The organism is Tenacibaculum aiptasiae (genome assembly GCF_965221665.1).
GTDB lineage: Bacteria > Bacteroidota > Bacteroidia > Flavobacteriales > Flavobacteriaceae > Polaribacter > Polaribacter aiptasiae.
The window spans coordinates 634,385-692,055 of the sequence record NZ_CBDCSN010000002.1 but is presented as its reverse complement, the minus strand read 5'-3'; the positions used below and the strand labels follow the sequence as shown (position 1 = coordinate 692,055).

Below are 57,671 nucleotides of genomic sequence, written 5' to 3'. Positions count from 1 at the left end.
ATAATGCCAACAAAAAAGGTTTTTTGAGTTCAGATAGGTCTGGAGTAGATAACATTTACAAGTTTACAGAGATAATTCCTATAAAAGAGGTCATAGAATATGATTTAGAAGGTGTTATCATAGATCAAGAAACCAATAAGCCAATTGCTGGTGTAGTAGTTACAGTTACTGATACAGATGGAAAAATTCAATCGAAAGGAGTAACAGATGCCAATGGTAAGTTTAGTTTAAGAGTAAGCAAGTTTAAACCTAATATTCTAAAGGCAGAAAACGACAACTATGTTTTTACAGACAAGTTTATTCCAGAACAATATGATGGAGGAAATATCCGATTAGAAGTAAAGAAAAAGAAGGTTGAGGTTAAAAATGATGAAGACTTCAAAAAGATTTTAAACACCAGAATTTACTACGATTATAACAAAGCTAATATTAGAAAAGATGCAATAGCCAAGTTAGAAAAACTCATTGAACTTTTACAAAAACACAAAGAAGTCAGCTTAGAAATTAAATCCTATGCAGATAGTAGAGGTCGTCCAGAATATAATTTAAAATTATCTGATAAGCGAACTCAAAAAGTAATAGAATTTATAGAAAAAAGAGGGGTTAACAAGAGTCGATTAATTGGTAAAGGTTATGGAGAAACAGAGCCAGTAATTGATTGTCAATACCCAAAAAAATGTTCTAAAAAAGAGTATCAGTTGAACAGGAGAACGGAATTCCAAATAATAAAAAAACAAAAAAAATAAACTTTTATAATTATGAAAAAACAAGTACAAATATTAGCCCTTCTAATTGGAAGTAGTATCTACGGACAAGTAGGTATTGGTACTGTAGCACCAAATAAATCGGCTCAATTAGAAATTGTATCAAATAACAAAGGGTTATTGATACCTAAAGTGGCTTTAACATCGTTAACAGATACTTCAACAATAACTTCTGGAAATGTAGAAGGTCTTACTGTTTATAACACTTCAGTCGTATCGGGATTACAACAAGGATACTATTATTGGCTTAATAATAAGTGGAATAGATTAGTAACTGCAGATGAGGTTAATACCTTAACTCACAATACAACAAATGTTAGTTTAACAAAAGATGGAACGGATTTAAAGCTTACTGATTCGGATGGAAATAGTGTTAGTGTTCCTTTAACTGATATTACAGGTGGGGTTGTAGATACCAATACAACTAATACAAGCTTTGCTGTTGTTGGAACAAATTTAGTAATTACAGACAGTGCAGGAAATACTGTAAGTACACCCTTAGCATCTATTGCAGCAGGTGTAAATACAGACGATCAAACGATAACAAATTTTAGTATCGTAGGAACTAATTTAAGTATCACCTTAGAAAATGGAAATACCGCGACTGTACCATTAGCTACCATTGCAACGGGAGTAAATACAGATGATCAAACAATTACAGATTTTAGTATTTCAGGAACAGATTTAAGTATTACGTTAGAAGATGGAAACACAGCAACAGTTCCATTAGCAAGTATAAAAGCAGGAGTAGATACTACAGTTACTAATACAAGCTTTGCAGTTGTTGGAACAAATTTAGTAATCACAGACAGTGCAGGAAATACAGTGAGTACACCATTAGCAACCATTGCAGCAGGTGTAAATACAGACGATCAAACGATAACAAATTTTAGTATAGTTGGAACTAATTTAAGTATCACCTTAGAAAATGGAAATACCGCGACTGTACCATTAGCTACTATTGCTGCGGGTGTGAATACAGATGATCAAACAATCACAGATTTTAGTATTTCAGGAACAGATTTAAGCATTACGTTAGAGGATGGAAACACAGCAACAGTTCCATTAGCAAGTATTAAAGCAGGAGTAGATACTACAGTTACTAATACAAGCTTTACAGTAGTAGGAACAAATTTAGTAATCACAGACAGTGCAGGAAATAATGTGAGTGTACCATTAGCAAGTATTAAAGCAGGAGTAGATACTACAGTTACTAATACAAGCTTTGCAGTAGTAGGAACAAATTTAGTAATCACAGACAGTGCAGGAAATACAGTGAGTACACCGTTAGCAACCATTGCTGCGGGTGTAAATACAGATGATCAAACGATAACAGATTTTAGTATTTCAGGAACAGATTTAAGTATTACGTTAGAAGATGGAAACACAGCAACAGTTCCATTAGCAAGTATAAAAGCAGGAGTAGATACTACAGTTACTAATACAAGCTTTGCAGTAGTAGGAACAAATTTAGTAATCACAGACAGTGCAGGAAATACAGTGAGTACACCGTTAGCAACCATTGCTGCAGGTGTAAATACAGATGATCAAACAGTAACAGATTTTAGTGTTTCAGGAACTAATTTAAGTATTACGTTAGAAGATGGAAATACTGCTACAGTACCATTAGCTACTATAGCAGCGGGGGTGAACACAGATGATCAAACGGTAACTAATTTTGGTATTGTAGGAACAGATTTAAGCATCACCTTGGAAGATGGGAATACTGCAACTGTACCATTGGCTACCATTGCTGCAGGTGTAAATACGGATGATCAAACAGTAACTAATTTTGGTATAGTAGGAACTAACTTAAGTATTACGTTAGAAGATGGGAACACGGCAACGGTACCATTAGCTACTATTGCAGCAGGTGTGAACACGGATGATCAAACAGTAACTAATTTTGGTATTGTAGGAACAGATTTAAGCATTACGTTAGAAGATGGAAACACGGCAACAGTACCTTTAGCTACTATTGCAGCAGGTGTAAATACCGATGATCAGGCTTTAACTTTAGCAACTGGAAACATCTTAACCTTAGAAGATGGTGGAACAGTAAATTTAACTCCGTTTTTAGATAATACAGATGATCAAGCAATTACGGCAACGCTTAATAATACAACAAGAATATTAACTGTTACTTTAGAAGATGGTGGAACGCAAACGGTAGATTTTTCAACAGTATTGTCAGCCGCAGGAACCGATGATCAAGCTTTAACATTAGCAACAGGAAATATTTTAACCTTAGAAGATGGCGGAACAGTAAATTTAACACCATTTTTAGATAATACGGATGATCAAGCAATCACAGCAACGCTTAATAATACAACAAGAATATTAACTATTACGCTAGAAGATGGCGGAACACAAACGGTAGATTTCTCAACTGTATTAGCAGCAGCAGGAACCGATGATCAAACAATAACAGACTTTAGTGTATCAAGCGGCAACTTAAGCATTACTTTAGAAAATGGAAATACCGCAACTGTACCATTATCAACAATAGCAACAGGAGTTGATACAAATACAACTAACTCAAGTTTTGCAGTAGTAGGAACAAATTTAGTAATCACCGATAGCGCAAATAACACTGTAAGTGTACCATTAGCTAATATAGCAGCAGGTGTGAATACAGATGATCAAACGGTAACTAATTTTGGTATTGTAGGAACAGATTTAAGCATTACGTTAGAAGATGGAAACACTGCAACAGTACCATTGGTAACAATTGCTGCAGGTGTAAATACGGATGATCAAACGGTAACTAATTTTGGTATAGTAGGAACTAACTTAAGTATTACGTTAGAAGATGGAAACACTGCAACGGTACCATTAGCAACAATTGCAGCAGGTGTAAATACAGATGATCAAACAGTAACTAATTTTGGTATTGTAGGAACAGATTTAAGCATTACGTTAGAAGATGGAAACACGGCAACAGTACCATTAGCGACTATTGCTGCAGGTGTAAATACCGACGATCAAGCTTTAACCTTAGCAACAGGAAATATCTTAACCTTAGAAGATGGCGGAACAGTAAATTTAACGCCATTCTTAGACAATACGGATAATCAAGCAATCACAGCAACGCTTAATAATACGACAAGAATATTAACTATTACGCTAGAAGATGGCGGAACTCAAACAGTAGATTTTTCAACTGTATTAGCAGCAGCAGGAACAGACGATCAAGCTTTAACCTTGGCAACAGGAAATATCTTAACCTTAGAAGATGGAGGAACTGTAAATTTAACACCATTCTTAGACAATACGGATGATCAAGCAATCACAGCAACGCTTAATAATACAACAAGGATATTAACTATTACGCTAGAAGATGGCGGAACTCAAACAGTAGATTTCTCAACAGTATTAGCAGCAGCAGGAACAGACGATCAAGCTTTAACCTTGGCAACAGGAAATATCTTAACCTTAGAAGATGGAGGGACTGTAAATTTAACACCATTCTTAGACAATACGGATGATCAGGCAATCACAGCAACGCTTAATAATACAACAAGAATATTAACTGTTACTTTAGAAGATGGTGGAACACAAACGGTAGATTTTTCAACAGTATTAGCAGCAGCAGGAACAGACGATCAAGCTTTAACATTAGCAACAGGAAATATCTTAACATTGGAAGATGGCGGAACAGTAAATTTAACACCATTCTTAGACAATACAGATGATCAAACAATAACAAATTTTGGTGTTGTAGGAAGTAACTTAAGTATTACGTTAGAAGATGGAAATACGGCAACAGTACCATTATCAGCATTAGATAATATAGCAGGAAAAGCATTAACATCTACAGATTTAGATGTCTCAACCGATGGAGCAACTGCTTTACTAAAAGATGTAACAATTAATATTAAGACAGATGCAGTAACTACTAATAAAATTCTAAACGAAACGATTTTATCTGAGGATATTAAAAATGGAGAAGTAAAAACAGATGATATAGCAGATAAAAATGTAACAGTTGCTAAGATTGCTAACGGAACAGCAAATCAAGTATTAATGACAAATGCTGCGGGAACTGATGTAGAGTGGAGAACTGTAAATAATACTGTAAAAGAAGTATTAAGTGCAGAATACGCTGGAGCTACATTATATGCAGATGGAACAAATAATTTAGGTGTCATGACTTCTGATAATACTGGAGCTACAGGTAATTATATGAATTTCTATGAATGGTCAAGTGGAGAAGCAACAGCTCAAGATTATGATGTGGTGGTTCGATTTACATTACCAAACGATTTTACTTCTTGGGATGCAACAAATCCAATTGTAATTGATTACCAAGCAGAAGGTACTTCAACATTCAGTGCAACAATGTTTTTAGAAAATGGAACAGCTTTAGGTACCATCGCAGCGGCTTCTTCAGCAGCATGGACTACAGCAAACTTAAACCCTGGTGCTATGACAGCAGGAAATACAGCCGTTATTTTACTAAAACTAACAAGTGCTGCTGGTGATGCTACTAAAAAAGTAAGAGTAGGTGATATTACGTTGAACTACAATAAATAAAAGAATTGTGAAACAGATAAAATATATAGTACTATTAAGTATACTACTCTTCATGGGTAGTATACATAGTGGTTATTCTCAAGATACGGATGGAGATGGAGTTCTTGATAGCCAAGACATAGATGATGATAATGATGGTATTTTAGATATAGTAGAAAGTCCTCTTGATGTAGTTTGGATTTCAGAACAATTTAATCAAACCATTTTTTATAGGGGAGATACTTCCAATGGAACTTTTGCTACAGGAATGGTAGAAAATATAAATGTGCCTAATGTAGGGATAACAAATCTAGAGAATACATTCATTGGAGATATAAATAATGATCATTTTTTGGATATAGTGTTTGTCTCAGAGGCAGAAAATAGAACTATAACTTATAGGGGAAAAGGAGATGGAACTTTCTTACCGGCTTTAGTAACTAATATGAATATTCCTAACATGGGAAGTGCTGGAGGGGAAAACGGGTTTTTAAAAGATGCGGACGGCGATGGTTTTTTGGATATCTTTTGGATAGCAGATTGGAATCAATCTATTTTTTATAAAGGAAATGGAGACGGAACCTTTCAAAATGCACTAACAGGAACACTTAATGTACCAGAAGTAGGATATAGTAATTCAAAAGTCTCATTTGCAAATGATTTAGATAATGATGGTAAAGTGGATATTTATTCAGTGTCTGAGAGCAATCAAATTACCTTTTATAAAGGAAATGGAGATGGAACTTTCCAAAATGGTACCATAACAATTGTTAATATACCTAGTGTTGGGGGAATGGATGATGCAGCAGATGCTACACTTACAGGAGATGTAGACAACGATGGGAATATAGATATTATTTGGATTTCAGAAACAGATCAAAGTACTTTTTATAAAGGGAATGGCGATGGTACTTTCCAAGGAGGGGTAACAACATTTGTAAATGTTCATGATGTCGGGTATAGTAATGCTCAAAACACATTTATTGGAGATGCAGATGCAGATGGAACTTTAGATGTCATTTTTATAACAGAAGCCTTTGATCAAACTATTTTTTATAAAGGAAATGGTAATGGAACTTTTCAAGATGGAGTAATAACAAGCCGTGAAATACAGAATGTAGGGGTGAGTTTTAAAGAAGTTGCTTTTATGGGAAGTTTTAATTTAGATCCTGATAGTGATGGTATTCCTAATCATTTAGATTTGGATTCTGATAATGATGGTATTCCAGATAATGTAGAAGCTCAGACTACAGTGGGTTATATAGCTCCAAATGCTGACAGTCCTGCAACATATATAACCAATAGAGGATTAAATTCTGCATATTTAACAGGAGGTTTAAGACCTGTAAATACTGATGGAACTGATACGCCAGATTTTATTGATACAGATTCAGATAATCAAGAAGAAGGTGATAGTGTAGAAGGAGGTGTAACTGCAAATCCAACTTATGCAGATGTAAACGGTAGTATAGACAACCCTATAACATTACCAAATTCAGATGGTATAGATGATGTTGATTATAGAGATATCGTTGCGCCTGGAGGTGTAAAAATAGGGTTAGGATTTTGGTTGAAAGCAAATGTAGGTACAGTAGGTAGCTCAACTCTTACAGAATGGAAAGATCAATCAACTTTTAAAAGAGATGCTAGTGTAGTTACAGGAGATCCTACATTTTTTCAATTTAATTTGAGTTATAATCCTGCAATTAGATTTGATGGGAACGATTATTTTACTTTGAATACTGAGCATAAGTTTTTTCCAACTAATTATACAGCTGCTGAAGCTTTTAGTGTAGCAAAAAGTAATTCTTCAGGAACAGATAATGGTCATCCATATGATTTTGGAGGGGCAAACTCTGCTAGGGGATATTATTATCCAGACCAACAAGGTGTACTTTATCAAGGGTCTTTTACAACAGATCGTTTAGCTTTTAATACAACAACTAATGCGGTAATTGATTCAAAAGCAGGTGCACTAGTAACTGGAGACCCTTTAAATTTAGCTAATTGGAATATTTATGGTACGCATAGTGCAGCTAATAATTGGGGAATTCAGTTTAACGGACAGTCTAAAACATCAACAACAGTAAATATTACTGATTTTTCTTTTCCAACAACTAATGGAGTTTATATAGGAGCTGCACAGAATACGAATTTTACAGGAGATATTAGTGAGATAATATTGTATAGTAGAGTGCTTTCTAATACGGAAAGACATCGAGTAAATAGTTATAATGCAGTAAAATATGGGATAACTTTAAATCAAACAACTCCAACAAATTATGTTGCAAGTGATGGAACAGTTATATGGGATACATCTGTAAATTCATCATATGCTCATGATATCGCGGGTATTGGTAGAGATGAGGCTTCTGCTTTACATCAAAAACAATCCAAATCAGTAAATGTAGATGCTTTGGTTTCTATAGGTTTAGGAAGTGTTGTTGCATCCAATGCTGCGAATACAAATACTTTTACAAATAATAAAAATTTCTTGGTATGGGCAAATAATAATGCAAGTACAACAATGGTTAATTCGGGAATATCTGTTGCTTTTGCAGAAAAAATTAATCGTAATTGGCTGGTAAAAGAAACAGGAACAGTTGAAGAGGTTTTGTTACAAATTCCAGATGCTTTAGGAACTGCATTATTTGGTAATACAGATAATTTAACATTATTCGTAGCAGATGATGAGAATTTTACCACCAATTTGGTAACTGTACCTTTTGTGAAAAATGGTGTTTTTCAGGAGGCAAAAGTAAATTTTAACGGAACTAAATATTTTTCTTTTGGAATACCTAGAACTAACTTCATGCGTCATGGGAAAACGTTTAAAAACCTTCGAGAAACTAGAATGGAATGGTAAATAATTATTAAACAAAAAAAATTATTTACTTAGAATAAATGATTTATAAAAATAGAATTATGAAACATTAAAACCAATGAATTAGGAATGTAGGAAAGAGAATAACTAATAAAGTTCTGTATGTCTGAATAGGTATTTGATTAACGATATACAGGAATTATATGCTCATCTGCCTAATAGTGTTGGTATGGAGACTTCTGTTAATATTTCAGGAGTTATTAGAAGCAGAAGTCGCAGCTGCTTACTATTATAATAACTAACAAACAAGTCGCAGGCAATAAGGCAAGAAAGTTTAGAGTAGTTGATATTGCCCTTAACAATAAAAACATAACAAGATGAAACGAGTAAATCTCTTAATATTTTTATGCATATTATTTTCAATTAACATAGTACATATAGGTTATTCACAAGATACTGATGGTGATGGTGTTATAGATAGTATTGATATAGATGACGATAATGATGGAATTTTAGATGTAGAAGAAGATCCAGTAGATATAGTTTGGATTTCAGAAGAATTTAATCAAACAATCTTTTATAAAGGGATAGATAATACGAAATATGAAGAAGGATTGGTTACAAGTATGAATGTACCTAATGCGGGAACAACAAATCAAGAAAATACTTTTATAGGAGATGTAGATTCTGATGATCTTTTAGATATAATTTTTGTTTCAGAGGTTGAAAATAGAATCATTTTTTACAAAGGAAATGGTAATGGTACGTTTCAAAATGCAGTAATAACAAATATTAATATCCCCAATGTTGGTAGTGAAGGAATAGAATTTGCGTTTTTAAAAGACGTAGATGGAGATAACATATTAGATATATTTTGGTTGATAGAATGGAACCAAAGTAATTTTTTCAAAGGAAATGGAGATGGTACTTTTCAAAATGCGGTAACAACACCTATAAATGTTCCAGATGTAGGGAGTAATGTATGGGAAGTTACCTATACAGGTGATGCAGATAATGACGGTATCATGGATATATATATGATGACTGAATCGAACCGTACAGTTTTTTATAAAGGTAATGGGAACGGAACTTTTCAAGATGGGGTGGTAACGAATATAAATGTACCAAATGTAGGAGGTGTTTTTGATGTAGAAAACACGTCACTTTCGGGAGATTTAGATAGTGATGGTATTTTAGATATAATTTGGGTTTCACAAACAAATGAAGCGGTTTTTTATAAAGGAAATGGAGATGGAAGCTTTCAAAATGGAGTGTTGTCAACTCTAAATATTCAAGATGTAGGAATTGGTATTGCAGAAAATACGTTTTTAGTAGACAGAGATAAAGATGGTATTTTAGATATAGTTTTGATATCTCAACATTCAAATTATACAGTTTTTTATAAAGGAAATGGGAATGGAACTTTTCAAGTTGGGGTACTAACAAATTTAAATGTGCAAAATGTTGGGTATAATGACAGAGAAATTACTTTTATAGGAAGTTTCAATCTCGATCCGGATGGAGACGGAATTCCCAATCATTTAGATTTAGATTCTGATGGAGATGGAATTCCCGATAATGTAGAAGCACAGACTACAGCAGGTTATATAGCACCAAACGCAGATAGTCCTGCAACATATGCTGCAAATAGTGGGTTAAATTCAGCATATTTAGGAGGTTTAACACCTGTAAATACAGATGGTACTGATGATCCAGATTATTTAGATTTAGATTCAGATAATCAAGAAGAAGGAGATAGCGTAGAAGGTGGAGTAACGGCGAATCCAACATACGCAGATGTAAATGGTAGCTTAAACGACCCAACAACATTACCCAATTCTGATGAAGTTGATGATGTTGACTACAGAGATATAGTAGCACCAGGAGGGGTAAAAACTGGCTTAGGATTTTGGTTAAAAGCCAATGTAGGTACAGTAGGAAATACAATAGTTACAGAGTGGAAAGATCAATCAACTTTCAAAAGAGACGCGAGTGTTGTTACTGGTGACCCTTCTTTTTTCTTGTTTAATGTAAGTTACAATCCAGCAATTAGATTTGATGGAGGTGATTACTTTTCATTAAGTAATGTACATAAGTTTTTCTCAAGTACTTATTCAGCAGCAGAAGCAATTACAGTAAGTAAAAGTAATATTACTCCAGCACCAGGGGTAAGTAATGGGCATCCCTATGATTTTGGAGCAGCAAGTTCAGCAAGAGATTTTTACTACCCAGACCAACAAAGCAGACTTTATCAAGGATCTTTTACTACAGATCGTTTAGGGTTTAATCCAGTAACTAATGCAATTGTCGATGCAAAAACAGGAGTTACAGGAGTCGTTGGAAGTCCAGTGAATTTGGCTGATTGGAATATTTATGGGACACATAGTGCTAATAATAATTGGGGAATTCAATTTAACGGTGAATTTAAAGCATCATCATCGGTAAATACAACAGATTTTTCTTTTCCGTCAACCAACGGAGTATATATTGGAGCAGTAGAGAATGAAACTTTTACGGGAGATATTAGTGAAGTAATTTTATATAATAAAGTACTTTCTAGTACAGAAAGACAACGAGTTAATAGCTATAACGCGGTAAAATATGGAATTACGTTAAATCAATCAACACCAACAAACTATTTAGCAAGTGATGGAACAGTTATTTGGGATGCAACAGTAAATTCAGCATATATCCATGATATAGCAGGAGTTGGTAGAGATGAGTCTTCAGCATTGCATCAAAAACAATCAAAATCAGTAAATGTTGATGCGTTAGTTGCTATAGGATTAGGAAGTGTAGTTGCAACAAATGCAGCTAACACAAATACTTTTACGAATAATAAAGATTTCTTAGTATGGGGAAATAATAATGGAAGTATAACCATGGTTAATGCAGGTATACCTGCTGTTTTTTTTACAAAAAATAAGCCGTAATTGGTTACTAAAAGAAACAGGAACAGTAGATGAGGTTCAAGTACAAATACCAGAATCTATAGCTTCTGTTTTATTTGGAGGCGCCGATTTAACTTTATTTGTAGCAGATGATGAGAATTTTACTACTAATTTGGTTACCGTTCCACTAACAAAAAATGGTCTTTACTTAGAAGCCATGATAAATTTTAATGGAACTAAATATTTTTCTTTTGGAATTCCACGAACTAGCTTTATGCGTCATGGAAAAACTTTTAGAAATTTAAAAGAAACTCGAATGGAATGGTAAGGATGTGTAAAATATAACGTCTTTAATAAAGGTGAATGTTAGTAGTTTTTTAAGGGTGAAAAGACTAACAAAGTCTATTAAACACTAACAATTAAGAGTAATCAGAAATGGTTGCTCTTTTTTACTATAAACAAAGTTTATTTACTGAAATCGTGTTATTAAAAATAAAGATGCTATTTTTACCGAAATTTTTATAAACCTACTAACTGTATAAAAATGAGGAAATTAATAGTAGTATTGTTATTCTTAACAAGTATCGTGTCGTACGGACAAATCCACAATCCTGTTAAATGGACTACATCTGTAAAGAAAATTTCAGAAAAAGAAGCTGAATTAGTAGCTACAGCAAGTTTAGAAAAGGATTGGCATATTTACTCGCAAAATATACCAAAAGGAGGTCCAATTCCTACGTTATTTTCTTTTGTTGGTGACCAACGTTACTTAAAAAAAGGAAATACAAAAGAAGGAGAAGGACATGAAGTTGATGATAAGTTGTTTGACATGCGTGTTAAATACTTTGATAAGAAAGCTGTTTTTACACAACGAGTAAGATTAAAAACTACAGAGAAATTTGTAATCAAAGGAACTGTAGAGTACATGGTATGTTCAGGTACAAATTGTTTGCCTCCTAAAGAAGTAGATTTATCTTTTTCAGTAAATTAAAAAAATTATCCCCTTAATAAAGTTTAAATGAAGAACCTTTTTGCATTCTTGCTCCTTTTTACGATTAGTTTTGGCGTAAAAGGGCAAATTTTCAATCCCATAAAATGGAAAACTAAAGTAGAAAAAGTATCAGAGTCTAATTATAAGTTAAAAGCCGAAGCCATAATTGAGCAAGGTTGGACTTTGTATTCACAGGAAGTTCCAAAAGGAGGACCAATCCCTACTACTTTTATATACGATGATGAAGGAGGTAAAATTAAATTACTTGGAAATACATCAGAACCTAAAGGTAAATTAAAGTTTACCAAGCTTTTTAATGAAGAAGGAATGAGTATTAAATCCTTTGCTATAAAAGCTGTTTTTGAACAAAATATAGAATTAGTAGATAGCCAAATAAAAAAGGTAAATGCTTTTGTTGAATTTATTGCTTGTACAGATGAGCAATGCTTACCTCCTAAAGAAGTAGACTTAGTTTTCGATTTAGAGAAAGCTACTGTGGCTACCAAAAAAGGAGAAGCAAAAAAAGCAGCTACTAAAGACGGAAAAGCTAAAGAAAAGAAAGGTTTAGTAAGTATTTTTATTATTGCCTTTTTATCAGGTTTTGCAGCGTTGTTAACACCATGTGTATTTCCAATGATTCCAATGACGGTTAGCTTTTTTACAAAACAAAGTAAGAGTAAATCGAAAGGAATTAGAAATGCTATTATCTACGGATTGTCTATTATCGCAATTTATGTATTGTTAGGATATGTAGTAACTGGAATTTTTGGAGCTGATGCGTTAAATGCATTGTCAACTAATGTATGGTTTAACATAGCTTTCTTTTTAATATTAATCATTTTTGCTGTATCATTCCTTGGAGCATTTGAAATTACATTGCCAAGTTCATGGGCAACAAAAGTAGATTCACAAGCAGATAGAGGAGGATTGATAGGAATCTTTTTCATGGCATTAGCCTTAGCAATTGTATCGTTTTCATGTACAGGGCCAATTGTTGGAACTCTATTAGTAGAAGCAGCTACAAAAGGAGGAATAGCACCTGTGGTAGGAATGTTAGGATTCTCATCGGCAATTGCTTTACCATTTGCTTTATTTGCAGCATTCCCAGGTTGGTTAAACTCATTACCAAAATCGGGAGGATGGTTAAATACAGTAAAAGTTGTTTTAGGATTCTTAGAATTAGCATTAGCATTTAAATTCTTATCAAATGCAGATTTAGTATTACAACTACACTTATTAGAAAGAGAAGTGTTTATTGCTATTTGGATCGCAATTTTTGGAGCATTAGCATTTTATTTATTCGGAAAAATACAATTACCTCACGATAGCCCACAAAGTCATATTTCAGTAGGAAGATTAAGCTTAGGTTTAGTAGCTTTATCATTTACTATATATATGATACCAGGTTTATGGGGAGCACCTTTAAATTTAATTAGTGCTTTTCCACCACCACAACATTATAGTGAATCGCCATATGGAGTTGGATTTACAAAACAAGCAACAGTGAGTGTTGCTAACCAACAAAATGATGATCATGGTGGATTGCCAGAAGGAGCACACTTAATGCCTCCTCATGATATTATGGCTTTTCACGATTATGATAAAGGATTAGCGTATGCTAAAAAAGTAGGAAAACCAGTTATGATCGATTTTACAGGGCATGCTTGTGTTAATTGCCGTAAAATGGAACAAAACGTATGGGTAAAGCCTAAAGTTTTAGATGTTTTAAAGAATAAAGTAGTACTGATTTCTCTTTACGTAGATGACAAAAGACCTTTAGAAGAGAATGAAGTTGTAGACTCTAAGTTAAACCCTGGAAAAAAACTAAAGTATATAGGTCAAAAGTGGAGTGAATTGCAGACTATTAAGTACAAAGCAAATTCACAACCATTTTATGTATTAATGGCACACGATGAATCTAACTTAATCGATCCAGTGGCATATACACCTAATGCAGATGAATATTTTAATTGGCTAGAAAAAGGAATAGCGAATTATAAAAAATAAGTAAATAAAAAAACACTTTAGAATTTTCTAAAGTGTTTTTTTTGAACTAAAATAAGAGTATCAAACTATTTTACAGGATATAGTTTCACATCTTTTCCTAGCCAAGCCTGTAATTTGTTGTAAATTTTTTCTTGATCTTCTTTAGAAAAGTGTTTGATTCTTGTGCCATGATCAGCATCAGCCAATACCATTTTTAAAGCATCTACATTAGGCTTTGGATTTGGAGCACAAGCACCCCAAGGATCGTATGCACCATAAATATACAATATGTTGTTACCTTTGTTTTCAACAAAATCTCTTACCTCTTTGATATAATTTTCATTATATGATAGGTCAACATTTTTAGGAGCAAATCTCATGTTAGATGAAGAGCTAACAACTTTTAATAAGTCTTTTACAGGTTCTAAATCAAAACCGTAATATCCTAATTCTTTAATGTGTTGGTAAAAAGAAGGAAGGTAATAATCAAATCCCCAATCGCTATATAAAGTAAAGCCAGAAACTTTTACCAAATAGTCAAATAGTTCTTTAGAACTAGCTTTGTCAGAAGGAATTTCATTGCACTTTCCACCCCATTGCCAAAATGAAAAAGGAAATTCTAAAACAGAGTATTCTAAAGCTTCCTCTTGAGAAAGTTCAGTAAAATTCATTTTCTTTTCTTCAGCATAAGAAGTTAAATGATTAAGTATTTCGACTCTGTTTTTTAGAACAGCTCTTTGAAAGTTTTTAATAGCGTTTCTACATTCTTCACTACCTACAGAGTTAATTAAGTTTGTAGTTCTTTCATCTTCCAAACCATTAATTAATGGAGCTACATACGGAACAGCTACATCAACATCATTAGGATATTTAGATTTATAAATTAACGTAGTTTCACCTCCCTTACTAATTCCTGAAGACAACCATTTTCCTTTGTATAAGGTTTTTAATTTGCTTACAATAGTATGATAATCTTCAATAGCATTATCGTTGGTTAAATATTTCCAAGGGATAGAGTCGGGTCTAGATTTTCCATACATTCTATATTCAACAATAACCTGATTTCCTTTTAAAAGCTTGCTTAATTCAGTAGTTCTATTTCTTGAAGCATAACCATCAGTAATAATTACTGTTGGGTTTTTATAATCGGCATGAGAAACATACATATAATGTTTAAAAGTTCCTTCTGATGGATTTTTAGGGTTTAAATTTTGTTCCAAAACAACTTGATAGGCATCAGTAAAGTGATCGTTAACTTTAATAGAGTCTATTTGAGCTTTAGGAAATAAGTTTTGTAGTTGGGTTTTAAATGTGATTTCCTTTTTCTCTTTTGTTTCTTTACAAGAAAGAAGAGTTATTAGAAAAAGAAAAGGCAAAAATTTAAATAGTTTCATAATCAAATATTTATTGGTTAAAATTAAAGGCTTTAGAAAACTCGATATGATACTATTTTATCTATATTAATGTAAATATTGATGTGTATTAGGGTAAGATATTCTTAAAAACTAAAAAACATGTACTTTTATCCTATGAACCCTATTATTCAAATAAGTAGCGATTTTATTGAAGGAAATACGAGTTTTCCTGAGCTAATAGCTGAATTAAGAAAAAGCTTTTCTAAAAAAGATGTGATTGTTCCTATGAGGCATCATCACGATTTTCCAAATCCAGAGGTTGAAGCAGATTCTACATTATTGTTGATGCCAGCTTGGGAACCCAATAAAAATGCAGGAGTAAAAATAGTAACAGTAAGTCCGGAGAATGGTCAATTTAATTTACCTTCCATAAATGGGACATACATATATTTAGATGCTTTAAAAGGTACTATTAAAGCCATTTTAGAAGCAAAAAGTTTAACAGTAAAAAGAACGGCTGCTGCTTCAGCTTTGGCATCCACATTTTTATCAAAAGAAAATTCAAGTTCTTTATTAATGATTGGTACAGGAGCTTTATCAGTAAATCTTATTAAAGCACATGCTTCAGTTAGACCTATAAAAGAAGTGTTTGTTTGGGGAAGGAATTTTGAAAAAGCTGTTAGTATAGTTAATAGTTTGCAAGTAGAAAACTTCTCTATAACGGCCATTCAAACTATTGAAGAGAAAATAGGAAAGGTAGATATTATTTCTTGCGCAACATTATCAGCAACACCTTTAGTTTTAGGTAAGTTAATAAGAGAAGGACAGCATATAGACTTAGTAGGAGCGTATAAAAAGAATATGCGAGAAGCTGACGATGATGTGATAACGAAAGCAACGGTATTTGTAGATACTTTTCAAGGAGGTTTAAAAGAAAGCGGAGATATAGTAATACCATTGGAAAATGGAACGCTTAAAGAGGAGGAAATCAAAGCAGATTTATTTGAGTTAAGTTCAGATCAGAAAAAAGGAAGAATTTCAGAAACAGAAATAACAGTTTTTAAATCGGTAGGGCATGCTCTGGAAGATTTAGCAGCTGCAAATTATTATTACAATCAATATACCAATGAGTAAAACATACCAAAATATACTTTCAAAAACAGAGTTCAATCCGTCTGAAGATTGGTTGCAAATCAAAACTATTGATATGCACACTGGGGGAGAACCTTTACGTGTTATTGTAGATGGATTTCCAGAATTAAAAGGAAATTCGGTATTAGAATATCGTAGATATTGTAAAGAAAATTATGATCATTTAAGAACAGCATTAATGTTTGAACCACGTGGTCATGCAGATATGTATGGTTGTATTTTATTACCACCTAATGATGATGAAGGTGATTTTGGCATTCTGTTTTTACATAATGAAGGGTATTCTACAATGTGCGGGCATGCCATTATAGCTATTTCTACGTTGGCAATAGAAATGAATTGGGTAGATGTAAAAGAGGGTGATAATATTTTAAAAATAGATGCACCTTGTGGTAGAATTACATCATATGCAAATGTAAAAGATGGAAAAGTAACAGGTGTTCGTTTTCATTGTGTACCTAGCTTTGTTGTAGGTTTAGATAGAAAGGTAAATGTAGATGGAGTAGGAGAGGTAGTATATGATTTAGCTTATGGAGGTGCTTTTTATGCATATGTTGATATGGCTAAAAATAATTTAGATTTTGATTTAACTCCTAATTCTTACCGAAAATTAATAAGCAAAGGAATGGATATTAAACATGCGGTAATGAAAGAAGATAAAGATGTGAAACATCCATATGAAGAAGATTTAAGCTTTTTATATGGAACTATTTTTATCGATAATACAAAACAAGAGTCAGGTAATGATAGTAGAAATGTATGCATTTTTGCTGAAGGTGAAGTAGATCGTTGTCCTACTGGATCAGGAGTGTCAGGAAGAATGGCAATACATAAGGCTAGAAAAGAAATAGACTTTGGAGAAACTATGACTATAGAAAGTATAACAGGCTCTGTATTCAAAGGTTCTGTAGTTTCAGAAGACCAATATGGTTCGTTTACATCAGTAATACCACAAGTAGAAGGAACTGCTTATATTACAGGAAAGCAAACTTTTATAATAGATCCTAATGATCCAATGAAAGACGGATTTATACTAAGATAATTTTATAGGTTTACATTTGTTTTGTAACCAACTCACTTCATTATTATTTAATAAAGGAGTGAGTTTTTTTATGACTTCTTGATGATAAGAATTCAACCATTCAATTTCTTTATTGGTTAACATAGCAACATTGATTAGTTGTGTGTCTATGTAACAAAGAGTTAAAGGTCTAAAACCTAAAAATGTACCAAATTCAGTTTCTTGAACTATTTCAGAAAGAACAATGTTTTCAATACGAATTCCAAATTCATTGGTAACATAACAGCCAGGTTCTATGGTTGTAAATTGATTGGCTAAGTGAGGAGTTGTACCTCTAGCAGTTGTGGGTCCAGTAGCAAAACCTTGGGCAGGCTCATGTACCATACCAAAACTTCCAATACCATGTCCAGTTCCATGAGGGTAGTTTAAACCGTTTTGCCATAAATGCATACGAGCAAAAGCATCAATTTGAGTTCCTGTAGTTCCTAAAGGAAATTGTTGTTGTTCTAAAGAAATATATCCTTTTAAAACTGATGTGTATGCTGTTTTAATTTTTTCAGAAGGAGTACCTCCTAACCAAATAGTTCTTGTAATATCTGTAGTACCGTCTTTATATTGAGCGCCACTATCTAATAATAAAATACCTTCATTTTTTATTATAGAAGAACCTTGTTCTGGTGCTGTATAGTGAATAATAGCGCCATTTTTTTTATACCCAACAATGGCAGCAAAAGATTCACCAACATAATACTCTTGTTGTTGTCTAAAACTTTCTAGTTTTTTTCCTAATTCGTATTCAGAAATTGATTTTTTTTCTAATTCTTTTTCCAGCCAAATAAAGAATTTTGTTAGTGCTACACCGTCTTTTAGCATACAGTTTTCTTCACCTTGTATTTCAACAGTGTTTTTTATGGCTTTTAACTCTTTAACTATTGAGTTTTGATACTGGAATTTACCATTTATGGCATCAAATACAGCATAATTTAAAGAAGAAGAATCAGTAATAATATTTTTATCATTGGTTACTGAAGGTAAAATAGTTGCAATTGAATCGTAAGAAACTATTTCAATATGTAGTTTTTCAAAAGCAGTAATAGCAGATTGAGAAAATCTATTTTTATTACAGAATAAAAAAGTTTTTTCTTTTCCTACTAAAGCATATGCAGTAACCAGGGGGGTAAAATCAACATCACGAGAACGAATGTTAAACAACCAAGCTATTTCATCTAATGAAGAAAAGAAATAAAAATCGGCGTTTTGTTTTTGAATTTCTTCTTGAACTTTTGAAAGTTTTGAAGTAGTAGTTTCTCCGCTAAATTCAAAAGGATGTATATCTATTTCAAAATTTGGAAGACTTGGTCTGTCTGTCCAAATATGTTTGGCAAAATGAGGCTCGTTTTGTAGTTGAATTTGCTTTTCATTGGTAAAACTCAATATATAATCTACTTGCGATTTAGAGAATTGACGGTAATCTATTCCTATAACCGAATTGTTTTTTAGCAAATTACAAAGCCATTTTACATGTTCTGGTGCGTGTGGTATAGATTGTTTGTGAAGTTTAACTTCAGTATTTCCGCATTCGTCATCAAACTGTAAAAAGTAACGAGAATCTGTCCATAGTGCAGCTGTATCTTGTGTAACAACCAATGTTCCAGCTGAACCAGTAAACCCAGAAAAGTATTCTCGTAATTTCCAATAATCAGCTACATATTCTGATTGATGCGGATCTGTTGAAGGAATAATAAATGCATCTATTTTTTTTAGAAGCATTTCTTTTCTTAAGGCTGCTAGTTTTTCTGAAATCATTCGATAAAATTAATAAATTTAAAAATGCTTTTAAGCAAATCGTTCTACATTAAAAGGAGTTAAGTTCAGGCTAGGTTTTTCATCCGAAATAATTTCTGAAACTAGTTTTCCAGTTGCAGGTCCTAAACTCCACCCCATCATAGCATGACCAGTTGCTACGGTAACATTTTTAACTTTAGATAAACGCCCAATATATGGCAAACCATCAGGAGAACAAGGTCGTAAACCACAATCGGCGTTGTCAATGTCTTCTTGATTTATTTTTAAGCCAGAATAATATTGTTCGCCAGCATTGGCTATCGTTTTAACACGTGCTGGGTTTATTTTATGATTAATGCCTCCAATTTCCATGGTTCCTGCAAATCGAGTAAAACCATTCATTGGGGTAACGGCAACTTTTGCTTCCATAAGAATTGCTGGAATTGAAATGCCAGTTTCTTCTTTTACATTAATTCGATAACCTTTACCTGCTTGTACAGGAATATTTATTTGTAATTTCTTAGCTAAATCTTGTGTCCAAGAGCCTGTTGCTAAAACATATTCATCTGCCAATATGTTTTGTTTATTGGTATCGATTGAGGTTACTTCATTCTTAGAAATATTAATTTTCAAGACTTCTTCATTTGATAAAAAAGTAACTCCGTTTTTTTCTAAATGTAATTTTAATTGTGAAATAAATTCATTTGGAGTCATATGTGCATCTGAATGATAGTACACAGCTCCTTTAATATCTAAGTTACTATTAGGTTCTAGTTTTTGAACTTCTTTTTTGGTTAAGTTTTCAACTTTTAATCCTTCTTTAATAGCTTGTTTTCCCACATTCCATTCTTCTTCACCTGCTTTGTCTGTCTTATAATACATTAATAAGCCTTTGTCTTGATAAAAGAAGTCAAAGTCATTAGAAGCTTTTATATTTTCATATAATTCTTTGCTAAACAAATTTATGTCTTTTATGACTGGAATTGATTGCTGTACTTTTTTATGAGTAGAAGCTTTTTTAAAAAGTAATGACCATTTAAAAAAGTCAAGATCTAATCGAGGTTTAATAGATAAAGGACTTGTAGAACTAAACATCCATTTTATTCCTTTGTTAATCATACCAGGAGCAGCTAAAGAAATAATATGACTAGGTGTAATAATACCTGCATTTACATGAGAAGCTCCAGATGAAAAGTCTGATTTATCAATAATTGTTACTTCATGTCCAGCTTTTTGTAAATAATATGCTGAAGACAAACCTATAATTCCACCACCAATAATTACTACTTTTTTACTCATTTTATATTACTTGGAATCCATGTGCATATGGATCATCTTGATCGTCAATAATAATGTTGTTATATCCGTATACTTTAGCCCAACCTTGTATACTTGGAATGATGGCTGGTTTCCCTGCTAAAGTTGTTTCTTTTTCTACTCTTCCAATAAATTTACTTCCAATAAAACTTTCGTGAATAAACTCTTCTCCAGTTTTAAGTTTTCCTTTAGCATGTAATTGAGCTAAACGAGCTGATGTACCGGTTCCACAAGGACTTCTGTCAATAGCTTTGTCGCCATAAAAAACAGCATTACGTCCTGAAGAAGTCGGATCTAAAGGATTACCCGTCCAAAGCATATGGGTTACATCTCTTATGGTATCATTTTCTGGATGAATAAATAAATCTGGATATTTCTCATTAATTCTATCTCTAACTACCTGAGAATATTGAATAATTTTTGAAGCTGTAAAATCATGAACTCCACTAAAGTTTTTTTGTGGATCAACAATAGCGTAGTAGTTTCCTCCATAAGAAACATCAAAAGTGATTTCTCCTAATTCAGGGCAATCAACCGTTAAATTTTCAGCAGCTAAATAACTTTTAACATTGGTTAGTCTAACCCAATCTACTTTTTTACCTGTTTGTTGATATTCTATTTCAACCAAACCAGCTGGAGCTTCCATTTTAATTTTGCCAGGTATTTTAGGAGTAACTAAGCCTTCCTCTATAGCAATAGTTATAGTTCCTATAGTACCATGTCCACACATAGGTAAGCAACCAGATGTTTCAATAAATAATATTGCAAAATCATTTTCTGGATTATGAGGAGGGAATAGGATAGAACCACTCATCATGTCATGACCCCTAGGTTCAAACATTAAACCTTTACGAATCCAATCGTATTCTTTTAAAAAATGTTGGCGTTTTTCACTCATGTTGGTACCAATAAGATTTGGTCCTCCACCAGCAACAACTCTTACTGGATTACCACAAGTATGCGCATCGACGCAAAAAAAAGTCTTTCTCATCTTTAATTGAAGCGCCAGCTTGTATTCTCTCTTAGAAAAAACCCTTCAAAAATTCCTCTATTATAAAAATAAAGCTGGCATTGTTTCAATCTCTAGACAGGACAAAAGTAAGGTTTGATTTTTTGTACTATCTAAAGAAATTCTTAAAATTTACTATTTGACACCGTTTTTTGTTAACATACCGTTAACCGAACGTGAAATTTGCAACGGGTTCTCGTTTTTTAGTTCATCTGGCAATAATTCATTTGGCCAATCTTGATAACTAAATGGACGTACCCAACGTTTTATTGATCCAATTCCAACTGCTGTAAATCGACTATCTGTAGACGCTGGATATGGACCTCCATGTACCATAGACGGACAAACTTCTACACCTGTAGGAACTCCATTGAATATAATACGTCCAACTCTGTTTTGTAATGCTGAAACAACAGATCCATATTGAGCTACTTCATTTTCATCAGAAATAACAGTTCCTGTTAATTGTCCTTCCAATTGAGAAATAATTTCTTCTAATTGAGCTGCATTTTCACATTGTACTACCATTGAAAAAGGACCAAACACCTCTTGATGTAATGTTGTGTTTTCTAAAAATGTAACTCCTTCTACAGTAGTAATAATCTGTGTTGCATAGTTTGATTGTACTTCATTTTCATATTTACCAACGACAACTAATCCACTTTGTGCTAATGCTTTTTCCTTATTACTTTCATAAGCAGCAACAATATTTGGATGTAGCATTAATGAAGGAGATATTTCTACAATTTTAGAAGCTAAATCATTTGTGAAATTTGTTAGTTCTTCACCTTTAATTCCTAAAATTAATCCCGGATTTGTACAAAATTGCCCAGTACCTAAAGTAATTGAACCAGCATAAGTACTTGCTAAAGTTTCACCTCTGTTTTGTAATGCTTTTGGTAATATAACCACAGGATTAATACTTCCCATTTCTGCAAATACAGGAATAGGTTCTTCTCTTTTAGCTGTTAAATCTAATAAAGCTCTTCCACCTCGTATACTTCCTGTAAAACCAACTGCTTTTACTTCTGGGTGTGATACTAATTGTTGGCCAACTTCAATTCCACTTGAATTTAGGTTTGAAAATACACCTTTTGGCATATTAGTTTTTTGAGCTGCTTTTATTATAGCAGAGGCAACTAATTCACCAGTACCAGCATGCATGGGATGCGATTTAACAATAACTGGACAACCTGCTGCTAATGCAGCTGCTGTATCACCACCAGCCGTTGAATAAGCAAGTGGAAAATTACTAGCTCCAAAAACAACCACAGGTCCTAATGGAATATTTATTTTTCTTATATCTGATTTAGGTAAAGGTTCTCTTGTTGGAATAGCGGTATCTATTGTAGCTTCTACCCACGAACCTTCTGCTACTAAGTCAGCAAAAGAACGTAATTGAAATACAGTTCTTCCTCTTTCTCCTTTTGCACGACCTTCTGGCAATCCAGTTTCTGAACAATAAGTTTTAACTAACTCATCATCTAAAGCTAATATTTCATCAGCAATAGCGTTTAAAAAAGCTGCTTTTTGTTTTCCTGTAACATTTCTATACTCTTTAAAAGCCTTTGATGCTAAAGAAACAGCTTCATTAATTTCTTCTTGAGTTGCTTCAGTGTAAACAACTTCATTTTCTTTATTTAACTCTGGGTTAAACGTTGTATATGTTTTGTTTCCTGTTGCTGATATTGTATCTCCTATATAATTTTTTCCTGTTATCATTCTATAAGTTTTTATAATCAGGCAAAGTAGGTCTGTTCTTTAATCCAGTTTCTATAACATTTAATACATGTTTGCGTTCTTCTCCAATTAATGGTAAACGTGGCGCACGAACATTCTCTGTACCTATACCTGTTGCTACTTCTGCTAATTTGATATTTTGGACTAATTTAGAATTTATATCTAATTCTAACAAAGGTAAAAACCAACGGTATATTTCTAATGCCTCCTGTATTCTTCCTGCTTTTTGTAATTCGTAAATAGCTACTGTTTCTTTTGGAAAAGCACATACTAAACCAGCAATCCAACCATCAGCACCCATTAATAAACTTTCAAGAGCTAATGTGTCTACACCAGTCATTATTTTTAAACGATCACCAAAACGGTTTTTAATCCTCGTAACGTTAGAAATATCTCTAGTTGATTCTTTTACTGCTTCTATATTTTTACATTCCAATAAATCTTCAAACATATCTAATGTAACTTCCACTTTATAATCTACAGGGTTATTGTAAACCATAATAGGTAACGAAGTATTGTTTGCTACAGCTTTAAAGTATTCAACTGTTTCTCTATCTCCAGATTTATAGCGCATAGGAGGTAACATCATAAGCCCTTTAGCTCCATCTTCTTCTGCTCTTTGTGCAGCTTCAATAGCTCCTTTTGTAGTTTGTTCAGCTACATTCATTAATACAGGAACTTTACCATTTACAATATCAACTGTAGTTTTGGTTAACTCTCTTTTTTCTTCTGTTGATAATGTACTAGCCTCTCCTAATGTACCACCTAAAACAATTCCATGAACTTGAGCATCTAATTGTGCTTTGATATTCACTTCAAACATATTTAAATCTAAGGTGTCTTCGTTTGTAAACTTTGTTGTTACAGCAGGCATAACGCCTTTCCAATTTATACTCATTTTGTTTTTTTATTGCAAATCTATATATGATTGCCAAAGGAGTGTGTTTGTTTTTTAACTATTACATATACTATATTATCTACATGTTGTTAATTTAGTATTATATTGGTTAATATGTTATAGATTAGCGTAAAATATTACTCATGAAAGTTCTACCGTTTGAAATACCAAAAACAAAAAACCTAGGTTTAATTTACCAAGAAGATAGGGGCGATTCTTTTTATGATAAGCTTCATCAGCATAAAGAAATACAAATATGTTATATAGTGAAAGGTGAGGGAACGTTGATTATTGGAGACACGGTTAATGATTATGAGTCTGAAGATATTTTTGTTATTGGTGGTAATCAACCTCATGTTTTTAAAAGTGATACTTCGAAAATTAAAAAATCATTCATGATATCGCTTTTTTTTACAAAAGAATCTTTTGGTAAAGATTTTTTTGAACTCGATGATTTTAAAGAATTAACTACGTTTTTTGTGAACTCACAAAACAGTTTTAAAGTAAAAGCAAACAAAGAAAAATTAAAAAAATATTTTTTAAAGCTACAAAAAAGTAGGGATTTAGTAAAGTTCATTGTTTTTATAAAGATGATTAATGTTATCATAAAATCTGAAATTGAACCTCTCTCGTCTTTTTTTTATAAAAAGAAGTATTCGGATAATGAAGGTAAACGAATGGGAGATGTTATGGATTATACACTAAATAACTTTAACAAGAAGATAGAATTAGAGGATATATCTGAGGTAGCCAATATGACTACCAATGCTTTTTGTAGGTATTTTAAGCAAAGAACAAATAAAACGTATTTTACTTTTTTAAATGAGCTTAGAATAGAAAAGGCATGTAAACTATTGCAAAATAAAGATTATTCAATAATAGAAGTGTCTGAAAAATCAGGTTTTAAAAACATATCTAATTTCAATAGAAAGTTCAAAGAACTAAAAGGAAGAACACCATCGGCCTATAGATTAGGTCATTAATATGTTAAAAACATGAATTATATTTATACTTTTTTAAAAAATAAGCAAATTTCTTATTTCTCTTGGCTATATTTGACGGCTATTTATCAATTAAAGTATATGAAAAAAATTGTTGTTTTGTTTTTATTGGTTTTTGTGTCTAATATTTCAGCACAAGAAACACTACCTATTTATGCAGATTATTTATCTGATAATGTTTACTTATTGCATCCAGCTGCTGCGGGAGTTGGTGATTGTGGTAAGTTAAGGTTAACTGCTCGACAGCAATGGATAGGTGTTAAAGATGCACCTGCTTTACAAACAGCAAGTTTTCATGCTAAATTCAATGAAAACTCAAATGCTGGATACGGTTTAATTTTATTTAATGATAAAAACGGTTACCATTCTCAAAAAGGACTACAAGGAACTTATGCTTATCATTTAGATATGGGGAATGAGAACCTGTTTAATCAGTTATCATTTGGTCTTTCTATGTCTATTGTACAAAATGAAGTAGATCAAAGAAGGTTTGTTAATGACCCTGTAGTTAGTCAGGTAATAGAAAGTAATTTTTATTTTAATGCTGATTTTGGTATGGCATACCACTACAAAGGATTTGCTTCTTATTTCACTGTAAAAAATATCTTATTATCAGCTAAGAACAATTTAAATTCAAATTTCGAGTCTTTAAACTTAAGAAATTATATTGTTGGGGCTAGTTACTTTTTTGGTGATAAAGAAAAATTACAATTTGAACCATCTGTTATGATTCAATATAAAGAACAAACAGGTGAAAAAGTAGGTGACATAAACTTTAAGGTATATAAGACTTTTGAAAAAAGTCAATTATGGGCAGCTTTGTCTTATAGAAGAAGTTTTGATAGTAGTGTCTTTGGAGATGCTCACTACGTAACTCCAATTTTAGGATTGAATTATAAAAACATGATGTTTGCTTATACTTATACTCAGCAAACTGGTGATGTTGTATTTTCTAATGGAGGTTTTCACCAACTTTCTTTTGGTATAGACGTTTTATGTAGAAAAAGAAGAGCTTCTGCTTGTCCTAATATCAATGGAAGTTTTTAAAAATCAGAATATTTTATTGTAATATTTTTATATTCTTTCAAAATATCTTGTAGAACCATTTCCTCTTTATTTGAAAAAAATATGTTTGACGGATTGTCATTCATAGAATAAAGAGCATTGTTTTTCTGCAAGATATTTTTTGTTTGCATTGCAACAGCTTCTCCCGAGTCTATAATGTTCACATCAGGACCAACTATAGATCTAATTTGCGGCATTAAAAAAGGATAATGAGTACAACCTAGTACTATTGAATCACACTTGTTTAAAAGCATAGGATTTATATATGTTTTTAGGAGTTTAGTCATTTCTGAAGAATGCATTTTTCCTCCTTCAATGAGTTCAACTAAACCTTCACCAATTTGTTCTATAATTGTAATATTATCATCAATTTTTGATGATGTTTTTTCAAATAAACTACTATTGAGTGTTCCTTTAGTTGCTAAAATACCTATAACACCTGTTTTTGTTTGAATAGAGGCAGGTTTTATTGCTGGTTCTATTCCTATGAAAGGAATGTTGTAATTAGCTCTTAAATGTTTAATTGCGTTTGTTGTAGCGGTGTTACATGCAACCACTATAATCTTACAACCTCTATCAATTAAGTATTCTGTGTTTTTTACTGATAACTCAATGATTTTTTCTCTTGACTTTTGACCATAAGGAGCATTCTTATTATCAGATAGGTATATAGTGTTTTCATTTGGAAGTAATTTGTTAATTTCTTTCCAAATTGAGATTCCTCCTATACCAGAATCAAAAATACCTATGGGCTGTATAGAGTTTGTAATTATCATATAAAACAAAATTAAAAATCCTGCTGTATACAGCAGGATTTTTATAAAATATTTTTAAGTTTTTATTAGAAACCTAATTTAGCTTTTACAGCTCCGTAAATATCTTCTCCTTTATCGTAAACGATTAATCCTTTTCCAGGAGTAGCGTCGAATACATAAATAATTCCTTTTTCTGCAGCTACAGCTTTAATTGCATTTTCAGCTTTCTTTAAAATAGGAAGAGTTTTCTCTTGATATTTCTTTTGCATTTCTTGAGCAGCAGATTGTTCAGCTTGAGTAATTCTTTGTCTATCTTGGTTTACTTCTTGAGCTCTTTTTTGGTTTACTTCTTGAGTTTGGCTTTTACCTTCTGCTTCATATTTTTTTAACTTAGCCTCTAACTTTTTATACATAGCTTCGATATCATCACGGTAAGTTTTATTTAACTTCTCTAATTCCGCTTTCATAGCCTTAGTAGCAGGCATCTCAGCTAATAATTTATCAGTGTTAATATGTGCAGTTTTTTGTGCATTTGCCACCCCACCTAATCCAATCGTAAAAATTGCAACTAATAATAACGTTTTTAAATGTTTCATCTCTGTTGTTTTAATTTAATTTTTGTTCTTTATTCTTGATTTATTTGTTTTCGTCGGTTTGTTGTTCCTCTTTATTCTTTTTTTCTTCTTCTAATTTTTTAGCTTCTTCTTGTGCTTTTTTTAATGCTTTTTTCTTTTCTAATAATAATCTTCTTTTTTCATCTCTAGCTTTCAGTTTAGCTTGTCTCTTTTCTTCTATTAGTTTAATTCTAGCTAATCTGTCTGCTTGTTTTTTCTTTTTTATCTCTTCTTTTTTAGCAGCTCTTTGTTTTTGTGCTTCACTTAAACCATCACCTTTAAGTAATTCTTTTTTTGCTGCTATTTTATCTCTTTTCTCCTGTTTCCTTTGATCAATATTGATCATTTTTACAACAAGGTCGCTAATATCGTGTTTTTTGTTTGAATATAGCATAACTAATTCGCTAGATTTATCAAAAACAAAATCATATTTCTTTCTAGCAGCAATAGTTTGTACTGAATTGTATACTTGATCTTGAATTGGTTTAATCAATTGCCTTCTTAAGTTATACATATCTCCTTTAGGACCAAAGTATAAAGACTCTAATCTACGTAAAGATTCGTGTTTAATTTTAATATCCTCTTCACGCTCTTCAATTAAATCTTTTGTTAAGATGGCTTTTTCATTAGCTAAATCTGTTTTTAACACTTCAATGGCACGGGCTTCTTTATCTAATCGAGTCTTCCATTTTTCAACTTTAGCATCTAAAGAGTTTTGAGCTTCCAAATATTCAGGGATATTTTGAAGTATATACTCCATGTCAATGTATGCTATACGTTGATTTTTTTGCGCAATAGAAATGCTTGCAATAAATAAAAGAACGATTGATAAAATGTTTTTTTTCATCTTGTTATAATGTGTTTAGAAAAAACCGTGCCAAAAACCAGACACATTACAAATGTAAGGTTTTAGAACTGTCTTCCAATAATAAAATGTGTTTGCCAGCCAGATTTCTGTGTCAAACCAGGTAGTGGATCAAACCCATGGGCAAAATCAATACCTAATAATCCAAAGGCAGGCATAAATATACGTACACCTAATCCTGCTGAACGTTTTAAGTTAAACGGATTAAAGGTACTAAAATTGTCATAAGAATTACCAGCTTCTAAAAATCCTAAAGTATAAATTGATGCAGAAGGTTTATCCGTTATTGAATAACGTAATTCTAATTGGAATTTATTATATATAGACCCCCCATCAATAGAAGAAAGTCTATTGTTTTCATAACCTCTTAAACCAATAACTTCTCTACCATCTAATTGCCCTTGTGCTATTCCATCACCTCCAACAAAGTATCTTTCTACTGGAGTTAACCCTAGTTTATCATTATAAGTTCCTAAATATCCCATCTCAAAATTAGACATTAGTACTAATTTATTTGCTAATGAAGTATACCATTTCCCTTTAGCAGAAATTTTATAGTATTCTAACCATTTATATTTGTCTGCTAAAAATGCTTGTCTTTCTGCATTGGTTGGGTTATCTGGTTCTGTGTAACTTTTTCCATTAACTAAAGAATATGGGAAAGTAGCTTTAGCTCTTAATGTAAATTCTGAACCGTAAGTTGGGAATATTAAACTTGGTCCTGCTGAATTTCTAGTTAATGCAACATTATAAGCTAAGTTGTTAAGGTTTCCTTGACTTATAACATCGTTTGAAGAACCTACACGATACCCATAATTTTGTAATTCTATTCTTTGGTAACTAATGCTTTGTGACAATGAAAAATAATCATCTGGCCAATTTAAACGTTTACCTAAACCAATAGATGCTCCTAAAATACTTAAACTTTGGCTTCTATCAACTGCATTGGTTTGAAAGTTAAATCTATATTGATTAGATAAATAAACAGAAAAAGATAAAGATTGTGGTGTTTTACCTCCTAACCATGGTTCTGTAAATGAAAAGCTGTAAGTATTAAAAGTTCTACTTGCTTGTAATCTAAGAGATAATTTTTGACCATCTCCCATTGGTAAAGGTTTATAAGCTTCTTTATTAAAAATGTTTCTAATAGAGAAGTTGTTAAAAGATAATCCTAAAGTACCAATGAATGATCCTCCACCATAACCACCTTGTAATTCAATTTGACTTCCTCCTTTTTCTACAACAGAAAAGTCAATGTCAGCAGTTTTATTTTGATAATCAGGCTTAACGTCTGGTGTTACATTAGCATCGAAGAAACCTAGTTGCCCTATTTCACGAATAGAACGAATAATGTTTTGACGGCTAAATAAATCTCCTGGTTTTACACGTAGCTCTCTAAAAATTACGTGGTCATTTGTTTTATCGTTACCACTTACGGTTACTTTTTGAATCGTAGCCGGTTCATCTTCTCTAATACGTACTTCTACTGTAATAGAATCGTTTTTTACTTTTGTTTCTACAGCATTTACTTGTGAGAATAAGTACCCATTATTGTGATATAATGTTTGAATATCTGTTGAAGTTGGTGTACCATCTCCTGAAATTCTTTCTTTTAATACTTTTCCGTTATAAATATCACCTTTTTCAATTCTTAAAATACTATGTAAAAACTCGTCTGTATATTTTTTATTACCAACAAATTTAATATCATCAAAACGATACTGGCGTCCTTCGTCTAATTCAATTTCAAGATTAATGGTATTATCATCGTTCCATGTTAATTTATCAGATAAGATACGAGCATCACGGTATCCGTTTTCGCTATATTTTTCAAGAATACTTTCTAAATCTTCTTTATAATCATCTAAAATATATTTAGAAGATTTCCAAAAACGTCCTAAAAATTTACGCTTAGTATTTTTCATAGCTCCACGTAAAGCTCCGCTAGACATAGCTTTGTTTCCTATGAAATTAATTTCTTTAATCTTTATACGTTTCCCTTTATCAATAAAGATAGACATGCTAACTGTGTTAACATCAGAAGTGTCTTTTTTAGTGTTTAAAGTTACTTTAGTTTTTAAGAAACCTTTATCTGTATATTTTTTCTTAATAAAATTTCTTGTGGTTACAATTAAGTTGTCAGTAACCATAGCTCCTTTTTTAAGCTCAGTTTCTCTTCTAATTTCCTTAGCTTTAGATTTACTAACTCCAGAAATAGAAACATTTAATAATTGAGGTAATTCCGTTACATCGAATTGAAGATAAACAGTATTACCATCGCGCTTAGATAAGTATACATCAACTTCACTAAACTGCTTGCTTTCGTATAGTTTTTTAATAGCACTTGTAAGTTTATCACCTGGTAATTTAATAGCTTGTCCATCAATTAACCCAGTGTAAACTCTTACAGTTTGTTCACTGAATTTTTGTAAACCAGTTACAGTAATTCCTCCTAAAATGTACTCTTTACCTCTTTCATAAGAAATAACACCGCTTGTAGCTGTACTGTCTTTAGGAATTGTGTTTTGTGCTTGTGTACTCGCCGTAATAAAGGCGATAAAAAATACTACTAAATACGAATATTTATTCATTGGTTTCAATCTGTTCGCTAGTTTTTCCAAATCTTCTCTCTCTATTTTGATAATCAATTATTGCGTCGAAAAGATGTTCTCTTCTAAAATCTGGCCATAATATATCTGTAAAATATAATTCAGCATATGCCATTTGCCAAAGTAAGAAGTTACTAATTCTTTGTTCCCCACTTGTACGTATCATAAAATCAACGTCGGGCAAATTAAATGTATATAAATGATTATTTATAATTTTTTCGTCTATTTTTTCAATATCTAATTGGTTATTAACAACTTTTTTAGATATGTTTTTGATAGCATTAACAATTTCTTCTCGAGAACCATAGCTTAGAGCAAAGCTTAATGTAATTTTAGTATTGTTCTTAGTTTCATCGATGACCTTTGCTAAAATTTTCTGAGCACTTTTTGGTAAACTAGCAATATTACCTACAGCGTTTACCCTAACATTTTTTCGTTGAAACTCAGGTAATTCTTTTTTAAGAGTAGTTACTAGTAAGCTCATTAAAGCATCTACTTCAAGTTTAGGCCTATTCCAGTTTTCGGTTGAGAAAGCATAAAGAGTTAAGAATTTTACACCCAAATCAGATGCTGCATCAGCAGTTTCTCTTATGGCTGTTAATGCATTTCTATGACCAAAAACACGTTGCATTCCTTTTCCTTTTGCCCATCTGCCATTACCATCCATAATTACGGCAATATGATTTGGGACTTTTTGTAAGTCAATGCTTTGTAGTTTTTTTTCCATATTTAATTTGCTAATCCACTATAACATGGTGGTCTTCCAAAGGTATAAACAATTGAGAATCCTGTAAACATATACCAATCATTTCCTGTACCTCCAAAATTTAAAGAATTTACTTTGTCTGTAGTGAAATCTATATCATCTACAAAGGTTACACGAGCACCTGCTTCAAAAGCAATTGCTAAATTGTCTGCTAATCTTCCTTTTAAACCAATACCTACTGGTATTGAATAAGAAAATTTATTAGTTAAAGTAACTGTATTGTCTACTGGATTAACAGCTGTTGGACTTTTATAGTTAAAAGCTGCTATTTCAGCCAATATATATGGTGTAAAGGTTGTTTTATAATCGCTTATATTATAATCGAAGAAGTTAAATTCAAGACCTACAGCAAATTCATTAATCGTATTATTGAATCTAAAAGCTCCTTGAGGTCTATTTTTTCTAAAAGGATTTTCAGCATCATTATCATCGCCAGAAACAGGAATGTAAGAGTATGTTCCTCTTAAAGCTATTCTTGGGTTTAAGTTATATTTGTATATAAGCCCACCTCCAAATTTATTTGGATAAATATAGTTAGTTCTACCGATGTCACCTACATAATTAGAGCCTCCAAGAAATACCCCAATTTCATGAGTTTGCGATAAAACTGTTATTGCTGTGAAAGCAAATGATATGAATAGAAAAAATTTTCTCATCGTTAAAATAGCGTGCAAATATAGGAAAATGAATTTGCTTTAAAAAGTTAATAATCTGTCTTTTTGATTAACTTTTTTTTTAGTGTTTTATTGTAATCAAAGGAGATTATAATGATTCATTTCTCGTATCCTCGCCCCATAAAAGTTTACCTCTTAAGGTTTTTAGATAAGATTGATTTTTTAATAAGATACTTTTAATTGTAAAAGGAGCTTTAGAAATTTTAATTTTTGTCTCTTGAGAAACTGTTGTAATACGAGAATCTAATGATATTAAAAAGTCTTTTTCTCTTGCGCTTACTTCAAGTTGTATCGACGTTTCATCTGGAATTACCATTGGCCTAGCGTTTAAATTATGCGGAGCAATAGGAGTAATGATAAAACTTTTTGAATTTGGTAAAACTACTGGCCCGTCACAGCTTAAAGAATACCCTGTAGAACCTGTTGGTGTAGATATGATTAAACCATCAGCCCAATAGTTGGTAAGATATTCTTCATTTAAATAGGTTTTAACACCTATCATCGAAGTTGTATTTCTTCTAGCAATAGTAACTTCATTTAACGCAAAATCCAATTCAGAAAAATCTTGAGCTTTAGGAGTTGTTTTAATTTGAAGTAATGTTCTTTCTTGAATTGAATATTCTTTTTTTAATAATAATTCAACAGCTTCATTTATCTGGTCTTTTTGTATAGTAGCTAAAAAACCTAACCGTCCTGTATTAATTCCTAAAATAGGAATGTTAAGATTACGAACATAAGTTACGGCTCTAAGTATAGTACCATCTCCACCAATACTAAACATCATATCAAATGAGTTAGATAAGTCTCTAAAGTGAGAAAAGGTAGGATATTTCTTACCTAAAGAATTATTTTCAATTAATAAATCGTAAAATTCTTTTTCAAAAAAAACAACAATATTTTTATTTTCTAAAGCAGATAATAAAATTTTAATCTCTTTTTCTGCTGTAATGGTATAGGATTGACCATATATAGCTACTTTCTTCACGCTTGATTAGTGTTTTAAGGTTACATGTTTAGATACTTTCTTAGATAAGCAGCTCTATCTTTAAGCTCTTCTAAATAAAAATCATCTTCATGTTGTGTAATAACATTATAGTCGTACCTCCTAAAAGTTTGAATGATTTCATTTATTTCCTCAGAAATTATTTTTAAAGTAATTTGCACATTGTCTTGGCCTTCAGAAGAAATATAAAAGCCTAGTAGTTTACCACTATTTGTTTCTACGATTTGAGCAATTTGGCTCATCGAATAATCATTTTTGCTTTTTGTAATGATTAAAGTATCACTTTCATTGTGTAAAAATGGGCTATCAGCAAAAGCATCTAAGATATCGTTTAGCTCATAGTACCCTATGTAATTCATTTCCTTGTTTAATACAGGAATTAAATTAGAATCATTATCAGCAAATAAAACTATTAAATCTAATAATGTGGCTTTTTCGTTTGTGTAAAAAAGGTCTAATAAATATGAATACTCACTAAGTAAACCATCTTTGTCTTCTATAATTTGTACATCAGCTTCTGGTAAACATCCAATTAGCTTACCACTTTCTACTATAGGTATGTGAGTTATTGGTAAATTTTCGCATAACTTTTGTGCGTCCTTCACAGTACTCTTTAAGGTAAGAGCTTTAATATCTGTAAGTATAAAATCGTTTATATTCATTACTACGAATATAGTTTAAAAAGTTTTAATGATTTACCTTTGTGGTTTAATTTTATAAGATGACAAAGTTAAGTGTAAATATTAATAAGATTGCAACTTTACGTAATTCAAGAGGAGGGAATGTTCCTAATTTATTAAAAGTTGCAACAGATATTCAAGATTTTGGGGCAGAAGGAATAACTATTCATCCTAGACCAGATGAACGTCATATTCGTTATCAAGATGCTTATGATCTTAAGTCAACAGTTACTACAGAATATAATATTGAAGGGAATCCAATAGATAAATTTATGAAAATGGTGTTGGAAATTAAACCAACACAAGTAACTTTAGTACCTGATAGCATAGATGCACTAACATCTAATGCTGGATGGGATACTATTAAGCATCAATCTTATTTACAAGATGTAATTGCTGAATTTAAAAGGAATGGAATTAGAACATCAATTTTTATTGATACTGATTTAAAACTCATAGAAGCAGCAGCTAAAACAGGAACAGATAGAATTGAGTTGTATACAGAAGAGTTTGCTACTCAGTATGAGGCTGGTAATAGCGAAGCTGTGAAACCTTATGCCGAAGCTGCTATTTTAGCACATGAATTAGGTTTAGGAATTAATGCTGGACATGATTTAAATTTAGATAATATCAAATTCTTCAAGGAAAACATTCCAAACTTAGCAGAGGTATCAATAGGTCATGCACTTATATCAGAATCATTGTACTTGGGATTAGAAAACGTTGTAAACATGTATTTAGATAGGTTGAAGTAAAATGGAGATTCTACATTCAAGAATTTTAGGAGAAGGAGAACCACTTTTGATATTACATGGTTATTTTGGAATGGGAGACAACTGGAAATCTCATGCGAATAAATTTGTAGAAGATGGATTTGAAGTTCATTTAATAGATCAGCGTAATCATGGTCGTAGTTTTCATTCAGATGAATTTGACTATGAATTAATGGTGGAAGATTTACATAGTTACATAGAAAATTATACTTTAGAACAAGTAAACCTGTTAGGGCATTCAATGGGAGGAAAAACTGCAATGTTGTTTGCTACTGAATATCCAGAGCTTGTCAAAAAGTTAATTGTAGCTGATATTTCTCCAAGAATGTATCCACCGCATCATCATGATATTTTACAAGCATTAAACTCAGTAGATTTTGAAGTTGATAATTCGCGAAAATTGGTGGAAGAAAAGTTAATGGAATTAATTCCAGAGCCTGGAATACGTCAATTTTTATTAAAGAGTACATACTGGAAGGAAAAAGGAAAATTAGCTTTTAGGTTTAATTTAAAGTCGTTAACAGAAAATAATAATGAAGTAGGAGAAGCTTTGCCGTCTTTTACTGTTTTTGAAGGCGAAACATTGTTTTTGAAAGGCGAAAACTCTGGTTATATTTCTGAAAATGAAGAGCCACTTATACAAGCGCATTTTCCAAATTCAACAATAAAAGCAGTAGCCAACGCTGGGCATTGGCTACATGCAGAAAATCCAAAAGATTTTTATCGGCTTGTGATAAATTTTATTATTTAATGTTTAAATCAATTCATTATAAAAATCAGTTTAAAAAACAGATGAGAAAAAAATGAATAAAAAATTTAACAATAAAAATTGATTATGTTTAAAATAATAATAAATCATAAAAGCAATATTTAATAGACCCATAGCATAAATTGTATACTTAATAAAGTTGTCATTTGGTATGTATAGGTTTAGAATTGAAAAGGTTAATAGAATTGAAAATATTAATCCTGTGGTAACTAAATTTACTTTTGATTTTTTTTTATTTAAGTTGATAATTAATCTTAAAGGAAAAAAATATAAAGAAATAAGTAAAGCAAAAAAAGCATATATATATATTGGAATTATTTGTTTAGTAGTTATAAATAGAAATAAGTAAGAAATTATAACTATTAAATAATCAACTTTGTTTTCAATGGTGTTTAAACTTTTCATAAGAAATAAATTTAGTTAAAAATTAAATGCAATCCCATAAGCAAGAACCAAACCATTTGGATGTAGTTTGAGCAGCAGAAACTAAGAAGAATGCTTTGTCAACCCAGTTTGAATCTGCTAAATCTTGTGCTTTTCTATACATACAACAATTCATGCAACCTCGATGGGCACAATCTTCCCAGTCTTTAGCTTCGTAGCTTTCATCACCTAAATTTACATAATTCATTAGTTTCTGATAAAAATCTATTGCATTAATGCAAAATAGTTTGTCAGATTCGCTAATATTTTTGTTTTGAATTTGTTGAATATAAATGTTAGTAAACTGAGTTATATTTTCTTTTGTTTCTAAATCAATGAAATACTGTTTTAATATTTCGTTTTGAACTTCGTTTAAGGATTCAGTTTTGAATTTTAAATCAGATTGTTTTTTGTTGTAGTCGCTAAGAATAACTTCCAGTCTTGCATTTATTTCTTTTTTGTTTTCAATAGCTGATAGCTCATTAAGGCTATTGAAGAAATTTTCATTTTTTTGGAATATTTGATCAACAGCAGTTGGTTGAATAATAGAATCAGTTTCCTTTTCATTTTGGCAACTTAAGAACAATACAATTAGTATTGTAGATATTTTTAAATATTTCATAGTTTTATTTTAAATATTATGTATTTAATGTTTAGAGCAAATATGTTTATATAGTTGCTCTTTTAAAATTGTGTAAGGAAAGCTTAAGTTGTTGTTAAGGTAAATGGTTGCCAATTATTATTTAAGTAGAGTAAGAATATAATGCTCTATGTCTCTTGTAAGAATTGAGACTAAATGGAAATGTTGTTTGAAGAGCTAAATAATTGGTGGTTAGAGAAGAGTTGTGCTTATTAGTTTTCTCTCATGCTTTTTTGTTTTAGATTAATATTTACTGTTTTTAAATTATTGCTTAATCTCTTTTTATCTGTTTAATAAGATTGTTAAGTTCAGAATCAATCGATTCCTGTTCTTTTAAATGATTGTTAAAAACAATAATAATAGCCTTGGCAATAATCAAGTTTTTCCTTTTTCCAGAGTAAACTTTTTGAATGGTTTCTAAGGAAAATTCATGTCCATTTAGAATTAAAAATTCTCGAACCTTTTCCCTGTATTTGGGAGGTTTAATTTTTTCTAATTCATTGCGTTGTGTTATTGATATCATAAAAACTGCAGTTAATTTTTATAAAACACATAACAAATAATTTTATATTTGTACGTATTTTGTACTTATAACACTACAAATATACAAACAAAATTCCTTAATACAAACAAAAATCAAAATTAATTAGAAAAAAGTTGTTTTTGAATGGAAGATTTTATAGATGAAACGTATAAAAGAGTAGAGCAAATAATTAATTATAAAAGGTTTAATATCAGGTCTTTTGAAGAGGAGATTAATGTTTCAAACAATTCGATAGGAACTGCAATTAGAAGAAAATCGTCATTTAAGAGTAATGTGTTAAACAAAATTCTCCATTCGTTTCCAGAAATAGATCCAACATGGTTGTTAACGGGAAGAGGAGAGATGCTTTTAAATAACAAAGGAGAATATATAGTAAGTGAGCCTAGCTCGCTATATAAACCAGAAATAATTGCTAATCAAGTGAAAGAGAGTTTGTTAAAGTTGCTTTTAGAAGATGGAGAGGTTAAAAAAGCGCTAATAACTCAAATAGAACAAGGTTTGAAAAAATAAAGCCCCGATTAGTATTACTAACCAGGACTTTGTCGCATTTAAATAAAAAATAGAATTTTGTTATATTCTTCTGTCTTCTCTACGTTCCCTTCTATCTTCTCTAACTTCTTTGTAGTCTTCTTTTAATTCCGCTTTGGTAGCATTAATATCGGCTAACATAGTTTTAGCAAATTCACGTAACAATTTAATGTTAGTAGTAAGTTTGTGTTTTCCTGATTTATTTTTAGAAATAACTAAGTTGTAAGTTTTGATGAAATGATAAATCTCTTTTTGTCTATTCGTTCTCGAAATTTGAGTAGCTAAATCTCTTTGATCATCTCTAAGATCACGTTTGTCATCTCTTTTATCACGAACATCATCGGCGTATTCACGACGTTGTTTTTTTGTGTTTCTGTAAGCAACATCTCTTCTTGATAATCTTGCTTCACGTTTAGAAGCTCTTAATTCCGATTTACTTCTCTTTACTTCTTTTTGATCTTGTATAATTTTTCGTTTGCTTTGAGCAATTTCTCGTTTCATGTCAGAAAGAAGATCTGCTTTTATTCTCTTAAGTTTAACATTGTTGTGGTTAATAAAAGCGTTTTCAAAAGCATTAATTTTTGATTTAAAACTATGAAGTTGTTTATAATCTCTTTCTAATTGAGCTGTATTAGTTTTAATCTCTTTTTTATTATCTATAGCTTCTTTAGTATTTCTAACAAATTGAGCATTAGCTATGCTAATGAAAAAGCAAAAAGCTACACAGTAGGTAAAATTAAATCTTTTCATAATTCAAAAGGTTTTGTTTGTTGTTTAGACCTAGAGAAATGAAAAAGGTTTAAATTAATAGTGTTAAGGAGTTTTTAAAATAAATGTATCAAGTTCATTTATGTCATGAGCTTTTACATAATCTTTTTCACCAATACTATTATTTTGATTAGAATCATAATCCATGAAAATTTTCCAAACATTATTTTCTTTGGTAAGAATTACGTGAAATTTACCGTAATAAATTTGTTCTTTTTTGTCAGGCTGTTTTCTTGTTAACTTGTAAATGCCTCTTTCACTAGCAATAGAATCGTTATTAATTCTTTCAAAAAAGCGAAGTGAAATATTATTGGTAATATTCTTCTCTTTAGTTTTAGAAAAACTAGTTTTATAATTATTTATATATGTATTATAATCAGAAATTCTTTTTCCACCAGAGATTCTTATTAATTTTTTTGAATGGATTTTCTCCATTATTTGATAGTCTAAAGAATCAAATGCTTGATAAAACTTAAACCAAATTTTATTAATGTCTTCAAGGTTTTTTCTCGATTGAGAATAATTATAGTTTGAAATTATAAATAATAACAAAAAGAAGAAGGTGGCTTTTTTAAACATGACTTTTTTGTTGTTAAAAAAATAAAAAGAGGTATTAAAAATAGTTAAAATAATTTACTAAACTGCCAAAACAGCAGTCTTTTAGCTTTGGTATGGTTATGGATTTAGAGAAGAAAAAACGAAGAGATGAAAGTATTTTTAAAATTATTGTTAACGGCTTTAGCTGTTATCGTATTGGCAAATATATTACCAGGAATAGCGGTAAATAATTATGTTACGGCAGTAATAGTTGCAGCAGTAATTTCACTGCTAAATATGTTTGTACGTCCGTTATTAATATTTTTTACACTACCAGCTACTATAGTTACTTTAGGTTTGTTCCTTTTTGTAATAAATGCAATTATAATATTGTTAGCAGGTAAGTTAGTGGGAGGATTTGTGGTAAGTGGATTTTTTGCAGCATTATTATTTAGTGTGTTATTGTCCATATTTAGGTCGATCCTGTTCTCGCTTTTAAAAGAAGAAAAGAATTAAAAAACACAAGATGTTTAGAATCAAGAAGTAAGGCGATTAAATAAAAGAAAAGAAAGTCGATATTCTTGTGTCTAATTGTCTTGTTTCTAAATAAATAAAGTAGTAATTTTGCACCCGATTTTAAAGAAACAGATTTTAAGATGAATATTACAAAAGAAAACGTAGATGCGCTAAACGCAGTTGTAAAAGTTGATATAGTTGCAGAAGATTATCAAGATAAAGTAACAAAAGTATTAAACGATTACCGTAAGACAGCGAACATCCCAGGATTTAGAAAAGGTCAAGTACCAATGGGGATGGTAAAGAAGCAATACGGAAAATCAGTAATGATAGATGAGGTAAACAAGCTTTTACAAGAATCATTAAATAAATTCTTAGTTGAAGAGAAGTTAGATATTTTAGGTAACCCATTACCAAAAGTACAAGATGATTTTAATTGGGATGCTGATAAATTTTCTTTTGAGTTCGAATTAGGATTAGCTCCTGAGTTTGATGTAAACTTAAAACCAAAGAAAAAAGTAACTCAATATAATATTGTTGCAACTGACGAATTAATCGAGAAAGAATTAGAAAACATTCAAACTCGTTATGGTAAAATGTCAGCTAAAGAAGAAGGTACAGAAGTAGCTAACATTACTGGTACATTTGTAAACGAAGAAAAAGAGATTAACAAAAAGTCTACAATCTCTGTAAAAGATATTAAAGGAAAAACTAACTTAAAGAAGTTTGTTGGAGCTAAAGTTGGAGATGTTTTAGAGTTAAAAACTAAAAACTTATTCGAAGAAGAGCACAAGTTACAACAAGCTTTAGGAGTTTCTCATGATGATGCTAAAGAATTAGAGGTTCCAGTTACTTTAACAATCGAAGAAATTACAGAAATTGAACCAGCTGAGTTAGATAAAGAGTTATTTGACAAGTTATTTGCTGATGGAAGTGTAAACACTGTAACTGAATTAAAAGAAAAAATTAAAGAAGACGCAGAAAAGCAATTTCAACAACAAGCAGATCAGCAATTGTTAAATGCAGTTACTGAAAACTTAGTTGAAAACACAAAGTTCGACTTACCAGTTGAGTTTTTACAAAAGTGGTTACAAACTGCTGGAGAGAAGCAATTAACAACTGAAGAAGCTGCTGCAGAGTACGAAAAGTCTGAAAAAGGATTACGTTACCAATTAATCGAAGGAAAGATTATGAAAGATAACGATATCAAATTAGACTATGCAGAGTTAGTAGACTATGCAAAAGGATTTATCCGTGCTCAAATGGCTCAGTTTGGTAACATGAACCCAGAAGAAAAAGAGTTAGATGATATCGCAGGAAGAATCTTACAAAATCAAGATGAGGCTCAAAAATTACAAGGACAGTTAATAAGCCAAAAATTATTAGCTTTCTATAAAGAGAATATGAGTTTTGATACGAAAGAAGTTTCTTACGAAGATTTCATTAAAGAAGTATATAAGTAACAGTTTAAGACTGATATGATTGAAAAACCTGAATGAAAATTCAGGTTTTTTTAGCCATAAACAGTAACAAAATACTAACGAAATAGTTCTTATATTTACATCATATAACCAAAAAAACATTTTAAGAATGGATTACGGAAAAGAATTCGAGAAATACGCAACAAAGCACCACGGAATAAATAGCACATACTTAGGAAAAGTAACTAGTAGTTTAACTCCATACATTATGGAAGAGCGTCAAATGAATATTACTCAAATGGACGTTTTTTCTCGTTTAATGATGGATAGAATTATCTTTTTAGGAACTGGTATTAACGACCAAGTAGCTAATGTAATTCAAGCGCAATTATTATTCTTAGAAAGTGTAGATGCAAGTAAAGATATTTCAATCTATATCAATTCACCAGGAGGAGGAGTTTATGCAGGTTTAGGTATTTACGATACTATGCAGTTTATTAAGCCAGATGTAGCAACAATTTGTACTGGTATGGCAGCTTCAATGGGAGCAGTTTTAATGTGTGCGGGAGAAAAAGGAAAGCGTTCAGCATTACCACACTCGCGTATTATGATTCACCAACCATTAGGAGGAGCACAAGGACAAGCTTCTGATATGGAAATTACTGTAAAAGAAATAGGGAAGTTAAAAACTGAATTATATAATATTATTTCACACCATTCAGGACAACCTTTTGATAAAGTTCATGCCGATTCTGATAGAGATTATTGGATGAAAGCTGACGAAGCAAAAGCTTACGGAATGGTTGATGAGATTTTAACAAGAAAATAAGAATAACAATAGCTAAGTAATAATTAGCTCAAAGTTGATAAGATGTCGAAAGAAGAAAATTTACAATGTTCCTTTTGTGGGCGTAAAAAACCAGAAACGGATTTATTAATCGCTGGTTTAGATGCACACATTTGTGATAAATGTATTGAACAAGCTCATGGAATAGTTGAGGAAGAAATAGCTGAAGCTAAAACAGGAGGTTTATCTCAAGATTTAACATTAAAGAAGCCAAAAGAAATTAAAGCTTTTTTAGATGAATATATTATTGGGCAAACAGAAACCAAAAGAGCAATGTCTGTAGCTGTGTATAATCATTATAAGCGATTATTACAAGTTAAAGATGATGAAGATGAAGTTGAGATTGAAAAGTCAAACATTGTTTTAGTTGGAGAAACAGGAACAGGAAAAACATTAGTAGCTCGTACCATTGCAAAAATGTTAAATGTACCATTTTCAATTGTTGATGCAACAGTCTTAACCCAAGCAGGATATGTAGGAGAGGATGTAGAAAGTATTTTGAGTCGTTTATTACAAGCTGCTGATTATGATGTTGAAAAAGCAGAGAAAGGAATTGTTTTTATTGATGAGATTGATAAAATAGCACGTAAAGGTGATAATCCTTCAATTACTCGAGATGTTTCTGGAGAAGGTGTTCAACAAGCATTATTAAAGCTTTTAGAAGGAGCCGTAGTAAATGTGGCACCAAAAGGAGGTAGAAAACATCCTGAACAAAAGTTTATTGAGGTAAATACTAAAGATATTTTATTTATAGCCGGAGGAGCATTTTCTGGAATAGATAGAATTATTAGCAATCGTTTAAATATGCAAGCGGTAGGTTATAGTGCTTCAATAGATGAAGACAAGATTGATGAGAGTAATTTATTACAGTATATTATTCCTTCAGATTTAAAGTCTTTTGGATTGATACCAGAAATCATTGGACGTTTGCCTGTATTAAGCTACATGAATCCTTTAGATGCAAAAACTTTAAGAGCTATTTTAACGGAGCCTAAAAACTCAATTATTAAGCAGTATACTAAATTGTTCGCTATGGATGATGTAGATTTCTCGTTAACAGAAGAAGCTTTACAATACATTGTGGATAAAGCAATAGAGTATAAGTTAGGAGCACGTGGATTACGTTCGTTATGTGAAGCTATTTTAACTGACGCGATGTTTGATATGCCAAGTTCTGATGATAAAGAGTTTATAGTAACTAAAGAATACGCTGAAGCAAAATTAACGAAGTCAGCTTTAAAGAAGTTGAGGGCAGCTTCTTAAACTTAGTTAATTCATAAATAAAAAAAGACCACATTTTAAAAATGTGGTCTTTTTTTATAATACTATTTTGAAACTAAGATTAACTTCTAATCTTGCTATGCTTTTTAATCCATTCATTAAGTTGAACAGGGGTTAATTTATATTTCTGTTGTACTTCTTTTTTCTTACTTAGTATATAAGTTGGATTTAAAACAGCGGCATCATATTCACTAACAACAGCTTTTTTAAACTTTGTATAATGACTATCTGTAGTTTCTTGTGGTTGTTCTGTTTTAGCTTTTAAAGAAGGAGTACCAAATGAGTTTATCCATTCTGCAAATTGCTCAGGATTTAATTTGTATTTTTTTTGAATTTCCTCTTTTTTGCTTTGTAAGTAAGCTGGGTTTAATACTAATTTTTCATATTCTTCTACCGCAGCTCTTTTAAATTTAGAATAATGAGCAATAGTACTTTTTTTCTGAGAACTTGCGTTAGAAGTGCTATTATTAGCCTTTAAGTTAGAGTATTTAGCTATCCATTGAGTAAGTTGCTCTGGGTTTAGCTGATATTTTTGTTGAACTTCTACTTTTTTATTGTCTAAGTGAGCTTGATCTAATACCAATTTATCATATTCAGTAATAACCGAAAGTTGAAATTTCTCATAATAATTAGCTGCTGAATCACTAGATTCATTACTTGTAGTAACCTTTGGTGTTTCTACCTTTTTTTGAGGAGTTGTGTTTTGAGGTGTGTGTGTGTTCTCTGTGTTTTTAACAACAGTACCTGTGTTAAGAGTTTCTAAAGCTTTATTAGCAAATGATGTACTTTTGTCTTTATACCAACCAGAAGGAATATTGTTAAGTTGAGAATCGTTAGCTACGATAACCTCTATTTTATTACTAGTAGCATCTAAGTTTTCAAGATTATGACAACCTTTAAGATCAAGTTCGGTTAGGTTGTTAAAACTACAGTATAGAGTTTCTAAACGATCGTTATTCCCTAGTATTAAGCTACTCAGGTTGTTGTTGTCACAACTTACATATACCAATTCTGTATTGTTACTAAGATCTAAGCTTTCTATTTGGTTTTCACTACAGTTTAAGAAAGTAATAGATTTACTTTTTGATAAATCAATTTTAGTAATATTGTTACCAAAACAATCTAAACGCTTTAAATTAGGAAAGCTTTCAAGACCAGTTAAATCTTTAATTTTAGAATGTACGTTAGGTAATAATTTGTTAGTAATCGGATTGTTAATATTTAAATTAACAACATATGCTGCATCGCTAACTAAAATGTTTCCATTTAAACCATTAGAATCAATGTCTAAATCAATTAAGCACTCTTCAAGTCCAATATCAGGTATACGAATAGTTTCTTGAGAAAATAAATTAGCGCATAGAAATAAAGATAACCAAAGGCTTATATATGTTTTCATAAAAAGGGAATTTGAGGTCAAAAGTATAAAATTTCGATATAATTACCTTTATAAGAGAACTTATTTTTGAGTTTAAACCTATTATTGGTTTTCTTTATTAATGCAATAAAAAGGTAAAAAATTAAATATCAATTTTATAGATTGTTTTTTTTATTTGCATGCCATTTTCTAATACTTTCTTTATAAAGTAATACTTGTTAGGAGGTAATTCTCGTTGATAATAAGGATTTGTTCTAATATCATTAAATCTTAAAGTTTGTGTTTTAGAGTAACTATCACCTAATGATTCTTTAGAAGTTATGGTAACCGAAGTTATAGGTACAGAGCTATAGTTTTTACCTTTAAATCCACCCAAACAAGTATAAACAGTAATATTACTTCCAAGTTGTTTAATTCTTACAGCTCTAACATACCCTATGTCTTCAGGATCTTCATCTTTACTTATAGTATGTTCTAATCTGAGTTTTCCTGGGGCGTTGCAAGACCCTTCTGTATAATAGAATTCATAATCAAATCCTTTTTGAAATTTATGAACAGCATTACTAGGAGTTCTATAAACAATTTCATAACCAAAATTATTAGGGTCTGGTTCAGTATGTGTAACTTCTCCTAATATAATTTTTGAAGAATAGGGCTCATATAAACTTTCTAAAGAGTTCATTACTCTAGCAAATTTAGTATCTAAGTTTTCTTTAATAGTAGCTCTCATTTTAGCGCCTTGTCCTTTTGTAAAAACAGCATTATTTAAAGATCTACATGGTAATGTATTTGAACTCATAAAATTATTTGCAGGGATATTTGAAAATTCAATATTACATTTTGAATTGGTGTTTGGGCCAACGTATGTTGAGCAATCAGAACTAACTTCATCACTATCATGTGTTGTTGAAGGAGCTGTATCATCAATGTTATCGTTAGCATGAGCTAATTCACAATTAGAACTATTCCAGTTATGATAAGTGTGTAATAAAGATAAATTATGTCCAATTTCGTGAGGTAAAGTTGAGGTAAGCAAATATTCATCATCAATAACTGTATTAACACCATTTCTATGGGCCATTCCAGAGTATTTAATAAATTGAATATTGTTGTTAAAAATTTTATCAACTATAAAAATATTAAAGCTATTATCTTGGTACTTATTAATGTCTTTTGAATACTGAATAAGTTCATTAAAAGTGCCAAAGGGAGTCTGACCTTGAAGTCCATGGAAGATGGTAAGCTTATTAGAGTTGTTTATATGGTTGAAGCCTTTAAACTTAAAAAAGATATCAAACTGATTAAATTTATTATTAAGTATAGTAATGGCTTCGATAATGTTACTTTCTTCTATTGGGACTTCTCTGGTTCCATCATCTTTATTAACGATATGAAAAAAAACATTGATAACATATTTAGAATCATCATAGGAAGTAGAAGCAGTATTTTTATTGGCGTTTAATTCAGTATTAACTAGATTAATGTCGTAAATCGACCCACATTGCGGAGGAATAATTTTTTTTTCTAAAACATATTCTTCAACCTTATTCAGCTCAAGACTTTTGTTTTTTAAAAGTTCACTAATTCTTTTTTGAGATATACCATTTGCTATGCATAGAATGGTAAATAGGAGTACGAGGGATATCCTTTTTCTATTCATAAGTATTTGTTTTTTAGCTATTTAAAGCTTAATAAATATACTTCTATTTTTTTAAAAAAGAAAATTTTTAAAAGCATTATCTTTGAAAATTCAATATTTATAGCCAATGATAACTCAACAAACGATAGAAAAAGTATTTGAATCAGCTAGAGTAGAAGAAGTGATAGGAGAGTTTGTACAGTTAAAAAAATCTGGAAGTAGTTTTAAAGGATTAAGTCCATTTACAGATGAGAGAACTCCTTCATTCATGGTATCTCCAGTAAAACAAATATGGAAAGACTTTAGTACAGGAAAAGGAGGGAATGCAGTGTCATTTTTAATGGAGCATGAGCATTATACTTATCCTGAAGCTATTAGATGGCTAGCAAAAAAATATAATATTGAAATAGAAGAAACTGAGCAATCTGACGAGCAAAAGCAGCAAATGAATGAGCGTGAAAGTATGTTTTTGGTTTCAAAATTTGCCAAAGATTACTTTCATGATGTATTAATGAATAGCCAAAAAGGGAGAGCTATAGGCTTGTCTTATTTCAAAGAAAGAGGTTTTAGAGAAGACATAATTGAAAAATTTGATTTAGGGTATTGTAAAGATGAATGGGATAACTTTACTAATGCAGCTTTGAGTAAAGGGTATGATTTAAAATATTTAAAATCGACAGGTTTAACTATTGTAAAAGAAGGAGGAGCACAAGATAGAAAGTTTGACCGTTTTAAAGGACGTGTAATGTTTCCAATACACAGTATGTCTGGACGTATTTTAGGTTTTGGAGGAAGAATACTTACAAATGATAAAAAGGCAGCTAAATACTTAAATTCTCCAGAAAGTGAGATTTACCATAAAAGTAAAATTTTATACGGTATTTATCATGCAAAGAAAGAAATAGCGAAACAAGATAATTGTTTTTTAGTGGAAGGATATACGGATGTAATTTCGTTTTATCAATCGGGAGTAGAAAACGTAGTGGCTTCATCAGGAACAGCTTTAACACCGGATCAAATACGTTTAATAAATCGTTTAACTAAAAACATAACTGTTTTATTTGATGGAGACGCAGCTGGGATTAGAGCTTCGATAAGAGGTATTGATTTGATTCTAGAACAGGGAATGAATGTAAAAGTTGTTTCTTTCCCAGAAGGAGAAGATCCAGATAGTTTTGCGAAAGCACATTCAAGCAGAGAATTAAAAGAATACTTAGAAAATACAGCACAAGATTTTATAGAATTCAAGGTGTCTTTATTAATGAAAGAGGCTGCCAATGATCCCGTAAAAAAAGCAGGGTTAATTCGTGATATTGTAACAAGTATTTCTAAAATTCCAGATGGAATTCAAAGAGAAGTATATGTACAAGAATGTGCTAGTATAATGGATATTTCTGAAAGAGTATTGTTTAGCGAGTTAGCACAATTATTAAGTAGAAGTGCTGGAAATACTGGAAGTCAATCGCAAAGTTCTTATTCAGAGTCTCAACGTTTGCAAGAGAGAGAGCAACCTAGAATGGGGGTTGTTAAAGGAAAAGGAGCTAAGGCAAACCAGAAAATAGATCAATTAAATATTTTAGAAAAAGAGGTAATAAGAATATTATTACTGTATGGAAATGAAGTAATAGATTTTGTAAACTGGGTAGACGGAGTAGATGAAAAAGGAAGACCTGTTTTAGAAAAAGAGGAATACCAAAACTCAGTATGTAATGAATTGTATTTAAACTTACAAGAAGACGAGATTGAATTTACGAATGAAGTGTTTAGGTTAACTTATTATGAATTAATTCATCAATTGAATCAAGATGAGAAAATATCTATAGATCAATTGATAATGCATGAAGATCCTAATATCTCAAATTTAGTGACTAATGTTTTAATGGATGAAGAAAAATATTCATTAAGCGACTGGGAAAGGAAAGAAGTATTTGTAACAGATACTGTAAAAGTACTTCCAAAATTAGTATCAGATGCAGTGTTAAATCTTAGAAGAGTCTTGATAGAGGAAAAAATTAAAGAAATTTTAGAAGGAGTTCAGACTGAAAATAAAGTACCTGATTTAGAAGAGATTTCTAATTATACAGACTTGAAAAAGCGTCTTTTTGAAAAGTTAAACAGAGTAGTTTAACATTAACTTATTCTAAACGTTAACAGAAATTAACAATTGTATATGATTTTTTTGTAACTTTAGCCCGAGGAAAGAACAAGAAAGAACAAAAATTATGAGAAAATTGCTGCAGTTTTTTGAACTGCTTAGACTGCTGGTTTTATTGCCGTTTAAAATATCTAACGGTGAAAAGAAACGTACTTATCAAAAGATTAAACGGCAAATGATGCTGGTTAATTTACTTTAAATCTAAAGGAATTTCACAAACAGGTATAGGGATCATTTTATGTTGATTAATTTGGTTAAGACGCGTGTATATTTTATACACTTCTAGTTCTCTACCAGAAAAATCATCATCAGTTTTCCCTTTACTTTGCATTTCCATTGCCCATTCTAATTCGTCATATGAAGCGCCAATTTGGTCTTCGTCTGTTCTACTATCACCAAACAAACCATCAGTAGGTTGTGCAGTTTGAATTGAATTGGGCACACCTAAGTATTCACCTAAGGCATATACTTCAGATTTTACTAAATCAGCAATAGGGCTTAAGTCAACCCCGCCATCACCATATTTTGTGTAAAAACCAACTCCAAAATCTTCAACCTTGTTACCTGTACCAGCAACTAATAAACCATGTAAACCAGCAAAATAATATAAAGTTGTCATACGTAAACGCGCACGAGTATTTGCTAATGCTAAATCGGTTTTAGCAGAAGATTCAACTTCAGGTACTACGGTTTTAAAGTCTTCAAATGTTGAAGTTAAATTAACTTCAACTTCACTTACATTGTCAAAACGTTCTTTAAGTTGTTTGATATGTTCATTGGCTCTATTAACCTGGCTTTCTGCTTGGTGTATAGGTAATTCAACACATAAAGTAGGTAGTCCAGTTTTGGCACATAAAGTAGAAGTAACAGCACTATCAATACCTCCAGAAACACCTACTACAAAACCATTTACCTTAGCATTGTTAGCATAGTCTTTTAACCATTGAATTATATGTTCAGCTACTTTAGGTGTATTCATAATGAAAGATATTTTAATGAAAGTTTATATAAAGATGATATAAACTATTTTAGTAATTTCGACGTTGTAATTTTGAATGTAAATATACTAAAGTTCATGAGAAAATTTTTGACACTTTGTGTTTTAGTTTTAGGAATAGTTTCTTGTAAAAAAGAAGAAAAATCGAAGTTAGATGTTGATGTTTCTAATATAAAAGTTAATGTAGAAATTGATCGTTTCGATATAGACTTTTATAACACATCAGAAAAGAGTTTAGAGCAAGTTAAAAATGAATATCCAATATTATTTCCTTTAAATGTTCACGATAGTGTGTGGATAAATAAACGAAATAATAAAGATGAACAAGAGTTATTTATTGAAACTCAACGTGTATATAATGATATTAATGAATTAGATTTAGAGTTAGTTTCATTATTTAAGCATGTAAAGTATTACAATCCAAGATTTGTAAGCCCGAAAGTAATTACAATGCTTACTAATATTGATTATGATAATCGTATTATTTATTCAGATAGTTTGTTGTTAATATCATTAGATTCCTATTTGGGAAAGCAACATAAGTTTTATAACGATTACCCTGCATATGTTAAAGAGAATAACAAAAAAGAAAATATAATTGTAGATGTTGCCAAGGCAATAATAAGTAAACAAATGTATCCAAGTAGATCAAGACGTTTTATAGATAAAATGATCTACAAAGGAAAGAAAATGTATTTGTTAGATGCTTATTTACCAAATGTACTAGATGAAAATAAAATAGGATATTCAAAAGTAAAATTTGATTGGGCAGTTAATAATGAAGAACAGATATGGAAATACTTTATAGGAAAGGATATATTGTATAGTACCAGTAAAGAAAATGATAAAAGGTTTTTAAACTTGGCCCCGTTCTCTAAATTTTATATGGAAGGTGATAGTGAATCACCAGGAAGGATAGGTGAGTGGATAGGTTGGCAAATAGTACGTTCATATATGCAAAAGAATGATGTATCTTTGCGTGAATTATTACAAACGGACGAAGAAACAATATTCAATAAATCAAAATATAAACCGAAGAGATAATGGCAATAGAACATACTTCAAAAATTACTTTTAAAGTAGGGTTAGATGAGAATAGAATTCCTGAAGAGATTTCATGGAGTGCTGAAGATGGAGGAATAACAAACGAAGCATCAAAAGCAATCATGTTGTCTGTTTGGGATCATAAAAAAAAGGATACCTTACGTATGGATTTGTGGACTAAAGATATGCCTGTAGATGAAATGAAGCAATTTTTTCATCAAACATTAGTATCTATGGCTAATTCATTTGAAAGAGCTACTAATGATGATAAAATGAGTGCAACAATGCGTGATTTTTGTGATTATTTTGCAGAAAAACTAGAATTGGTTAAAAAATAAAAAAAGCAGCTTAAAAGCTGCTTTTTTTATGCTGTATGATTTTTGATTTTATTAATTATAAAATGATAATCTTCTGGGTTGTTTACAAAATCTAAATCAGAAACATCAATGATTAAAATGTTTAAATCTGATTGTGTTTTTATAAAGTTGCTATAACCATCGTGTATTTTCTGTAAATAACTGGCTTCAATATTTTGTTCGTATTCTCTACCTCTTTTTTTGATGTTTTGTAAAAGACGCTCGGTGTTTTGGTATAAATAAACGTATAAATCAGGTTTTGTAATTTCTTTATACATTAAATCGAACATTTTTCTATATAATTTATACTCGTCTTCTTGCAATGTGATTTGAGCAAAAATTAAGGATTTAAATATATAGTAGTCAGAAACAATAAAGTTTTTGAAAAGATCAAACTGAGCTAAGTCATCAGATAATTGTTGGTATCTATCGGCTAGAAAACTCATTTCTAGAGGAAAAGCATATCGTTCATTATCATTATAAAACTTTGGGAGAAAAGGATTGTCTGCAAAACGTTCTAATACAATTTTAGCATTAAATTCATCAGACATCATGTTAGCTAAAGAAGTTTTTCCTGCTCCAATATTTCCCTCAATAGCAATGTAATTATACTTTTCAGTAATAGGAATAGGTCTTTTTAATACTTCATCAATAGGTGTTATTTTTGAACTGTCCCCACAGTTTTCAAGGCAAATATATAAATGTTTTTTTTCTATTGGGTGAATTGTATTTCTAGCTATTTCAACCAAAGGAACTAAAGCAAATTTACGTTCTAACATTCTAGGATGTGGAACGATTAGGTTTTTTGAAAAGATAATTTCATCATCAAATAATAAAATATCAATATCAATAATCCTATCCGTATAACCTTCAGAAGTGTTTCTAATTCTACCTAATTCTTTTTCAATAAAAAGTAACTTTTTTATCAAGGTTTCAGGAGGTAAATAAGTAGAAACTTTAATACATGTGTTGTAAAAATTAGCTCCTTCAAAGCCTAAGGAAGGAGTTTCGTAAACAGTAGCTATTTTTTGAACAGCACCAATTTGATCGGCGATTAAATTTACAGCACTTTGAATGTTTTGTAACTTATTCCCTTGGTTGGTCCCTATAGATAAATATGTAATTCTTTGTATTTTCATGAGTAGAGTGCAAAGAAAAATAAAACTTAAATAAGATTGAGCATAAAATAAAATTTTTATTTAACAAATTTCTTCATAAGTAAATAGGGTAAAGTATTAGTTAGCTGTTTTAATATTGAATTTCTTTAAGAGTAAATTTTTAATAGATTATTGGGGAATAATCAAAACGAACTCTACCAAGGCTGCTAATAATAGTAGCCTTTTTTATTTGAATAAATATTATAAAAAAAAGCAACCATTAATGGTTGCTTTTTTTACAAAGAAGATTTAATTATTAAGCTTCTTTTTTATTTTCTCTAGGTTTTCTATCTTTTCTATCGTCACGACGATTATTACGATTGTCTTTCCCTTTGTTGTTATCTCTAGGTGGTCTTGCTACATAACCTTCTGGCTTTGGTAATAAGGCTTTACGAGATACTTTTTCTTTACGTGTTCTAGGGTCTAAACCAAAGTACTTAACGTCTAAGATATCACCTAATTTAACTACGTCAGAAACATTATCTGTACGTTCCCAAGCTAATTCACTTACGTGTAATAAAACTTCGTTTCCTGGAGCTTCTGTATATTCTACTACAGCACCAAAATCTAACATCTTAATAACTTTTACTTCGTAAACAGAACCTTTTTCAGGTTTAAAAGTCATAGCTTCAATACGAGCTATTACTTTATCTATACCTTCTTGGTTTGTTCCTAAAATTTCAACAATTCCTTCTTCAGTAACAGGATCCTCATTGATAACAATAGTAGTTTCTGTTTCTTTCTGTAATTCTTGAATGTGTTTTCCACCAGGTCCAATAAACGCACCAATTAAGTCGTTAGGAATTACTCTGTTTACCATCTTTGGAGCATGTGCTTTTACTTCTCCATTAGGAGTAGCAATAGTATCAGTTAATTTTTCTAAGATATGTAAACGTCCATCACGAGCTTGTTTTAAAGCGTTTACTAAAATCTCATAACTTAATCCTTTGATTTTAATATCCATTTGACAAGCTGTAATACCATCTGCAGTACCAGTCACTTTAAAGTCCATGTCACCTAAGTGATCTTCGTCTCCTAAAATATCAGATAATACAGCATAACGATCACCATCAGAGATTAATCCCATAGCAATACCAGAAACTGGTTTTTTCATTTTAACACCAGCATCCATTAATGCCATTGTACCAGAACATACAGTCGCCATTGAAGAAGAACCATTAGATTCTAAAACTTCAGATACTACACGTACTGTGTAAGGACAATCATCAGGAATCATTCCTTTTAAAGCTCTTTGAGCTAAGTTTCCATGTCCAATTTCACGACGAGACGTTCCTCTTAAAGGACGTGCCTCTCCTGTTGAAAATGGAGGGAAGTTATAATGTAAATAAAAACGTTCTTCGTCTTGAATAGTTGGAGAATCAATCATGTTAGCATCTCTAGAAGTTCCTAAAGTAACTGTTGCTAAAGCTTGAGTTTCTCCACGTGTAAAGATTGAAGAACCATGAGTTCTTGGTAAATAATCAACCTCACACCAAATTGGTCTAATATCTGTAGTGTTACGTCCATCTAAACGTAATCCTTCATTTAAAGTTAAATCACGTACAGCTGCTTTATGAGCTTTACCGAAGTACTTCCCTACTAAATCACCAAATTCTTCTAATTCTTCTTCAGTAAACATAGCCATCACTTCTTCTTTTACTTCAGAAAAAGCTAAACCACGTTCTTGTTTAGAAGTACCTCTTTTAGCGATATCGTAACATTTTTGGTAAGCAGCATCATGAATTTTTTGAGCTAATTCTTCATTAGTAGCTTCAGCTTCATATTCACGAGTTTCCTTTTTACCTGCAGCTTCTGCTAAAGCTACCTGAGCAGCACATTGTACTTTAATTGCTTCGTGAGCAACTTTAATAGCATCTGCCATTTCTTCTTCAGAAACTTCATCCATTTCTCCTTCAACCATGGCAACAAAATCATTAGAAGCTCCTACCATTAAATCGATATCAGCTTCAGCTAATTGCGTAGCACTAGGGTTAATGATAAATTCACCATTAATTCTAGCTACACGAACCTCAGAAATTGGTGCTTCAAAAGGAATGTCTGATAATTGGATAGCAGCAGAAGCAGCTAAACCAGCTAATGCATCTGGCATTACATTTTCATCATGAGACATTAATTGAATCATTACCTGAGTTTCTGCATGGTAATCTTTAGGGAAAAGAGGTCTTAATACTCTATCCACTAAACGCATAGTTAAAATTTCTTCGTTTGAAGGACGTGCTTCACGCTTCATAAATCCACCTGGATAACGACCAGCAGCAGCAAATTTTTCTCTATAATCTACTGTTAAAGGTAAAAAGTCAATACCAGGGTTTGCAGTTCTTGCTGATACAACTGTTGCTAATAACATTGTATCTCCCATTCTTACAACAACAGAACCATCTGCTTGTTTAGCTAATTTTCCTGTTTCTAATGTGATGGTTCTTCCATCTCCAAGCTCAATGACTTGGTTAAATACTTTTGGAATCATAAATTAATTCTTCTAAATTTTTAATTCGTTTTTTGTTGTTGTGTTGTTGTATTTCCAATGGAAAACCAAAATTGTTGTTAGTAATTTTGGATTTTTTATATAAATTTCTGTTTGTTAGTCAGAAATGAATTTTTTATAAAATAAAAAAGAGGCACGTTTATAGAGCCTCTTTTTGGTAGAAATTATTTTCTAATTCCTAATTCTTTAATAATCGCACGGTATCTGTTGATGTCCTTTTTCTTTAAGTAATCTAACAAGCTTCTACGCTTACCTACCATCTTTACTAATGAACGCTCCGTGTTGAAATCTTTACGATTTTGCTTTAAGTGCTCAGTTAAGTGGTTAATTCTGTGCGTGAATAATGCGATTTGTCCTTCTGCAGAACCAGTATCGTTTGCTCCTTTACCATGTTTAGCAAAGATGCTTTCCTTTACTTCTTTAGTTAAATACATACCAATATTGTTTAAATGATTTTAATGTACTCAATGCTTTTACATTGAAGCTGCAAATGTACAATTATTTTTTAGAATGTTAATAAAGAACCAAAAAATAAAAAAGCTAGCGTTAGCTAGCTTCCTTAATTAGGCTCTTATAGGTTGATTTTGAATTAAATCAATATATAAGTTAACTTGTTTTTTTAAGTTTTTTCTTTCGTAAATACCATCTAAGAATCCATGTTCTAAAACAAATTCAGAACGTTGGAATCCTTCAGGTAATTCTTTACCTGTTGTGTCTTTTACAACACGTGGTCCAGCAAATGCAATCAAAGCATTAGGCTCAGCTATGTTAATGTCTCCTAGCATTGCAAAAGAAGCTGTTGTTCCTCCAGTTGTAGGATCTGTACATAATGATATGTATGGTAATTTAGCTTCTGCTAATTGAGCTAACTTTGCTGATGTTTTTACTAACTGCATTAATGATAATGAAGCTTCCATCATACGAGCACCTCCTGATTTTGATACCATTAAAAATGGTAATTCGTGTTGGATTGCATAATCAATAGCTCTTGCTATCTTTTCTCCTACAACACTTCCCATCGATCCTCCGATAAAAGCAAAGTCCATAGAAGCAATAACAATATCTTTTCCTAAAGATTTACCAACAGCAGTACGTACAGCATCTTTTAATCCTGTTTTCTTTTGTGCTGCCTTTAAACGATCTGGATATTTTTTGGTATCCACAAATTTTAAAGGATCTTTAGCAGTTAACTCTGAATTTAATTCTTCGAACTTATTGTCGTCAAAAAATAACTCAAAATATTCATTACTTCCTATACGTACATGGTACCCATCTTCTGGACTTACATATAAGTTTTTCTTTAATTCGTCTGTATCAATAATTTTCCCGCTTGGAGTTTTATACCACAAGCCTTTAGGAGTGTCTTTTTTTTCTTCGGTAGGGGTTTGAATTCCCTTGTCTTTACGTTTAAACCAAGCCATAGTGTTTAGTTTATATTTTGTTGTTTGTGTGTTATTAACTCTTTTTTATGAAAAGAGTAGGCTACAAATGTAAAAGATTTTTACGAACTTTACTTTTATGAGCAATAAAAAAAGCATCTAACCTCGATTAGATGCTTTTTTTTGTTGATTTATAGTTGTTTATAAGGTGTTTACATTGTTTAAATCTTCAAAAGCTTTTTTAAGACGAGCTTTAAAAGTTTGTTCACCTTCTCTTAACCATTTACGTGGATCGTAGTATTTTTTGTTAGGTAAATCTTCTCCTTCTGGATTACCAATTTGGCTTGATAAATATTCTTTTTTACCTATAATATAGTCACGAATACCTTCTGTAAAAGCATATTGTAAATCTGTATCAATATTCATTTTGATAACACCGTAACCTATAGATTCTCTAATTTCTTCTAAAGTAGAACCAGATCCTCCATGGAATACAAAATCAATAGTATTATGTGGTACGTTGTATTTTTCTGAGATATACTCTTGAGAATTTTTTAAGATTTTTGGAGTTAATTTTACATTTCCTGGCTTGTATACTCCATGAACATTACCAAAAGCAGCAGCAATTGTAAATTGATCGCTTACTTTCATTAACTCTTCATAAGCATAAGCAACTTCTTCCGGCTGTGTATATAATTTAGAAACATCTACATCTGTATTATCTACACCATCTTCTTCTCCTCCTGTAATACCTAACTCAATTTCTAAAGTCATACCCATTTTACTCATACGAGCAAGGTACTCTTTACAAATTTCAATATTTTCTTCTAATGGTTCTTCACTTAAATCAATCATGTGTGAGCTATAAAGAGACTTTCCTGTTTCTTTATAAAATTGCTCACTAGCATCTAATAAACCATCAATCCAAGGTAATAATTTTTTAGCCGCGTGATCTGTATGTAAAATTACAGGTACTCCGTAAGCTTCAGCTAATAAATGAATGTGTTTTGCTCCAGCTACAGCTCCCGCTATTGCAGCTTTTTGATCTTCGTTTGAAAGTCCTTTCCCTGCATTGAATTGAGCTCCTCCATTTGAAAACTGAATAATTACAGGAGAGTTTAGTTCTTTTGCAGTTTCTAATACAGTATTAATAGTGTTTGAGCCTACTACGTTTACTGCTGGTAAAGCAAATCCTTTTTCTTTTGCTAATTGAAATATTGCTTGAACTTCTTTTCCAGTAGCAACACCTGGTTTGATATTATGAGACATTAAAATTGATTTTTAGTTGTATTATAATGCTCCAAAAATAAGAAAATTAAAACTTATCTGAATTAAAAATAACGATAACGTTTTAGCAAAAAAAGAAGTTAAAAAGGATAATTTATACCAATATTTAATACAGAACTTGAAAAGTTCATATTTCTGAACCATCTATTTCCTGTTAAATAAGGTTCATGAACTTTGAAGCCTAAATCTAATCGAGCAATTAAGAATTTAAAATCGTATCTCATTCCGAAACCAGTACCTACTGCCATATCTCCTAACGATTTTATATTTTTAAATTTTGCATCATCATCTATGAATTCAGATTTAGTAATATCCCAAATATTTCCAGCATCTACAAATAAAGCTCCTTTTAACGATCCTAGTACATCAAAACGATATTCAAAACTTGTAAGAAACTTTAAACTACCAATATTATATTCTAAACCTGTTGATCGAGTACCAGGACC

The 57,671-nt window shown here is 31.3% G+C and carries 48 protein-coding genes (2 of these 48 running past the window's edge); 21 read left to right on the top strand and 27 right to left on the bottom strand.

All coding sequences use genetic code 11. The features are described 5' to 3' along the window. The 7 genes from ACOQN8_RS03445 to ACOQN8_RS03415 all read left to right on the top strand — a co-directional run. A protein-coding gene (locus ACOQN8_RS03445) for an OmpA family protein (protein WP_420551617.1) crosses the window boundary here: on the top strand, positions 1-746 show its 3' end. The gene continues 1,183 nt to the left of window position 1, outside the view; 746 of the gene's 1,929 nt are visible here — the last part of the coding sequence; the start codon falls outside the window, past its left edge; the stop codon is at positions 744-746. Between the two features lie 12 nt (positions 747-758). Continuing rightward, complete coding sequence (locus tag ACOQN8_RS03440; RefSeq protein WP_420551616.1) at positions 759-5,300, top strand: beta strand repeat-containing protein; 4,542 nt, start codon at positions 759-761, stop codon at positions 5,298-5,300. A gap of 52 nt (positions 5,301-5,352) precedes the next feature. Then, positions 5,353-8,145 (top strand): FG-GAP repeat domain-containing protein, encoded by a 2,793-nt coding sequence (locus ACOQN8_RS03435; RefSeq protein ID WP_420551615.1) that lies wholly within the window; start codon positions 5,353-5,355, stop codon positions 8,143-8,145. 335 nt (positions 8,146-8,480) lie between these two features. Continuing rightward, positions 8,481-11,036 (top strand): FG-GAP repeat domain-containing protein, encoded by a 2,556-nt coding sequence (locus ACOQN8_RS03430; RefSeq protein WP_420551614.1) that lies wholly within the window; start codon positions 8,481-8,483, stop codon positions 11,034-11,036. After that, on the top strand, positions 10,993-11,322 hold the full coding sequence (locus tag ACOQN8_RS03425; protein WP_420551613.1) for a hypothetical protein: 330 nt from the start codon (positions 10,993-10,995) through the stop codon (positions 11,320-11,322). Before ACOQN8_RS03430 ends, ACOQN8_RS03425 begins: the two co-directional genes overlap by 44 nt. 216 nt (positions 11,323-11,538) lie before the next feature. Next, positions 11,539-11,985, top strand: a complete 447-nt coding sequence (locus ACOQN8_RS03420) for a protein-disulfide reductase DsbD domain-containing protein (protein WP_420551612.1) — start codon at positions 11,539-11,541, stop codon at positions 11,983-11,985. Between the two features lie 27 nt (positions 11,986-12,012). Further along, a complete protein-coding gene (locus ACOQN8_RS03415) occupies positions 12,013-13,992 on the top strand; it encodes a protein-disulfide reductase DsbD family protein (RefSeq protein WP_420551611.1) in 1,980 nt (659 codons plus the stop codon). Between the two features lie 65 nt (positions 13,993-14,057). Here the strand turns inward: ACOQN8_RS03415 and ACOQN8_RS03410 are convergent, their stop codons facing one another. Further along, positions 14,058-15,365, bottom strand: coding sequence for a S28 family serine protease (locus ACOQN8_RS03410; RefSeq protein ID WP_420551610.1), 1,308 nt, complete (start codon positions 15,363-15,365; stop codon positions 14,058-14,060). Positions 15,366-15,485: 120 nt separating this feature from the next. Between ACOQN8_RS03410 and lhpI the strand changes: the two genes are divergently transcribed. Beyond that, a complete protein-coding gene (gene lhpI / locus ACOQN8_RS03405; RefSeq protein ID WP_420551609.1) occupies positions 15,486-16,460 on the top strand; it encodes a bifunctional Delta(1)-pyrroline-2-carboxylate/Delta(1)-piperideine-2-carboxylate reductase in 975 nt (324 codons plus the stop codon). Next, complete coding sequence (locus tag ACOQN8_RS03400) at positions 16,453-17,520, top strand: proline racemase family protein (RefSeq protein ID WP_420551608.1); 1,068 nt, start codon at positions 16,453-16,455, stop codon at positions 17,518-17,520. The genes lhpI and ACOQN8_RS03400 overlap by 8 nt, the downstream gene beginning before the upstream one ends. Here ACOQN8_RS03400 and ACOQN8_RS03395 read toward each other — a convergent pair. The 5 genes from ACOQN8_RS03395 to ACOQN8_RS03375 form a co-directional block, all read right to left on the bottom strand. After that, complete coding sequence (locus ACOQN8_RS03395; RefSeq protein WP_420551607.1) at positions 17,512-19,305, bottom strand: aminopeptidase P family protein; 1,794 nt, start codon at positions 19,303-19,305, stop codon at positions 17,512-17,514. The two genes, ACOQN8_RS03400 and ACOQN8_RS03395, sit on opposite strands and share 9 nt — an antisense overlap. A 30-nt stretch (positions 19,306-19,335) precedes the next feature. Next, positions 19,336-20,583, bottom strand: coding sequence for an NAD(P)/FAD-dependent oxidoreductase (locus ACOQN8_RS03390; RefSeq protein WP_420551606.1), 1,248 nt, complete (start codon positions 20,581-20,583; stop codon positions 19,336-19,338). 1 nt (position 20,584) lies between these two features. Then, positions 20,585-21,592, bottom strand: coding sequence for a 4-hydroxyproline epimerase (locus ACOQN8_RS03385; protein ID WP_272151716.1), 1,008 nt, complete (start codon positions 21,590-21,592; stop codon positions 20,585-20,587). Positions 21,593-21,745: 153 nt separating this feature from the next. Continuing rightward, on the bottom strand, positions 21,746-23,332 hold the full coding sequence (locus tag ACOQN8_RS03380; protein ID WP_420551605.1) for an aldehyde dehydrogenase (NADP(+)): 1,587 nt from the start codon (positions 23,330-23,332) through the stop codon (positions 21,746-21,748). 1 nt (position 23,333) lies between these two features. Beyond that, positions 23,334-24,248 carry a dihydrodipicolinate synthase family protein gene (locus ACOQN8_RS03375; RefSeq protein WP_420551604.1) on the bottom strand — a complete coding sequence of 305 codons (915 nt, stop codon included), beginning with the start codon at positions 24,246-24,248 and terminating at the stop codon, positions 23,334-23,336. A gap of 143 nt (positions 24,249-24,391) precedes the next feature. Between ACOQN8_RS03375 and ACOQN8_RS03370 the strand changes: the two genes are divergently transcribed. Together ACOQN8_RS03370 and ACOQN8_RS03365 are read left to right on the top strand one after the other, a co-directional pair. Next, positions 24,392-25,231 carry an AraC family transcriptional regulator gene (locus ACOQN8_RS03370; protein ID WP_420551603.1) on the top strand — a complete coding sequence of 280 codons (840 nt, stop codon included), beginning with the start codon at positions 24,392-24,394 and terminating at the stop codon, positions 25,229-25,231. A 99-nt stretch (positions 25,232-25,330) separates the two neighbouring features. Then, positions 25,331-26,296, top strand: coding sequence for a PorP/SprF family type IX secretion system membrane protein (locus ACOQN8_RS03365; RefSeq protein WP_272151712.1), 966 nt, complete (start codon positions 25,331-25,333; stop codon positions 26,294-26,296). On the opposite strand, the gene murI is transcribed toward ACOQN8_RS03365, so the two are convergent. From murI to ACOQN8_RS03325, 8 genes are all read right to left on the bottom strand, one after another. Further along, positions 26,293-27,090: a glutamate racemase gene (gene murI / locus ACOQN8_RS03360; RefSeq protein WP_420551602.1), complete on the bottom strand. Its 798-nt coding sequence runs from the start codon at positions 27,088-27,090 to the stop codon at positions 26,293-26,295. The genes ACOQN8_RS03365 and murI overlap by 4 nt on opposite strands. Before the next feature lie 65 nt (positions 27,091-27,155). After that, positions 27,156-27,665 carry an OmpH/Skp family outer membrane protein gene (locus ACOQN8_RS03355; RefSeq protein ID WP_272151710.1) on the bottom strand — a complete coding sequence of 170 codons (510 nt, stop codon included), beginning with the start codon at positions 27,663-27,665 and terminating at the stop codon, positions 27,156-27,158. Positions 27,666-27,705: 40 nt separating this feature from the next. Then, a complete protein-coding gene (locus tag ACOQN8_RS03350; RefSeq protein ID WP_272151709.1) occupies positions 27,706-28,530 on the bottom strand; it encodes an OmpH/Skp family outer membrane protein in 825 nt (274 codons plus the stop codon). A 62-nt stretch (positions 28,531-28,592) separates the two neighbouring features. Next, positions 28,593-31,139 (bottom strand): outer membrane protein assembly factor BamA, encoded by a 2,547-nt coding sequence (bamA, locus tag ACOQN8_RS03345; RefSeq protein ID WP_420552803.1) that lies wholly within the window; start codon positions 31,137-31,139, stop codon positions 28,593-28,595. Beyond that, complete coding sequence (locus tag ACOQN8_RS03340) at positions 31,132-31,884, bottom strand: isoprenyl transferase (RefSeq protein ID WP_420551601.1); 753 nt, start codon at positions 31,882-31,884, stop codon at positions 31,132-31,134. The genes bamA and ACOQN8_RS03340 overlap by 8 nt, the downstream gene beginning before the upstream one ends. 2 nt (positions 31,885-31,886) lie before the next feature. Then, a complete protein-coding gene (porG, locus tag ACOQN8_RS03335) occupies positions 31,887-32,579 on the bottom strand; it encodes a type IX secretion system protein PorG (protein WP_420551600.1) in 693 nt (230 codons plus the stop codon). A 106-nt stretch (positions 32,580-32,685) separates the two neighbouring features. Further along, positions 32,686-33,582 (bottom strand): NAD kinase, encoded by an 897-nt coding sequence (locus ACOQN8_RS03330; protein WP_420551599.1) that lies wholly within the window; start codon positions 33,580-33,582, stop codon positions 32,686-32,688. A 20-nt stretch (positions 33,583-33,602) separates the two neighbouring features. Further along, on the bottom strand, positions 33,603-34,262 hold the full coding sequence (locus ACOQN8_RS03325; RefSeq protein ID WP_420551598.1) for a CBS domain-containing protein: 660 nt from the start codon (positions 34,260-34,262) through the stop codon (positions 33,603-33,605). Between the two features lie 59 nt (positions 34,263-34,321). Between ACOQN8_RS03325 and ACOQN8_RS03320 the strand changes: the two genes are divergently transcribed. Both ACOQN8_RS03320 and ACOQN8_RS03315 read left to right on the top strand, forming a co-directional pair. After that, positions 34,322-35,035: a pyridoxine 5'-phosphate synthase gene (locus tag ACOQN8_RS03320; RefSeq protein WP_420551597.1), complete on the top strand. Its 714-nt coding sequence runs from the start codon at positions 34,322-34,324 to the stop codon at positions 35,033-35,035. Position 35,036: 1 nt separating this feature from the next. Next, entirely contained in the window at positions 35,037-35,804 is a 768-nt protein-coding gene (locus ACOQN8_RS03315; protein WP_420551596.1) for an alpha/beta fold hydrolase, read from the top strand. A gap of 445 nt (positions 35,805-36,249) precedes the next feature. Here the strand turns inward: ACOQN8_RS03315 and ACOQN8_RS03310 are convergent, their stop codons facing one another. Then, positions 36,250-36,867, bottom strand: coding sequence for a hypothetical protein (locus ACOQN8_RS03310; protein ID WP_420551595.1), 618 nt, complete (start codon positions 36,865-36,867; stop codon positions 36,250-36,252). A 289-nt stretch (positions 36,868-37,156) separates the two neighbouring features. Then, a complete protein-coding gene (locus ACOQN8_RS03305) occupies positions 37,157-37,408 on the bottom strand; it encodes a hypothetical protein (protein WP_272151700.1) in 252 nt (83 codons plus the stop codon). A 144-nt stretch (positions 37,409-37,552) separates the two neighbouring features. Here ACOQN8_RS03305 and ACOQN8_RS03300 point away from each other — a divergent pair, with 144 nt between their 5' ends. Continuing rightward, positions 37,553-37,939, top strand: a complete 387-nt coding sequence (locus ACOQN8_RS03300; RefSeq protein ID WP_420551594.1) for a hypothetical protein — start codon at positions 37,553-37,555, stop codon at positions 37,937-37,939. Between the two features lie 60 nt (positions 37,940-37,999). On the opposite strand, the gene ACOQN8_RS03295 is transcribed toward ACOQN8_RS03300, so the two are convergent. Continuing rightward, complete coding sequence (locus tag ACOQN8_RS03295; RefSeq protein ID WP_420551593.1) at positions 38,000-38,707, bottom strand: hypothetical protein; 708 nt, start codon at positions 38,705-38,707, stop codon at positions 38,000-38,002. A 63-nt stretch (positions 38,708-38,770) separates the two neighbouring features. Further along, positions 38,771-39,304, bottom strand: a complete 534-nt coding sequence (locus ACOQN8_RS03290) for a hypothetical protein (protein WP_420551592.1) — start codon at positions 39,302-39,304, stop codon at positions 38,771-38,773. 126 nt (positions 39,305-39,430) lie between these two features. Between ACOQN8_RS03290 and ACOQN8_RS03285 the strand changes: the two genes are divergently transcribed. The 4 genes from ACOQN8_RS03285 to clpX all read left to right on the top strand — a co-directional run bounded on the left by ACOQN8_RS03285 (position 39,431) and on the right by clpX (position 43,309). After that, a complete protein-coding gene (locus ACOQN8_RS03285; protein ID WP_150900138.1) occupies positions 39,431-39,778 on the top strand; it encodes a phage holin family protein in 348 nt (115 codons plus the stop codon). A 140-nt stretch (positions 39,779-39,918) separates the two neighbouring features. Further along, positions 39,919-41,241 carry a trigger factor gene (gene tig / locus ACOQN8_RS03280; RefSeq protein WP_420551591.1) on the top strand — a complete coding sequence of 441 codons (1,323 nt, stop codon included), beginning with the start codon at positions 39,919-39,921 and terminating at the stop codon, positions 41,239-41,241. 127 nt (positions 41,242-41,368) lie between these two features. Next, entirely contained in the window at positions 41,369-42,028 is a 660-nt protein-coding gene (clpP, locus tag ACOQN8_RS03275; RefSeq protein ID WP_150900004.1) for an ATP-dependent Clp endopeptidase proteolytic subunit ClpP, read from the top strand. Positions 42,029-42,070: 42 nt separating this feature from the next. After that, positions 42,071-43,309 (top strand): ATP-dependent Clp protease ATP-binding subunit ClpX, encoded by a 1,239-nt coding sequence (gene clpX, locus ACOQN8_RS03270; RefSeq protein WP_272151693.1) that lies wholly within the window; start codon positions 42,071-42,073, stop codon positions 43,307-43,309. Between the two features lie 79 nt (positions 43,310-43,388). On the opposite strand, the gene ACOQN8_RS03265 is transcribed toward clpX, so the two are convergent. Together ACOQN8_RS03265 and ACOQN8_RS03260 are read right to left on the bottom strand one after the other, a co-directional pair. Next, positions 43,389-44,726 (bottom strand): leucine-rich repeat domain-containing protein, encoded by a 1,338-nt coding sequence (locus tag ACOQN8_RS03265; protein WP_420551590.1) that lies wholly within the window; start codon positions 44,724-44,726, stop codon positions 43,389-43,391. A gap of 121 nt (positions 44,727-44,847) precedes the next feature. After that, positions 44,848-46,365: a M43 family zinc metalloprotease gene (locus ACOQN8_RS03260; protein ID WP_420551589.1), complete on the bottom strand. Its 1,518-nt coding sequence runs from the start codon at positions 46,363-46,365 to the stop codon at positions 44,848-44,850. Between the two features lie 106 nt (positions 46,366-46,471). On the opposite strand from ACOQN8_RS03260, the gene dnaG reads away from it, so the two are divergent. After that, entirely contained in the window at positions 46,472-48,472 is a 2,001-nt protein-coding gene (gene dnaG / locus ACOQN8_RS03255) for a DNA primase (RefSeq protein WP_420551588.1), read from the top strand. Between the two features lie 217 nt (positions 48,473-48,689). Here the strand turns inward: dnaG and nadE are convergent, their stop codons facing one another. Then, a complete protein-coding gene (nadE, locus tag ACOQN8_RS03250; protein WP_420551587.1) occupies positions 48,690-49,478 on the bottom strand; it encodes an NAD(+) synthase in 789 nt (262 codons plus the stop codon). Positions 49,479-49,574: 96 nt separating this feature from the next. Here nadE and gldB point away from each other — a divergent pair, with 96 nt between their 5' ends. Together gldB and gldC are read left to right on the top strand one after the other, a co-directional pair. Next, entirely contained in the window at positions 49,575-50,540 is a 966-nt protein-coding gene (gene gldB, locus ACOQN8_RS03245; RefSeq protein WP_420551586.1) for a gliding motility lipoprotein GldB, read from the top strand. Continuing rightward, entirely contained in the window at positions 50,540-50,878 is a 339-nt protein-coding gene (gene gldC, locus ACOQN8_RS03240; RefSeq protein WP_150900011.1) for a gliding motility protein GldC, read from the top strand. Before gldB ends, gldC begins: the two co-directional genes overlap by 1 nt. A 26-nt stretch (positions 50,879-50,904) precedes the next feature. Here gldC and folK read toward each other — a convergent pair whose 3' ends face one another. From folK to tamL, 6 genes are all read right to left on the bottom strand, one after another. Further along, positions 50,905-52,035, bottom strand: a complete 1,131-nt coding sequence (gene folK, locus ACOQN8_RS03235; protein WP_420551585.1) for a 2-amino-4-hydroxy-6-hydroxymethyldihydropteridine diphosphokinase — start codon at positions 52,033-52,035, stop codon at positions 50,905-50,907. 274 nt (positions 52,036-52,309) lie between these two features. Next, positions 52,310-54,541, bottom strand: coding sequence for a polyribonucleotide nucleotidyltransferase (locus tag ACOQN8_RS03230; protein WP_420551584.1), 2,232 nt, complete (start codon positions 54,539-54,541; stop codon positions 52,310-52,312). A 182-nt stretch (positions 54,542-54,723) separates the two neighbouring features. Then, the gene (gene rpsO, locus ACOQN8_RS03225) at positions 54,724-54,993 is read right to left on the bottom strand and encodes a 30S ribosomal protein S15 (RefSeq protein WP_150900017.1); all 270 of its coding nucleotides are present in this window, start codon (positions 54,991-54,993) and stop codon (positions 54,724-54,726) included. A gap of 129 nt (positions 54,994-55,122) precedes the next feature. Further along, positions 55,123-55,980: an acetyl-CoA carboxylase, carboxyltransferase subunit beta gene (gene accD, locus ACOQN8_RS03220; protein WP_150900018.1), complete on the bottom strand. Its 858-nt coding sequence runs from the start codon at positions 55,978-55,980 to the stop codon at positions 55,123-55,125. A gap of 159 nt (positions 55,981-56,139) precedes the next feature. Continuing rightward, positions 56,140-57,207 (bottom strand): class II fructose-bisphosphate aldolase, encoded by a 1,068-nt coding sequence (gene fbaA, locus ACOQN8_RS03215; protein WP_150900019.1) that lies wholly within the window; start codon positions 57,205-57,207, stop codon positions 56,140-56,142. A 98-nt stretch (positions 57,208-57,305) separates the two neighbouring features. After that, a protein-coding gene (gene tamL, locus ACOQN8_RS03210) for a translocation and assembly module lipoprotein TamL (RefSeq protein ID WP_420551583.1) crosses the window boundary here: on the bottom strand, positions 57,306-57,671 show its 3' end. It continues 2,088 nt past the right edge of the window; only the last 366 of its 2,454 coding nucleotides appear in the window; its start codon lies off the right edge, out of view; its stop codon occupies positions 57,306-57,308.

Excerpts from the sequence above, each read along its gene's own strand:
- ACOQN8_RS03440 (WP_420551616.1), top strand. The coding sequence starts at position 759 with ATGAAAAAACAAGTACAAATATTAGCCCTTCTAATTGGAAGTAGTATC.
- ACOQN8_RS03435 (WP_420551615.1), top strand. The coding sequence starts at position 5,353 with ATGGGTAGTATACATAGTGGTTATTCTCAAGATACGGATGGAGATGGA.
- ACOQN8_RS03430 (WP_420551614.1), top strand. The coding sequence starts at position 8,481 with ATGAAACGAGTAAATCTCTTAATATTTTTATGCATATTATTTTCAATT.
- ACOQN8_RS03425 (WP_420551613.1), top strand. The coding sequence starts at position 10,993 with ATGCAGGTATACCTGCTGTTTTTTTTACAAAAAATAAGCCGTAATTGG.
- ACOQN8_RS03420 (WP_420551612.1), top strand. The coding sequence starts at position 11,539 with ATGAGGAAATTAATAGTAGTATTGTTATTCTTAACAAGTATCGTGTCG.
- ACOQN8_RS03415 (WP_420551611.1), top strand. The coding sequence starts at position 12,013 with ATGAAGAACCTTTTTGCATTCTTGCTCCTTTTTACGATTAGTTTTGGC.
- ACOQN8_RS03410 (WP_420551610.1), bottom strand. The coding sequence starts at position 15,365 with ATGAAACTATTTAAATTTTTGCCTTTTCTTTTTCTAATAACTCTTCTT.
- lhpI (WP_420551609.1), top strand. The coding sequence starts at position 15,486 with ATGTACTTTTATCCTATGAACCCTATTATTCAAATAAGTAGCGATTTT.
- ACOQN8_RS03400 (WP_420551608.1), top strand. The coding sequence starts at position 16,453 with ATGAGTAAAACATACCAAAATATACTTTCAAAAACAGAGTTCAATCCG.
- ACOQN8_RS03395 (WP_420551607.1), bottom strand. The coding sequence starts at position 19,305 with ATGATTTCAGAAAAACTAGCAGCCTTAAGAAAAGAAATGCTTCTAAAA.
- ACOQN8_RS03390 (WP_420551606.1), bottom strand. The coding sequence starts at position 20,583 with ATGAGTAAAAAAGTAGTAATTATTGGTGGTGGAATTATAGGTTTGTCT.
- ACOQN8_RS03385 (WP_272151716.1), bottom strand. The coding sequence starts at position 21,592 with ATGAGAAAGACTTTTTTTTGCGTCGATGCGCATACTTGTGGTAATCCA.
- ACOQN8_RS03380 (WP_420551605.1), bottom strand. The coding sequence starts at position 23,332 with ATGATAACAGGAAAAAATTATATAGGAGATACAATATCAGCAACAGGA.
- ACOQN8_RS03375 (WP_420551604.1), bottom strand. The coding sequence starts at position 24,248 with ATGAGTATAAATTGGAAAGGCGTTATGCCTGCTGTAACAACAAAGTTT.
- ACOQN8_RS03370 (WP_420551603.1), top strand. The coding sequence starts at position 24,392 with ATGAAAGTTCTACCGTTTGAAATACCAAAAACAAAAAACCTAGGTTTA.
- ACOQN8_RS03365 (WP_272151712.1), top strand. The coding sequence starts at position 25,331 with ATGAAAAAAATTGTTGTTTTGTTTTTATTGGTTTTTGTGTCTAATATT.
- murI (WP_420551602.1), bottom strand. The coding sequence starts at position 27,090 with ATGATAATTACAAACTCTATACAGCCCATAGGTATTTTTGATTCTGGT.
- ACOQN8_RS03355 (WP_272151710.1), bottom strand. The coding sequence starts at position 27,665 with ATGAAACATTTAAAAACGTTATTATTAGTTGCAATTTTTACGATTGGA.
- ACOQN8_RS03350 (WP_272151709.1), bottom strand. The coding sequence starts at position 28,530 with ATGAAAAAAAACATTTTATCAATCGTTCTTTTATTTATTGCAAGCATT.
- bamA (WP_420552803.1), bottom strand. The coding sequence starts at position 31,139 with ATGAATAAATATTCGTATTTAGTAGTATTTTTTATCGCCTTTATTACG.
- ACOQN8_RS03340 (WP_420551601.1), bottom strand. The coding sequence starts at position 31,884 with ATGGAAAAAAAACTACAAAGCATTGACTTACAAAAAGTCCCAAATCAT.
- porG (WP_420551600.1), bottom strand. The coding sequence starts at position 32,579 with ATGAGAAAATTTTTTCTATTCATATCATTTGCTTTCACAGCAATAACA.
- ACOQN8_RS03325 (WP_420551598.1), bottom strand. The coding sequence starts at position 34,262 with ATGAATATAAACGATTTTATACTTACAGATATTAAAGCTCTTACCTTA.
- ACOQN8_RS03320 (WP_420551597.1), top strand. The coding sequence starts at position 34,322 with ATGACAAAGTTAAGTGTAAATATTAATAAGATTGCAACTTTACGTAAT.
- ACOQN8_RS03315 (WP_420551596.1), top strand. The coding sequence starts at position 35,037 with ATGGAGATTCTACATTCAAGAATTTTAGGAGAAGGAGAACCACTTTTG.
- ACOQN8_RS03310 (WP_420551595.1), bottom strand. The coding sequence starts at position 36,867 with ATGAAATATTTAAAAATATCTACAATACTAATTGTATTGTTCTTAAGT.
- ACOQN8_RS03305 (WP_272151700.1), bottom strand. The coding sequence starts at position 37,408 with ATGATATCAATAACACAACGCAATGAATTAGAAAAAATTAAACCTCCC.
- ACOQN8_RS03300 (WP_420551594.1), top strand. The coding sequence starts at position 37,553 with ATGGAAGATTTTATAGATGAAACGTATAAAAGAGTAGAGCAAATAATT.
- ACOQN8_RS03295 (WP_420551593.1), bottom strand. The coding sequence starts at position 38,707 with ATGAAAAGATTTAATTTTACCTACTGTGTAGCTTTTTGCTTTTTCATT.
- ACOQN8_RS03290 (WP_420551592.1), bottom strand. The coding sequence starts at position 39,304 with ATGTTTAAAAAAGCCACCTTCTTCTTTTTGTTATTATTTATAATTTCA.
- ACOQN8_RS03285 (WP_150900138.1), top strand. The coding sequence starts at position 39,431 with ATGAAAGTATTTTTAAAATTATTGTTAACGGCTTTAGCTGTTATCGTA.
- tig (WP_420551591.1), top strand. The coding sequence starts at position 39,919 with ATGAATATTACAAAAGAAAACGTAGATGCGCTAAACGCAGTTGTAAAA.
- clpP (WP_150900004.1), top strand. The coding sequence starts at position 41,369 with ATGGATTACGGAAAAGAATTCGAGAAATACGCAACAAAGCACCACGGA.
- clpX (WP_272151693.1), top strand. The coding sequence starts at position 42,071 with ATGTCGAAAGAAGAAAATTTACAATGTTCCTTTTGTGGGCGTAAAAAA.
- ACOQN8_RS03265 (WP_420551590.1), bottom strand. The coding sequence starts at position 44,726 with ATGAAAACATATATAAGCCTTTGGTTATCTTTATTTCTATGCGCTAAT.
- ACOQN8_RS03260 (WP_420551589.1), bottom strand. The coding sequence starts at position 46,365 with ATGAATAGAAAAAGGATATCCCTCGTACTCCTATTTACCATTCTATGC.
- dnaG (WP_420551588.1), top strand. The coding sequence starts at position 46,472 with ATGATAACTCAACAAACGATAGAAAAAGTATTTGAATCAGCTAGAGTA.
- nadE (WP_420551587.1), bottom strand. The coding sequence starts at position 49,478 with ATGAATACACCTAAAGTAGCTGAACATATAATTCAATGGTTAAAAGAC.
- gldB (WP_420551586.1), top strand. The coding sequence starts at position 49,575 with ATGAGAAAATTTTTGACACTTTGTGTTTTAGTTTTAGGAATAGTTTCT.
- gldC (WP_150900011.1), top strand. The coding sequence starts at position 50,540 with ATGGCAATAGAACATACTTCAAAAATTACTTTTAAAGTAGGGTTAGAT.
- folK (WP_420551585.1), bottom strand. The coding sequence starts at position 52,035 with ATGAAAATACAAAGAATTACATATTTATCTATAGGGACCAACCAAGGG.
- ACOQN8_RS03230 (WP_420551584.1), bottom strand. The coding sequence starts at position 54,541 with ATGATTCCAAAAGTATTTAACCAAGTCATTGAGCTTGGAGATGGAAGA.
- rpsO (WP_150900017.1), bottom strand. The coding sequence starts at position 54,993 with ATGTATTTAACTAAAGAAGTAAAGGAAAGCATCTTTGCTAAACATGGT.
- accD (WP_150900018.1), bottom strand. The coding sequence starts at position 55,980 with ATGGCTTGGTTTAAACGTAAAGACAAGGGAATTCAAACCCCTACCGAA.
- fbaA (WP_150900019.1), bottom strand. The coding sequence starts at position 57,207 with ATGTCTCATAATATCAAACCAGGTGTTGCTACTGGAAAAGAAGTTCAA.